The organism is Psychrobacter sp. L7 (assembly GCF_002810365.1).
GTDB classification, from domain to species: Bacteria; Pseudomonadota; Gammaproteobacteria; order Pseudomonadales; family Moraxellaceae; genus Psychrobacter; species Psychrobacter celer.
The window spans coordinates 1-57,671 of the sequence record NZ_NEXR01000009.1 but is presented as its reverse complement, the minus strand read 5'-3'; the positions used below and the strand labels follow the sequence as shown (position 1 = coordinate 57,671).

42 protein-coding genes, 3 tRNA genes and 2 pseudogenes (1 of these 47 running past the window's edge) are annotated in these 57,671 nt (G+C 47.4%); 30 read left to right on the top strand and 17 right to left on the bottom strand.

From position 1 onward, the window contains the following. The 5 genes from CAP50_RS09280 to CAP50_RS09260 all read left to right on the top strand — a co-directional run. Positions 1–1,074, top strand: the 3' portion of a protein-coding gene (locus tag CAP50_RS09280) for a heavy metal translocating P-type ATPase (RefSeq protein WP_100749801.1). It extends 1,275 nt beyond the left edge of the window; only the last 1,074 of its 2,349 coding nucleotides appear in the window; its start codon lies off the left edge, out of view; its stop codon occupies positions 1,072–1,074. A 319-nt stretch (positions 1,075–1,393) separates the two neighbouring features. Continuing rightward, positions 1,394–2,710, top strand: a complete 1,317-nt coding sequence (gene eno, locus CAP50_RS09275; protein ID WP_075100578.1) for a phosphopyruvate hydratase — start codon at positions 1,394–1,396, stop codon at positions 2,708–2,710. 119 nt (positions 2,711–2,829) lie between these two features. Next, positions 2,830–3,138, top strand: coding sequence for an FtsB family cell division protein (locus CAP50_RS09270; protein WP_100749800.1), 309 nt, complete (start codon positions 2,830–2,832; stop codon positions 3,136–3,138). Positions 3,139–3,301: 163 nt separating this feature from the next. Then, positions 3,302–4,015, top strand: coding sequence for a 2-C-methyl-D-erythritol 4-phosphate cytidylyltransferase (gene ispD / locus CAP50_RS09265; RefSeq protein ID WP_100749799.1), 714 nt, complete (start codon positions 3,302–3,304; stop codon positions 4,013–4,015). Positions 4,016–4,396: 381 nt separating this feature from the next. Then, complete coding sequence (locus tag CAP50_RS09260) at positions 4,397–5,011, top strand: BLUF domain-containing protein (protein WP_241900735.1); 615 nt, start codon at positions 4,397–4,399, stop codon at positions 5,009–5,011. Positions 5,012–5,422: 411 nt separating this feature from the next. Here CAP50_RS09260 and CAP50_RS09255 read toward each other — a convergent pair. The 3 genes from CAP50_RS09255 to pyrC all read right to left on the bottom strand — a co-directional run bounded on the left by CAP50_RS09255 (position 5,423) and on the right by pyrC (position 8,039). Next, positions 5,423–5,498 (bottom strand) — tRNA-Glu (locus tag CAP50_RS09255). A 488-nt stretch (positions 5,499–5,986) separates the two neighbouring features. Continuing rightward, the gene (gene rnt, locus CAP50_RS09250; RefSeq protein WP_100749797.1) at positions 5,987–6,745 is read right to left on the bottom strand and encodes a ribonuclease T; all 759 of its coding nucleotides are present in this window, start codon (positions 6,743–6,745) and stop codon (positions 5,987–5,989) included. A 223-nt stretch (positions 6,746–6,968) separates the two neighbouring features. Next, positions 6,969–8,039 (bottom strand): dihydroorotase, encoded by a 1,071-nt coding sequence (gene pyrC, locus CAP50_RS09245; protein WP_100749868.1) that lies wholly within the window; start codon positions 8,037–8,039, stop codon positions 6,969–6,971. A 334-nt stretch (positions 8,040–8,373) separates the two neighbouring features. On the opposite strand from pyrC, the gene CAP50_RS09240 reads away from it, so the two are divergent. Further along, positions 8,374–9,612, top strand: a complete 1,239-nt coding sequence (locus CAP50_RS09240; protein WP_075100583.1) for an argininosuccinate synthase — start codon at positions 8,374–8,376, stop codon at positions 9,610–9,612. 146 nt (positions 9,613–9,758) lie between these two features. Here the strand turns inward: CAP50_RS09240 and CAP50_RS09235 are convergent, their stop codons facing one another. Then, positions 9,759–11,021, bottom strand: coding sequence for a hypothetical protein (locus CAP50_RS09235; RefSeq protein ID WP_100749796.1), 1,263 nt, complete (start codon positions 11,019–11,021; stop codon positions 9,759–9,761). 146 nt (positions 11,022–11,167) lie between these two features. Between CAP50_RS09235 and CAP50_RS09230 the strand changes: the two genes are divergently transcribed. Together CAP50_RS09230 and CAP50_RS09225 are read left to right on the top strand one after the other, a co-directional pair. Next, on the top strand, positions 11,168–11,707 hold the full coding sequence (locus CAP50_RS09230) for a L,D-transpeptidase (protein ID WP_241900726.1): 540 nt from the start codon (positions 11,168–11,170) through the stop codon (positions 11,705–11,707). Positions 11,708–11,933: 226 nt separating this feature from the next. Continuing rightward, positions 11,934–12,548 (top strand): nitroreductase family protein, encoded by a 615-nt coding sequence (locus CAP50_RS09225; RefSeq protein ID WP_100749795.1) that lies wholly within the window; start codon positions 11,934–11,936, stop codon positions 12,546–12,548. 287 nt (positions 12,549–12,835) lie between these two features. On the opposite strand, the gene CAP50_RS09220 is transcribed toward CAP50_RS09225, so the two are convergent. Together CAP50_RS09220 and CAP50_RS09215 are read right to left on the bottom strand one after the other, a co-directional pair. Then, the gene (locus tag CAP50_RS09220; RefSeq protein ID WP_100749794.1) at positions 12,836–14,485 is read right to left on the bottom strand and encodes a CYTH and CHAD domain-containing protein; all 1,650 of its coding nucleotides are present in this window, start codon (positions 14,483–14,485) and stop codon (positions 12,836–12,838) included. Between the two features lie 131 nt (positions 14,486–14,616). Further along, positions 14,617–16,203, bottom strand: coding sequence for an isocitrate lyase (locus CAP50_RS09215; protein ID WP_075100588.1), 1,587 nt, complete (start codon positions 16,201–16,203; stop codon positions 14,617–14,619). Positions 16,204–17,004: 801 nt separating this feature from the next. On the opposite strand from CAP50_RS09215, the gene CAP50_RS09210 reads away from it, so the two are divergent. Further along, positions 17,005–17,994: a LysR family transcriptional regulator gene (locus tag CAP50_RS09210; RefSeq protein ID WP_075100589.1), complete on the top strand. Its 990-nt coding sequence runs from the start codon at positions 17,005–17,007 to the stop codon at positions 17,992–17,994. A 386-nt stretch (positions 17,995–18,380) separates the two neighbouring features. Beyond that, positions 18,381–19,760: an NAD-dependent succinate-semialdehyde dehydrogenase gene (locus CAP50_RS09205; RefSeq protein WP_100749793.1), complete on the top strand. Its 1,380-nt coding sequence runs from the start codon at positions 18,381–18,383 to the stop codon at positions 19,758–19,760. A gap of 155 nt (positions 19,761–19,915) precedes the next feature. Here CAP50_RS09205 and purN read toward each other — a convergent pair whose 3' ends face one another. After that, the gene (gene purN, locus CAP50_RS09200) at positions 19,916–20,602 is read right to left on the bottom strand and encodes a phosphoribosylglycinamide formyltransferase (protein WP_100749792.1); all 687 of its coding nucleotides are present in this window, start codon (positions 20,600–20,602) and stop codon (positions 19,916–19,918) included. Continuing rightward, positions 20,602–21,663 (bottom strand): phosphoribosylformylglycinamidine cyclo-ligase, encoded by a 1,062-nt coding sequence (gene purM, locus CAP50_RS09195; protein ID WP_100749791.1) that lies wholly within the window; start codon positions 21,661–21,663, stop codon positions 20,602–20,604. The genes purN and purM overlap by 1 nt, the downstream gene beginning before the upstream one ends. Positions 21,664–22,092: 429 nt before the next feature. Between purM and CAP50_RS09190 the strand changes: the two genes are divergently transcribed. The 3 genes from CAP50_RS09190 (at position 22,093) to CAP50_RS09180 (ending at position 25,222) form a co-directional block, all read left to right on the top strand. After that, positions 22,093–23,199 (top strand): AI-2E family transporter, encoded by a 1,107-nt coding sequence (locus CAP50_RS09190; protein ID WP_100749790.1) that lies wholly within the window; start codon positions 22,093–22,095, stop codon positions 23,197–23,199. A gap of 323 nt (positions 23,200–23,522) precedes the next feature. Beyond that, a complete protein-coding gene (gene hda / locus CAP50_RS09185) occupies positions 23,523–24,326 on the top strand; it encodes a DnaA regulatory inactivator Hda (protein ID WP_075100594.1) in 804 nt (267 codons plus the stop codon). A gap of 191 nt (positions 24,327–24,517) precedes the next feature. Then, positions 24,518–25,222, top strand: coding sequence for a DUF2057 family protein (locus tag CAP50_RS09180; RefSeq protein WP_100749789.1), 705 nt, complete (start codon positions 24,518–24,520; stop codon positions 25,220–25,222). Positions 25,223–25,341: 119 nt separating this feature from the next. Here CAP50_RS09180 and CAP50_RS09175 read toward each other — a convergent pair whose 3' ends face one another. After that, positions 25,342–25,821, bottom strand: coding sequence for a Dps family protein (locus CAP50_RS09175; RefSeq protein ID WP_075100596.1), 480 nt, complete (start codon positions 25,819–25,821; stop codon positions 25,342–25,344). A gap of 492 nt (positions 25,822–26,313) precedes the next feature. Beyond that, the gene (locus tag CAP50_RS09170) at positions 26,314–26,973 is read right to left on the bottom strand and encodes a YcxB family protein (RefSeq protein WP_075100597.1); all 660 of its coding nucleotides are present in this window, start codon (positions 26,971–26,973) and stop codon (positions 26,314–26,316) included. Between the two features lie 583 nt (positions 26,974–27,556). Between CAP50_RS09170 and serS the strand changes: the two genes are divergently transcribed. After that, a complete protein-coding gene (serS, locus tag CAP50_RS09165) occupies positions 27,557–28,843 on the top strand; it encodes a serine--tRNA ligase (RefSeq protein ID WP_100749788.1) in 1,287 nt (428 codons plus the stop codon). A gap of 291 nt (positions 28,844–29,134) precedes the next feature. Next, positions 29,135–31,132: a transketolase gene (tkt, locus tag CAP50_RS09160; RefSeq protein WP_100749787.1), complete on the top strand. Its 1,998-nt coding sequence runs from the start codon at positions 29,135–29,137 to the stop codon at positions 31,130–31,132. Positions 31,133–31,256: 124 nt separating this feature from the next. Here the strand turns inward: tkt and CAP50_RS09155 are convergent, their stop codons facing one another. From CAP50_RS09155 to exaC, 4 genes are all read right to left on the bottom strand, one after another. After that, positions 31,257–32,885 (bottom strand): GMC family oxidoreductase, encoded by a 1,629-nt coding sequence (locus CAP50_RS09155; protein WP_100749786.1) that lies wholly within the window; start codon positions 32,883–32,885, stop codon positions 31,257–31,259. 194 nt (positions 32,886–33,079) lie between these two features. After that, positions 33,080–33,406, bottom strand: a complete 327-nt coding sequence (locus CAP50_RS09150) for a DUF779 domain-containing protein (protein WP_075100601.1) — start codon at positions 33,404–33,406, stop codon at positions 33,080–33,082. Positions 33,407–33,639: 233 nt separating this feature from the next. Then, positions 33,640–34,668 (bottom strand): alcohol dehydrogenase AdhP, encoded by a 1,029-nt coding sequence (gene adhP / locus CAP50_RS09145; protein WP_172953111.1) that lies wholly within the window; start codon positions 34,666–34,668, stop codon positions 33,640–33,642. A gap of 97 nt (positions 34,669–34,765) precedes the next feature. After that, complete coding sequence (gene exaC, locus CAP50_RS09140; protein ID WP_075100603.1) at positions 34,766–36,292, bottom strand: acetaldehyde dehydrogenase ExaC; 1,527 nt, start codon at positions 36,290–36,292, stop codon at positions 34,766–34,768. A 284-nt stretch (positions 36,293–36,576) separates the two neighbouring features. Here exaC and CAP50_RS09135 point away from each other — a divergent pair, with 284 nt between their 5' ends. The 3 genes from CAP50_RS09135 to CAP50_RS09125 all read left to right on the top strand — a co-directional run bounded on the left by CAP50_RS09135 (position 36,577) and on the right by CAP50_RS09125 (position 39,889). Continuing rightward, the gene (locus tag CAP50_RS09135) at positions 36,577–38,490 is read left to right on the top strand and encodes an AAA family ATPase (RefSeq protein ID WP_100749785.1); all 1,914 of its coding nucleotides are present in this window, start codon (positions 36,577–36,579) and stop codon (positions 38,488–38,490) included. Between the two features lie 127 nt (positions 38,491–38,617). Further along, complete coding sequence (locus CAP50_RS09130; RefSeq protein WP_241900734.1) at positions 38,618–39,706, top strand: type I glyceraldehyde-3-phosphate dehydrogenase; 1,089 nt, start codon at positions 38,618–38,620, stop codon at positions 39,704–39,706. 92 nt (positions 39,707–39,798) lie between these two features. Then, positions 39,799–39,889 (top strand) — tRNA-Ser (locus tag CAP50_RS09125). Between the two features lie 160 nt (positions 39,890–40,049). On the opposite strand, the gene CAP50_RS09120 is transcribed toward CAP50_RS09125, so the two are convergent. The 3 genes from CAP50_RS09120 to CAP50_RS09110 form a co-directional block, all read right to left on the bottom strand. Further along, positions 40,050–40,784: a hypothetical protein gene (locus CAP50_RS09120; RefSeq protein ID WP_100749783.1), complete on the bottom strand. Its 735-nt coding sequence runs from the start codon at positions 40,782–40,784 to the stop codon at positions 40,050–40,052. A 328-nt stretch (positions 40,785–41,112) separates the two neighbouring features. Beyond that, positions 41,113–41,442: a CopG family transcriptional regulator gene (locus tag CAP50_RS09115; protein ID WP_075100607.1), complete on the bottom strand. Its 330-nt coding sequence runs from the start codon at positions 41,440–41,442 to the stop codon at positions 41,113–41,115. A 202-nt stretch (positions 41,443–41,644) separates the two neighbouring features. Next, positions 41,645–41,720: transfer RNA gene (locus tag CAP50_RS09110), tRNA-Asn, on the bottom strand. A 617-nt stretch (positions 41,721–42,337) separates the two neighbouring features. Between CAP50_RS09110 and CAP50_RS09105 the strand changes: the two genes are divergently transcribed. The 12 genes and pseudogenes from CAP50_RS09105 to CAP50_RS09060 all read left to right on the top strand — a co-directional run. After that, positions 42,338–42,682: a DMT family transporter gene (locus CAP50_RS09105; protein ID WP_100749782.1), complete on the top strand. Its 345-nt coding sequence runs from the start codon at positions 42,338–42,340 to the stop codon at positions 42,680–42,682. Positions 42,683–42,713: 31 nt separating this feature from the next. Beyond that, on the top strand, positions 42,714–43,289 hold the full coding sequence (locus CAP50_RS09100) for a TetR/AcrR family transcriptional regulator (protein WP_100749781.1): 576 nt from the start codon (positions 42,714–42,716) through the stop codon (positions 43,287–43,289). 115 nt (positions 43,290–43,404) lie between these two features. Further along, entirely contained in the window at positions 43,405–44,919 is a 1,515-nt protein-coding gene (gene betB / locus CAP50_RS09095; RefSeq protein ID WP_100749780.1) for a betaine-aldehyde dehydrogenase, read from the top strand. A 158-nt stretch (positions 44,920–45,077) separates the two neighbouring features. Beyond that, positions 45,078–46,778 (top strand): choline dehydrogenase, encoded by a 1,701-nt coding sequence (gene betA / locus CAP50_RS09090; RefSeq protein WP_100749779.1) that lies wholly within the window; start codon positions 45,078–45,080, stop codon positions 46,776–46,778. Positions 46,779–47,134: 356 nt separating this feature from the next. Beyond that, entirely contained in the window at positions 47,135–49,180 is a 2,046-nt protein-coding gene (gene betT, locus CAP50_RS09085) for a choline BCCT transporter BetT (protein ID WP_100749778.1), read from the top strand. Between the two features lie 256 nt (positions 49,181–49,436). Continuing rightward, positions 49,437–49,925, top strand: coding sequence for a M48 metallopeptidase family protein (locus tag CAP50_RS09080; RefSeq protein WP_100749777.1), 489 nt, complete (start codon positions 49,437–49,439; stop codon positions 49,923–49,925). Between the two features lie 710 nt (positions 49,926–50,635). Next, complete coding sequence (locus CAP50_RS09075; protein WP_100749776.1) at positions 50,636–52,465, top strand: ESPR-type extended signal peptide-containing protein; 1,830 nt, start codon at positions 50,636–50,638, stop codon at positions 52,463–52,465. Then, a pseudogene (locus CAP50_RS12945) lies at positions 52,371–52,853 on the top strand (hypothetical protein); the annotation flags it as partial. The gene CAP50_RS09075 and the pseudogene CAP50_RS12945, both read left to right, overlap by 95 nt. 1,746 nt (positions 52,854–54,599) lie before the next feature. Then, positions 54,600–55,805 (top strand): annotated as a pseudogene (locus tag CAP50_RS12940) (trimeric autotransporter adhesin AtaA); the annotation flags it as partial. Between the two features lie 12 nt (positions 55,806–55,817). Then, the gene (locus CAP50_RS12935; RefSeq protein ID WP_446737509.1) at positions 55,818–56,744 is read left to right on the top strand and encodes a YadA-like family protein; all 927 of its coding nucleotides are present in this window, start codon (positions 55,818–55,820) and stop codon (positions 56,742–56,744) included. A gap of 159 nt (positions 56,745–56,903) precedes the next feature. Further along, a complete protein-coding gene (locus tag CAP50_RS09065; RefSeq protein WP_075100793.1) occupies positions 56,904–57,257 on the top strand; it encodes an IS630 transposase-related protein in 354 nt (117 codons plus the stop codon). Continuing rightward, on the top strand, positions 57,223–57,671 hold a 449-nt coding region (locus CAP50_RS09060), incomplete at its 3' end, for an IS630 family transposase (RefSeq protein WP_172953109.1). The genes CAP50_RS09065 and CAP50_RS09060, both read left to right, overlap by 35 nt.

Here is a 57,671-nt window from a genome sequence, read left to right as displayed (position 1 = left end):
ACGCCTGCGGCTATCATGGCAGGCATGGGCGTGGCCGCGCGCCATGGCGTTTGGTTTAAAGACGCGCAAAGCCTCGAGGCGGCGGGCAATATCGACACGGTCGTGCTTGATAAAACCGGCACATTGACTGTCGGTAAGCCGTCTATCGTCGATCATGTCATGGTGGACAGCTCCATTGCTGTCGATGATGTGCTACAAATTGCGGCAAGCGTTGAGGCGCATGCCAGTCACCCCTTAGCGACCGCCTTGATCAATGCTGCGGCCGAGCGTCATTTGCCACTGATGACTGTCACTGATATCAGCGTCATCAAAGGCGCGGGTATCCAAGCCAATATCGAAGGCTTGGGTCTGGTAAAAGTCGGCACGGCAGAATTTGCCAATCTAACTTTGCCAAAATTTATGCCAAAAGTATGGCAAATCGCCAGTACCGTAGCGCTTAGTATCAATGATGAACCGCTTGGGGCGTTTGCTTTGGCAGATGATCTAAAGGCAGACACCCCGCAGGCGATAGCGGCGTTACAAGAAAGCGGCATCCAAGTCATCTTGATGAGTGGTGATAAGCAGTCTGTGGTTGATCACGTGGCAGGGCAGCTGGGCATCGATAAGGCATATGGCCAAATGAGCCCGCGGGATAAAGCCAGTCAAATCGCGCTGTTGCAAACTGCAGGCCATAAAGTGGCCATGGCAGGTGATGGCGTCAATGATGCGCCAGCGATGGCCACCGCCGATGCCAGTTTTGCCATGTTTGAGGGTACTGATGTCGCGCAGCATAGCGCCTCCGCTCGCTTGATGGGCGAGTCGCTGATGCATATCGATGCGGCACAAAAAATCGCCAACGCCACACTGCGCAATATCAAGCAAAACTTATTTTTTGCGTTTCTTTATAATACGCTGGGCATACCGCTGGCAGCGTTTGGGTTTTTAAACCCGATGATTGCCGCGGCGGCAATGGCGCTAAGCTCTATCTCTGTCCTGATGAACGCGCTACGTTTGACCCGTTTTCGCACTGAGGTTGAGCTAGATAATACCGTCTCTACTCATCACACTGATGATAAGCGCTTGCCAAGTGCATAAGTCTGCTAGGGCAGTCACCTTCGCCGATATCGCCGTGAGCCAGATAGGCGGATAACCGAGCGTTTGTATGACTTTATGAGCGTCAGTCGGTGCAAGAGAAGGGAAGTTTGGCGAAATTTATGCTATGATGCCACGTACGATAGCTGCTCATGAAAGCCGTAAATAAACGCTTGATTTTGTCCAAACCCAGCCGATTATACTAAGTAGGCAAGACAGGTTTGGGCCTGCGCTATACGATATTTTATTTTATCTTTTTTGTATTCTAGTTGCCGTTATTTACCCCATAAACTTGGCATGACCAAAGGAATTAACAGACATTATGTACGCTGAAGAAACCACCAACGTCACCGCAATTAAAGACATTCGCGCTCGTGAGATTTTAGACTCGCGCGGTAACCCAACCATCGAAGCTGACGTCATTTTGGCTGATGGTACTATCGGCCGTGCTGCTGCACCAAGTGGCGCGTCTACTGGCTCACGTGAAGCCCTCGAGCTACGTGATGGCGACAAAGATCGCTACATGGGCAAAGGTGTCAAAAAAGCCGTGGCCAACGTCAATAGCCAGATCCGTAGTGCGCTTATGGACAAAGACGTCACCGAGCAGCAAGCCATTGATGATGCGATGATTGCATTAGATGGTACAGAAAACAAAGACAACCTTGGCGCAAATGCCATGCTCGCGGTCTCTCTTGCCACGGCAAAAGCCGCTGCTAAGTCACAAAGCTTGCCACTGCATCAATACATTGCCAACTTGCGCAATCAGACATCATTGACCATGCCGGTACCAATGATGAATATCCTAAACGGCGGCGAGCATGCCGACAACACCGTTGATATCCAAGAGTTTATGATTGAGCCAGTTGGTTTTACCAGTTTCTCAGAAGCCCTGCGCGCAGGTACAGAGATTTTCCATAGCCTAAAGTCTGTCCTAAAATCACAAGGTCTCAATACTGCGGTCGGTGATGAAGGGGGCTTTGCGCCCAACCTGCGTAGCAACGAAGAGGCTATTACTGTCATCATGCAAGCGATCGAGCAGGTCGGCTATAAGGCCGGTGAAGAGATTCATTTGGCGCTAGACTGTGCGGCCAGTGAGTTCTATAAAAACGGACAATATATCTTGGCAGGTGAGGGCAACAAAGCTTTTGATAGTCAAGGCTTCTCAGACTACCTTGTAGGCCTGACGCGTCAATATCCGATCATCTCTATCGAAGATGGCCTTGATGAGTCAGATTGGGACGGCTGGAAGTACTTAACTGAGCAAATCGGTGATAAAGTTCAGTTGGTTGGTGATGATTTGTTTGTGACCAACCCTGCTATCTTGCAAGAAGGTATCGACAAGCACATTGCCAATGCGATTTTGATTAAATTTAACCAAATCGGTACGCTGTCAGAAACCCTAGACGCCATTTATCTGGCGAAGAAAAATGGCTATGCGACGATTATCTCGCATCGCTCAGGTGAGACAGAAGACAGCACCATTGCAGACTTGGCAGTCGGTACCGCAGCCGGTCAAATCAAAACAGGCTCACTATGCCGTTCAGACCGCGTAGCGAAGTACAACCAATTGCTACGTATCGAGCAGCAAGTACGCGCCAGCTACCGTGGCCGTGAAGAGTTCATTGGCCTACGTGGCTAAACGCTCTTATAGTTACAGTCGATAAGTAAGTGTATGCTGGACGATAGGCTGCTTTTGCGGTATCGTTCAGCATACTGAGCTGTGTTGATCCTCTCTGTCTTGTTTGGCGCAAACCCTTTATGAAATACTTTAGCCAATTTATGCTACTTGCCTTAGCCGTTGCAGTACTCTTAGGTCTGCAATATCAGTACTGGCTGGGTGAAAACGGCCATTTTGAGCATCAAAAACTGCTGACACAAATCGAAGAGCAGCAGCGCTTAAATGACAATCAAGTATCAGCAAATAACTTGTTGCGTACGGACGTTCATGACTTAAAAAACGGTCTTGAGGCGGTAGAAGAGCATGCTCGTTTAGACTTAGGTTTGATCAAACCCAATGAAACCTTTGTACAGGTATCCACGGCGCCGACGACGCACAGTCGTTATTAAGACGGGCATATCAAGCCAGTCGTTTGGCGATACCTTGGTCTTGCCATTATCATTATAACCACGATGACATTCAGACACTTTTCAGTCTCTCTCTTTTTATCTTTTCCCCTTTTTTAGCGCCACCTCATGGCTCCCGTGATTTTTCTTTGATAGGCCTTGGCTCATGAATACCACTCCTCGCATACATGCCATGATCGTTGCTGCTGGTCGCGGCAGTCGTTTTGGTGCGTCTATGGCCAAGCAGTATACCTTGTTTCAAGGCCAGACATTGCTGCAGCATAGCGTGGCACGGCTCGCTTGTAGTGCCTTTATCGAGCAGTGCTGGTTGGTCATCGCTGCGGAAGATACTACCGCGCAAATGCTCAATTTTGCCTTGCCGGTACAGTACACCACTGGCGGTGCTGAGCGTTGGCAGTCGGTGCAGGCGGGCGTGGAGGCCATTCGGCAGTCAGGTGCTGCAGACACCGATTTGGTCTTGATCCATGATGCTGCGCGCCCAGCGGTGCCCAGCTGTGATATTGATAAAGTCATTACGGCGGCGATGCATGAGCCGTATGGCGCCATCTTAGCGACGCCAGTCGCTGATACCCTCAAGCACTCCTATGTACAAGACGCGGGGCTGCCTACTTATATTGCGCAAACGCTTGATCGCAGCAATATATGGCAAGCACAAACGCCGCAAGTCTTTCGACTAAACCAATTACAAAAAGTCCTACAGCATGTCAGTGAACAGCAGATAGCAATCACAGATGAAGCCAGTGCTTTTGAGTCTCTGAGGTTACCCATCCGCTTGGTGGCTGGCAGTCGCCAAAACATCAAATTGACGTATCCTGATGATGCTGTCTTGCTCTCTGCTATCTTGAGTCTGCAAGCTTAGTAGCTTTTACCTTGATAGCCTTTACGTAGACGCTAGAACCATCAGCTTATTAAACCCCTTGTCTTTTTGGTACAACCGTATATTATCGCTGCAAAAAATACAAAGCGATGCACCCAATATATTTGTTTTAGTAAATATAAAGGTGTACTAATATATCATTATTTATCTATAACCAAAATTATAGAGCAAACATAGGTTGCTTTGATGACGAAACTGGCCTATGATGTAACTAACTTAATACAATTGATATAAACACTTATAAAATCAATAATATAACAAGCCAGTTGATTGATTTTAATTGTCTTGTCTCTAGATTTTTTCTAACGTTAGTATGGTTGTCTTAGCTACATTAACCTAAATATAGGGAGAAGCGGATTGTCAATGGTCAATGATTCGACAAATCCAGTAACGACGGATCTTTACCAGCTGGTGTACATCAGCCGGATTACTTCGACTGGTCTGTCAAGTCCCAGTACGCTTAATGACATCTCAGAGATTGCGGTTGAGCGTAACCAAACGGACGAGATTACTGGTATCCTTTGTTATGGCAATGGATATTTCTTGCAATGTGTGGAGGGGTCGGAGCAAGCTTTGACCAATCTAAAAAATCGCTTGCTAGTAGATGATCGGCATAAAGACATGAATGTCTTGGATTTTTCAGCGATTGATGAGCGCCGTTTTTCGAGCTGGTCGCTGCGCTCTATCACACTTGAGCGCTGGATGACGAGAGACCCTGTGTTGAAAAAGCTTATGCCGTTTAAGCCCTATAGCTGGAGTGTGGATGAGTGGCGCAGGTTTTTGGATGTATTACAAGGCTATTACGAAGAACAAATCAGAACAGGTAATATTGATACCCAACCGATTAAGTACAGTACCTTAGGGGTAACCTTAAGTAAAGTAGTCGGTCAGCACCAAGCGTTCTTTTTGATCCAAACGGTATTGGGCTCGATGATAGTCATCGCATTGTTGTGGCTGATGCTATCAGATAAAATCTGATAGAAGGTTAGCCTGCGCCGACGGGTACGGCAAAAAATTTATACCAGCTTCGCTATATCTTATTTATTTGACCGGACTATAAGCAGTGTGTAGCCAACTTTAAACTTGCAAAGCCAGCAATGAATGCTGGCTTTTTTGTGGCTATCTATCAGACAGATAGCGTTTGATTTTGGTGGTGGGAGTACGTCAATAGAGTCTAGAGCTTAAAAGTTAGAAAAAGGGTGGCTCGTTAGAAGGAAAGGGTGTGGCTTGCTTAATTAAACCAAGTCATTGAGTCAAAAAACAAACATAAAAAAAGCCCCACTCATAAGATATTATGAGTGGGGCTTTTCGATGGTACGCTTATCAGTCTTATCTTATGCTAAGTAAAAGCTATGCTAAGCAGAAGGGCTAATAAGTGACGCCTTATAGTGGCGTCCCCAGGGGGATTCGAACCCCCGTTACCGCCGTGAAAGGGCGGTGTCCTAGGCCTCTAGACGATGGGGACTAGTAACAACACCTCAGCTGCTTTCACCATTTATGCTGAAGTGGTGCGTATTCTAATGGCGTCTGCGTTTTCTGTCAAGCCTTTTTCTTCGTCTTTTTAAAATTAAATATCTTTTTTTGATAGCGCGGCGCGGATGCAGGTCTTTGCGCTTTAAATGATGCCGAATCCATAGAGAGGTACAAGCGCTGATAGTCAGGGCTAGTAGCATATAACCGAGGATGGTGCCCCATAACTTAAGCTGTGGATCCATAGTAGAGTCCCTCCTATCAAGCCTTGCAGTTATGACTCACATACTGCAAGGACGTGTGGGCGACTTTGACCATCTGTAGGATGATAAGACCGCTAAACAGTAGGCTGGTATGGCTCGTCAGCGTACTGTTTTTATTCTCATATCCTTTTCGACTAAAACACCAAGAGGGTAAAGTCAGCTAGTCTTACCAATAGCATTATTATGAAGGCATAACAATATAGGATATGTGATTAAAGGCTTATTTGTCAGTTTGCGTAGCGGTGTCAGCTTCGGTAGGCTCAGTAGCCATGGCATTTGCGAGCATGGGGTAGCTGTTTAAGATATGACAAAAAAGCTCGGCAGTTTTTTGCGTATCGTATAGCGCTGAGTGCGCGTCTTTACCATCAAACTCTAACCCTGCCGCTTTACAGGCTCGTGCCAGTACCGTCTGACCAAAAGCAAGGGCCGACAGTGTCACGGTGTCAAATACCGAAAAGTTATGAAAAGGATTGTGGTTTTTGCTATTGGTACGTAGCACTGCGGCATTTAAAAACGCCAAATCAAAATGGGCATTGTGACCGATGAGCACGCACTGACGACAATCTTCTGCACGTCTGACTTCTTTTAAACCTTTAAAGATACGCCGTAAAGCAGTCTTTTCGTCTTCGGCGATGGCTTTGCGCATAGGGTTTTTGGGATCTATGCCAGTAAATGCCAGCGCACTTGGCTCTAGGTTTGCCCCTTCGAAGGGTTCGATATGGGCGTTGAGCGCATCTCCTGGATAAAACACGCCCTGCTCATTGAGTAAGATAGGGATACAGGCGATCTCTAGTAGCGCATCTGTTTGCGCGTTAAACCCTGCTGTCTCCACATCGACGACGACAGGCAAAAACTTACGAAACCGGTCTTTTAGGCTCAGTGGTGCTTGCTCATCTGACGAACCTGCAGCGCTATCTGCGCTAGTCGCCGGTGTGTGCTCAGGGTTGCGGGGTAAGGCGGTATCGTTTTGAATGGTCATATCACGTTAAATCACTTTTGTCAGTCGTGCTGTTATATTGAATAAATAATTATTAAATTGAATAAGCAATCATTAAAAAACCATCCTACGATCTCAGCTACGCTTTAGGTAATCAAGGTAGCGTCGATATCGTCGGATAGCAAATAAAAGCGCGGGTTTTAGCATTCGCTGCCACTTATTCTTGAGTTGGCTTAGTTTTTAATCAACTTAGTTTTTAGTCGAATTAGTCTTTAATTGACCAAGGGAGTGTCTCGCCCGCCAGCAGTGGTGTCAATGAAGTGCCGTCAAAATACGGATAAGCGTTTGGCACTTGCATTGGTGTGTTTACAAGGGTGATGGTGCTTTGGTTGACAGGCAGACCATAGAACTGCGCGCCAAAACGACTGGCGAACCCTTCTAGTTTGTCTATCTTGCCGACACTGTCAAAGGCGGTGGCATATAACGGCAAAGCGATAGAGGCGCTATAGCAGCCGGCACAGCCGCACGTGGCTTCTTTTTTGTCGGTTGCGTGCGGGGCGGAGTCAGTGCCCAAAAAGAACTTTGGATTGCCACTTGTGGCCACGTCTAACAGGACTTTTTGGTGGCTTTCACGCTTTAAGATAGGTAAGCAGTAAAAGTGCGGCTTGATACCACCGACCAGCAAATGATTGCGGTTAAACATCAGATGCTGCGGGGTAATGGTCGCGGCAATATGGTTGCCTTGTGCCAAGACAAAATCAGCGGCGTCACTGGTGGTAATGTGCTCGACGACGATTTTTAGAGTGGGAAATTTGATGATGATTTGTGCCAATACCTCGTCTAAAAACCGCTTTTCGCGGTCAAAAATATCCACATGATCTTGCGTCACCTCACCATGTAACAATAACGGCAAGTCGTATTTTTCTAACGCTTCAAACACATCGACGCATGCACTGATGTCAGTGACACCATCAGCCGAGTTGGTCGTGGCCCCTGCCGGATAAAGTTTGACCGCTTGGACGATACCGGATTTTGCGGCCATCTCGATGTCTTGAGGCGTGGTGTTGTCTGTGAGGTATAACGTCATGCGGGGGTCAAACGCTGCAATGCGCTCAGCGCTTATGTCGCTGTTTTGCAAGTGCGTCATGATACGCTCACGATACGCGCGGGCATCATCGACTGTTTTGACAGGGGGGACAAGATTTGGCATACAAATGACACGGTTAAAGCTATCTGCAGCATGTGGCACGGTCGTGCCCAGTGCCTTGCCGTCGCGCAAATGAATATGCCAATCGTCTGGCTGAAGAATGGTCAACTCTCTAATCGAATCAGTCATAAGGTCGTCGCGCTCTATATCGTCATATACGGGAAATAAAAGGGAGTGATACTGCCCGACTATCATAACAGATTTGCCTACTTGACTAAATATGTGACCAGATATAGTCGCTATGAGAGACAGGCGGGCAACGACCTAGCTGGCATGCCAAATAACCGCTGCCAAAATATATTTATTTGAGATTTAACGCAAAAGCGCGCCGCACGGGGCAGTGGTACTTTTGCCCATAGTAAATATGATGTACACTGAGCAGGTGGTTTATTTTTTTGTCTACGATTAGCGCTTTTATCCCCACTCAATTCTCATCATCAAAACTTTATAATAGGAGTTATTCATGGCTCAACTTGATCCAAAAAATATTAATAAAATCGTATTGGCTTATTCAGGTGGTCTTGATACCTCCATCATCGCTAAATGGCTGCAAGAAACCTATGATGCTGAGGTGATTACTTTTACCGCTGATATCGGTCAAGGCGAAGAGGTTGAGCCGGCCCGTGCCAAAGCCCAAGCCATGGGCATCAAAAATATCTATATCGAAGATTTGCGCGAAGAGTTTGCGCGTGACTATGTCTTCCCGATGTTTCGTGCCAATGCCATCTATGAAGGCGAGTACTTACTCGGTACGTCTATTGCCCGTCCGCTCATCGCCAAGCGTTTGGTTGAGATTGCCAAAGAGCACAACGCCGATGCCATCAGTCACGGTGCGACAGGTAAAGGGAACGATCAGGTACGTTTTGAGCTTGGTGCGGTCGCGTTGTCGCCTGATGTTGTGACCATTGCGCCGTGGCGTGAGTGGGACTTGTCAAGCCGTGAGAGCTTGATGCAGTATGCTAAAGAGCATGATATTGCCATTGACTATGCCGGCAATAAGAAAAAATCGCCTTACTCAATGGATGCTAACCTACTGCATATCTCTTATGAAGGCGGTATCTTAGAAGACCCATACGCCGAGGCAGAAGAAGATATGTGGCGCTGGTCGGTCAGCCCAGAAGACGCCCCAGACGAGGCGCAGTATCTAGAGCTAGAGTATGAAAAAGGCGATATCGTTGCGATTGATGGTGAGCGCCTCAAGCCATATGAGGTAATGATTAAGCTAAATGAGCTAGGCGGCAAGCACGGTATCGGTCGTTTGGATATCGTCGAAAACCGCTATGTCGGTATGAAGTCGCGCGGCTGCTACGAGACGCCAGCAGGTACCATCATGCTAAAAGCGCATCGTGGTATCGAGTCGCTGACCCTAGATCGTGAAGCGGCGCATCTAAAAGACGAGCTGATGCCGCGCTATGCAAAAATCATCTACAACGGCTACTGGTTTAGCCCTGAGCGCATGATGCTACAGGCATTGATTGACAAATCACAAGAGTATGTCAATGGTACGGTACGTGTGAAGCTGTATAAAGGCGCGGTGAGCGTGGTTGGTCGTAAGTCAGATGACTCACTGTTTGATGAAAAAATCGCCACGTTTGAAGATGATGCGGGCGCATATGATCAAAAAGACGCAGAAGGCTTTATCCGTCTAAACGGCTTGCGTTTGGCTATCGAAGCCAGCCGCGGTCGTGATTTATCAAAATAAGCGCTTATGCTGTTTTTGATAACTTGATCATCAAAAAGCACGTCATTATATAAAATATAAAACAAAGGCCGCTATCGATAGCGGCCTTTGTTTTTTTTATGACAGTATTATGAAGATGTTATAAGTCTGGTCATAAAAAGGGTTATCTATTTGGTTTGTTGGTTATTTGCGGGTGCAGTCTCGTCATCGTCTACTCGAACAATGGCGACATCTTGCTGCTGACGCTCTTTTAGGCGGTCTTGCTCTATGACTTCCTCAGTTGCCAGCACCATACCATCTGACTTTTGGTTTTGATACTTGAGCATCGCAAGAGCACCAAGGACACCGATCACAGTGACGATCAAAAGGATAACGGGGTTTTTCCAAAGTGGCGTGGCCGCGTCATATTCAATCGGTTTTTCGCTGATGGTGGCTGGGGTGTTGTCGTTATTACCGCCGATTAACCCTAAACTGACCAAAGGCGGCTTTGGTGGGTTGGCAGGCTCGGAAGTTATGCGCAGGCGATTGCGGCTCAAATAAATATCAGATATCTTTGCCAGCTGTAATAGCCAGCGCTGATGCGGTAGCGCGACGGCAGGCATTTGGGCAAAGACCAGCATATCATTGTGATGACCTTGCTGGACATTGTCAGGTGAGCGGCCGATGGCCTTAAGGTAGTTGCCAGTGGCCAGCTGCATATCTTGCACAGGGCTTTGATTGTCAGGTCTAAACCCAGTCAACTCATACCAATAAGGGTCAAAAATCGGGGGCGTGCTAGATAACTGCGCACTACTCAATAGACGGCGCTCGGCGGCATTTACAGGTGACGCTTCTGTCACAGCAGACGGCGTGTCTATACTGTCATGTTGGCTTGGTGCTTGTGCGGCGACCGTCTCAGATGTACAAGCCTGCGCAAAACGCTCAGCTGCTAAAAACTGCGGCTGCAGCGCAAACCACTTATCGATCTCATCATTATCTAGCTGACTATAATCTGCTAAGATAGCCAGCTCACGTAGTGCAATCACGCACAAAGACGTGAGCAAAATTTGTACTTGTGGCGAGGTGGCTTTTATCTGAGAAGCAATGCGCTCACTGGCTTTGGTGACTCGGGCATTATCGTTAAATATCGCATCAGCAGCGTCGTGGCGATGGTACAACGTCGCCCCTAACGTGGCAAAGTTCATCGAGTTGTATTGGCGTAGCTCTTTGACCGCGCCGCGCCCAAATAGCTTTTTGCTGACCGCCTGTCCTTGATAGCGCTGCTGATAGGCGAGGAGCGCACTGATAATAGCTTGTAGGCTGGCATCCATTGCTAAGCGCGCCTGCGGCAGTGAAAGCTGGGCGGCATCTGCCAAAAGCGACACCATAGGCTGGGTATCATGATATAAAAAATCATACATCGACACACGTGTCGGTGAAATAGTCGTCATAATCTGCTAGCATCAAAAAGTGTGCCCCTATATTACGGTGCCAAATGTCTCGGCACAATCCCTTAATAATAGAAAAATTCAATTCATTGACTCACAACACGGTTGACACAGACATCAATTAGATGACTGAACGCTGGATATATCCTATGAAAAATAATGAAAACGTTGATAAAAGCTTTGATAAAAACCTTGATATGCATTTGGTGATTAATATTGCTCAGCAAGCCTTAACACTCTACCAGTATGATAAAAAAATAGCGCGATACGCCGTATCTACCGCCAAAAATGGTATCGGCAGTCAGCAAGATAGCGGTTGTACGCCGCTTGGCGAGCATGTCATTGCTCAAAAAATAGGTGGCAATGCGCCGATCAATGCTGTATTTGTCGGGCGGGTGCCAACTGGGGAGATCTATGATGATGCGCTCGGAAAGCAGTATCCTGAGCGAGATTGGATACTAAGCCGCATTTTATGGTTAAGTGGTCTCGAGGAAGGGTACAATAAAGGCTGTAATGCCCAAGGTGGCTGTGATACCTATCAGCGTTATATCTATATTCATGGCACCCCCGACACCGAGCCGATGGGCGTTGCGCGCTCGCATGGCTGCGTGCGTATGCGCAATGACGACATCGTAGCGTTGTTTGCGCAAGTCAAGGAAGGTACGCCTGTGTCTATCGTGTCAGCGTAGATGGGTAGGTGACCTATCTGAGAGCAGATAGTGGCTTTGGTCAAGCAAGCGTGTCAGATACATAGCAACATCAAGCAGAATAACTTTACGGAGTGATTGATAAAATCAACTTTATAGAGACTAGATATTATTTAGCATATTGATATAATGTTTGCCTTATTAAAAGTGAGCGTGTCGTGCCAGATACCGCTCACTTATGACGTCTTTTATGATAAGGATAACGATAATGTCTAAAGAAAGTCTAGTCACGTTACAACAAGCTTTTGATGAGCGCCGTTCGGTATATGCATTGGGCAATGAATTACCAGTCGCGCCGCAAGCGATTATCAACATGGCAGAGCGTGTGCTTTTGCATACGCCTTCAGCCTTTAACTCGCAGTCTTCACGTCTGGTGGTGTTGTTTGGTGACGAGCACCAAAAGCTGTGGGATATCGCTGAAGAAAAACTGCGGGCAGCGGTCGGCGACGGTGACTTTTCAGGCAGTCAGCAAAAGCTGGACGGCTTTCGAGCGGCGGCGGGTACCGTCTTATTTTATGAAGACCGAAACGTGACCAAGTCATTGCAAGAGCAATTTGCTTTATATGCTGAGCGTTTCCCTATTTGGGCAGAGCAAACCTCGGCCATGCACCAGTATGCCATGTGGACAGAGCTGCGTACGCTGGATATCGGTGCCAACCTACAGCATTATAACCCACTGGTAGATGAAGATGCCGCGGCAGCGTTTGCTATTCCGGACAGTTGGGAGCTGATAGCACAGATGCCATTTGGTAATATCAAAGCCCCTGCTGGCGAAAAAACCTATCAGCCGGTCAGTGAGCGTATGAAAGTACTGGGTCTATAAGAGAGCCAGATACGAGGGCGTGCCTTCATTTCAAAAATGGTGATAAAAATGAGATAAATTGCGGTCAAACAAGGAAAATAGCGCCGTTAATATCGGGATATTGACCAGCTATTTGACGATGTTTGGCAAAATTTGGCCATTTTTAGCCCATTTAGATAACTATCGAGTGAATTGAAGACACGCCCTAGGCCTGCCTGATGATAACGTGGCCTTGTGTTACCGATATCAATGATAAAAAGACAGCTCATCAACCATGAGCTGTCTTTTTTTGTATGCAACATAATGGTTTAGATTGATATCAGCGATTTTTTGACTTTGGCCAAACGTTTTTGAAGAGGTTTATGTTGGGTCTTTAGGGTAGCAGCAAACCAGCCTGCGCCAAATAGCGCCCGCGTTTCTGTCGCTGATTTTTGCTGATAGTGCTGGCCATAACGCATGGCGTCGTCATAGTGACTCAGTGCTTGTTTTGCTTTGAGCAAGTGCTTACGCTGACGCTTGAGCTTCTTTTTCGCTTTCTTTTTTTTGTGGCCTGTCTTGAGCAAAGGCGCAGCAAACTCATGGACATGATATAAGGTCGTCACCTGCTGGTTTAACGCTAGTAGGGCTTGCTGACTCTCTTGCGTGTCTTGGGCGTCTTTCATCTCTTGGGCACCGCCGTTTTTCTTGGTATCGTCGGTAGCGCTCTCTTCTGACTCAGCGCCATCTAAGCATGGGGATCTTTTATGTTGTAGCCGCTCCTCGGCTTGCACAAATGCTTTTTGCTGCTTGAGGAGCACGGCTGTTAGCGCCTCTTTTGCGCTCTTGTCCGCGTGCGGCTCAAGCGCTGGATCACTCATCGCAAAAGCAATCAGCTCCAGTAAGGTTAGTTGAAAGTCATTGGCACAGACAGCGTCCATGGGCCGTACTTTCATAGCGTCAATATCAGCCCCCCATTCTACAGCAGGCGCGCCATATTGCTGTAAATGTGGCTCTACAGTAGAGACCAGATGAGTAAGGTGCTGATAGTCACTGAGTAACGCTTGAGTTTGCTCTAGTATAGGTGACCACTCAGGGTTGATCTCATCAGAGAAGCTGGCAAACGCTTGCAGAGCAGCGTGCAGGCGAGTGATACCGATCGCTAGCTGCAAGACATGGGCGTCATCATAGCGCCCAGAGACGATAGCGCTGCTATTAGGCAGCATATGTAGTAGGCAGTGATGTACCGCCGCCCGTACAAACGCAGGCATGCTGGTATGGTTGTCGATATGAGAAAGCTGAGTATCAGCAGTGACAGCAGGGCTATGCGCTTGTCCTGTAATCAATAGACCACCGCGCTCGGCTTTGGTGATGGTAGATAAGCACAGCTTATAACGCTTGCACCAGACTTTGGCTGTCGTAAATAAAAAATCAATAGCGCCTGACACCAGCTCAAACTCAATTTCTTGAATACAATCACGCAGCGCATCATCATTACCGTGGACAATCTCTCCATAGTCATAGGCCATCTCCAGCTGATTGTCTGCGCCTTCATCATTGTCTTCTATTAACAGGCGGGTGGTGCGCTCGACATCAGTGACATACAGCTGAGTGAGGTTTTTGGTGAGTTTTTTGAGCTTAAAGGACGCAAGAGTAGGGGCGATGGCGGTGTCTTTATATATACTCAAATCAGGCATAAGCGCTTTGTCAGCGAGCATGGCTTGTACGTGCTCAGGGTCTAAGGTGGCGTTGTGCTCTAGGCGAGCTGCCAGACCATCGCCGCCAGCTTTGATGGTCTGCACCCATGTATCGTCTTCTTTACGAATGCGTAGGCCAATCCCTGCTTGCGCCAACTGCTGATCAGGGGTGTCATAGTAGTGGGCAGCCATTTGTGTGGTTTGAGAGGATTTGACTTTTGCTTGACGCATCAAGCCTTTAAGCCGCGACTCTGGGACCAAAAACTTGAGTTCGATCTCTTGCATAATGACTCCTAATAATGACGACGAATGATTATTAGTCTACCATCCTATGCGTGATGATAGGACAATAAAAAGCCGCCCTACAGTATGTAGGACGGCTTTTTGTATCAATTATACTTAAAAGTAGTCGATGATTAGAACTGGTTCATGGTGTTCTTTTCGCCGCCAGCTTTTAGTGCGTTGTCACCTGAGAAGATCTCTTTGTGATCATCGCCTAAGTCAGAGCCCGCCATGGCTTGGTGCTTAACACAAGAGATACCTTCGCGGATTTCTTTGCGTTGTACGCCAGCTGCATAAGCAAGCATGCCTTCTTCACCAAAGTAGCCTTTAGCAAGCTCATGTACGCTAAGCGCTGTGGTGTGGTAAGTTGGCAGGGTGATCAAGTGATGGAAGACACCTGCTTCACGTGACGCATCACGCTGGAAGTTTTGTGCAGCAACGTCAGCGGCAGCGTCAAGCTCAGTACCGTCGTAATCGCTACTCATCAAGTTATCTTTGTCATAGCTTGATACGTCTTTGCCTTCTTCTTCCCACTGAGCGATTACTTGCTTACGGAAGTTTAGCGTCCAGTTGAATGATGGGCTGTTGTTGTATACAAGCTTGGCTTTTGGCTGCTGCTCTTTGATGCGATCTACCATTGATTTGATATGGGCAACATCTGGCGTTGGTGTTTCGATCCACAGTAGGTCAGCACCGTTTTCAAGCGCAGTCACACAGTCAAGTACGACGCGATCGATGTTGGTCTCTTCACGGAACTGATATAGGCCGTTAGCCAGACGTACTGGACGAACCAGCTTACCGTCACGCTTCAGAAGAACGTCGTTTTCTTTTGCGTCAGCGATGTCGATTTCTTCAACGTCGATGAAGTCGATGTACTGAGAAGCAAGGTCGCCTGGCTCATTTGATACTGGGATTTTTTGCGTCAACGATGCGCCTTCAGAGTCAGTACGAGCAACGATAACACCGTCTTCAACACCAAGCTCTAAGAATGCGTAACGAATGGCATTGATTTTGGCGATGTAGTCTTCGTGCGGTACAGTGACTTTACCTGCTTGGTGACCACATTGCTTGGCATCAGATACTTGGTTTTCAACCTGAATGGCACAAGCACCGGCTTCGATCATTTGCTTGGTTAGCAAGTAAGTGGCTTCTTCGTTACCAAAACCTGCATCGATATCGGCGATGATTGGCACAACATGCGAGTCGAAGTTTTCGATTTTCTCTAAGATAGCTGAGGTATCTTGACCTGCTTCTTCAGCTGCGTTTAGCTCACGGAAGTAGTCGTTTAGTACTTTAGCATCGGCTTGACGCAAGAACGTATAGATCTCTTCGATTAGCTTTGGCACAGAGGTTTTTTCGTGCATAGATTGGTCAGGTAGTGGACCAAACTCAGAGCGTAGGGCAGCTACCATCCAGCCTGATAGATAGATGTAGGTTTTAGATGTGGTGCCAAAGTATTTTTTCTTTGCATACATGGTTTGCTGAGCGACAAAACCGTGCCAAGCACCTAAAGACTGTGTGTATTGAGACGTATCGTTGTCATAGTCTTCCATGTCTTGACGCATGATTTTTGCAGTATATTTGGCGATATCCAAACCGGTTTTAAAACGGTTTTGCATCATCATACGTGCCGCATCAGTCTCGCTGATATTCTGCCAGTTACCGTGCTTTTGCTTTAATTCACGTACTACGTCGATCGCTGATTTATATGCAGTTGACATCTATAGTCTCCTTGGTGGGGTGTAAAAAAACGAAAAATTCCATGTTAAAATAACGCTAATGGTGTCTGACCAAATAAGCGTATCGTGATGCTTTATTTGAGTGTTATCGGCGGCTTATCAGATCAGAGACCATCATCAGTCATCCGTTCGAGCCTTAGTTACCCTAAACAAACCTGCTCACAAATACAAGTAAGCTACTAAACTTGGTCGTCGACAGATGATGGGTAAAATATCGATAACAAGGGGGCGTATCCATATATTGCTCAAGGGCTTACGCTAAATTATTAGACAGCAGTGTCATCATTGGCGATAAGAGATGTTACAATATTCAATGCCGTAATCGCTGGGTTTGGTCGCAATCCATGACCGATATCCTCTGGGTAGCTGGCCTGCGATCGGGATTTTTATAACGTTGTCGCAGCGATGACTTTCATAAATGTCTCTTTTGTCAACACGGTTTGGCGGCTTGTACGACCGGCTCATCAGAGTCTAATAGACCGGTATCAATAGCGCACAAATAGGATAGTTGTGGTCCGTGTTGCAAATCATCTACGGGATTCACTATAACTGCCTTACCAAGATTTATCTAATTTATGATAGTTATCTTTAGTATTTTTATGGGTTATAATGTATAGATAACAGCGGTTTACGACCGGTAAATCGCGTTGTCATCAGTGAGTGCTAACACAAAATATAAAATAAATAGCGATATTATGCAGTTAAAGGCTGATGGTCAGCATAACTGCACAAAAAATGCCAAGCTTATAAAAGGCGTTTATTCAAAAGCCAAGAGAAATATATATGAATTTGCAGCGGGTAGATTTAAATTTATTGGTACATTTAGATGTGTTGTTACGAGAAAAAAACGTCACGCGGGCAGCCGAGCAGCTTGGCATTACCCAGCCTGCCATGAGCAATATTTTGCGGCGGTTGCGCAAGCTGTTTAATGACCCATTATTGGTGCGCTCGTCCGAGGGTATGACGCCAACGGAGCGTGCATTAGAACTGCAGCCACGTATTCGTGAGATATTGGCTGACTTGACGCAAGTGCTGGAACCACGCACAGAATTCCGTCCTTATAGCACCTCACGCGTGTTTCGCATCATGACCTCAGACTACGCCGAGGCGACGCTGGTGCCAAAGCTGGTCAAAGCGCTGCGCTCTGAAGCGCCCAATGTGATTTTGGACTTTTTGACGCCCTCTGATGTCTCCTACCGTGATATGGAGCAGGGCCGTGTGGACTTGGCGATCAACCGCTTTAATGAGATACCGCAGAGTTTTCACCAAGTGCTGGTCTGGCGTGATACCTTCAGTTGTTTGCTGTCCTCTGAAAGCCCTTATGCCAACCGCTTTAATCTAAAAAACTACCTAAAAGCTCAGCACGTTTGGGTATCCAAAACAGGTATGGGGGTCGGGTTTGGGGTCAACCCTGAAAAGTCTGGCGGGCTTGGCTCTATCGACCAAGCATTGCAGCGCTTGGGTCAAAAACGGCAAATCAGCGTCTTTACCCGTCACTATCAAATGCCAGCCATGCTTGCAGCAAATAAAGACTTGATTGCCACTTTGCCGACACGCGTGGCTCGTATGCAGGCCAACAACGACAGTATCATTATGGAAGAGCCGCCATTTTTTATTCCTGAATTTGAGCTGACGATGGCTTGGTCGCCACTACTTCAGCATCATCCAGCCCATCGCTGGCTGCGTCAGCTGATCATGCACGTGGCGCGTCAGGTGGTCGCTGAAGAAGAAAACCCGCCACAAAACATACCTGTCATCAATCATTTGTTTTGATTGAATACGTCTTGCCTCTACTTATCAGCTTACTCTCTCAAAACCAGCCATCGGGCTGGTTTTTTGTTTTTAACTCAGTCAATGACCATTAACTGAATTGAGCACCCATCTTTTAAACCTCTATTAGACAAGAGAGATTAATATCTCAGTGACACTCTTAACATCTTATGCACACTTCTTTATATCTTGTAAACCTACTTGCTGAGCATTTTGCTATGATAAATGAGATTTAAGAAAAAAAACAATGAACAAGGCTATTGTTAAGTTTTATAACACTATAAAAATGGCTCTATATCATCATTCAAGTGAGCCGATTGAAAGTCGATCAATACTTTAAAATTGATTCAAATAAACCATTATCATGTATAACAACAAGGACATACATCATGGCAGATATTACGACAGTAAACCCAGCAACGGGCGAAAACATCGAAGAATATAACTACATGAGCAATGACGAGGTCAATCAAATCGTCGATGCTTCGCATCAAGCTTTTTTAAAGTGGCGTAAAACCAGCCACGAGGAGCGGGCGAAGGTTATTAGCTCGATTGGCGAGACCTTGATGAGATATAAAGAAGAGTTGTCTCGCCTCATGACCAAAGAGCGCGGCAAGCTCTATAATCAGAGCCTGCAGGAAATAGATTTGTGTAAAGCCATCTGCGACTATACGGCAGAAAAAGGTGTCACTGCACTAGCTGACGATGAGCGCGATATCGAAAATATGAAAAAAGGCATCGTAACTTATCAGCCAATCGGTGTTATCTACGGTATGCAGCCATGGAACTTCCCAGCTTACCAAGTCTTTCGCTATGCCATTGCCAATTTGATGGCAGGTAACAGTATTTTGCTAAAGCATGCTGCTAATGTTACAGGCTCTGGCTTATTAATCGAGAAAATTTTCCATGAGTCTGACTTACCAAATGACCTGTTTCGCACGATTTTGATTGATCATGATCAATCAGAGATTTTGATCGGTAACGATAAAGTGCGTGGTGTGACGCTCACTGGTAGTGATGGTGCAGGTAGCGTGGTGGGCCAGCAAGCCGCCAAGGCTATCAAAAAAGTCGTCTTAGAGCTGGGCTCAAATGACGCCTTTATCGTGCTAGAAGATGCCGACTTGGATCTGGCCGTTGAGACCTGTACACAGGCGCGTCTGATCAACAACGGTGAGACATGTGTAGCGGCCAAGCGTTTTATCGTGGTAGATAGCGTGTATGACGAGTTTCGTCAGCGTATCATCGACAAGTTCCAAAGCAAAAAGTCAGGCGACCCGATGGATGACAGCTCAGATTTGGGGCCATTGGCACGCAAAGACTTGCAAGAAAAACTGCATGAGCAGGTTGAGGACAGTGTGAAAAAAGGCGCGACCATTGCCGTCGGTGGTGAGCTGCCAGAAGGCAAGGGCAGTTTTTATCCGCCAACTATTTTAGAAAACGTAAAAAAAGGCCAGCCTGCCTATGATGACGAGCTGTTTGGCCCTGTGGCCTCGCTAATACGTGCTAAGGATCAAGAAGATGCGCTGCGTATCGCCAATGATAGTCGCTATGGACTCGGTGGTGCTATTTTCTCAAAAGACGAAGAAAAAGCCATCCGCTTGGCGCGTGAAGAGTTTGACACCGGTATGGTCTATATCAATGGTTATGGACTGGCAAATCCAGCCCTACCATTTGGCGGTGTCAAAAACTCGGGCCATGGCCGCGAGCATGGCGGTTTTGGTATCAAAGAATTCGTCAATATCAAAGCCATTCATGTGCATAATGGCTAATGCTATACGAAGCCATTAGCAGGTACTAATAGTGTGTACTAGCATACAACAAGCCCCCTCATTCAACTATTGAATGAGGGGGCTTGTTCATGGTGCTGTTATACGCTTGGCTCCGGCTCGTGATTTTTGGGTACTGATTTTTGGGTACTATTGCATCATCGGTCGCAATACAGCCTGAGCGGTAATGGGGGCAAATGCGGCTGAGCCGATATAGATGGGCTTTGTAGAGACAGTGCCTTTGTCGCTATGAGTAATAGTGTCCATGGCAACAGTTGATGCTCAAGCTTCTGTACCCGTGCTTGCAAGCTGTCGGCCGTGTCTTTTTGGTCAACCACCAGTAACGCTTGGGTCAAGACAGCGCCTGCATCAAGCTCGGCGGTGACGACATGGATACTACAGCCATGATGACGATCACCTGCGTGTATGACGCGCTGATGAGTATCAAGGCCTTTGTAAACAGGCAGTAGCGAAGGGTGCAGGTTGATCATCGGCGCAGGCGCATGGTCGATAAACCCAGCACTTAGTACCCGCATAAAGCCTGCCAGTACAATCAAGTCGGGCTGCCAAGCGCTCAGTTGCGTGCTGGCATGCGCCTCAAAAGTCTTGATGCCCATGCGCTTGCCGCTGGCCACATGTGACAATACGGCGACTGGAATATCCGCGTCTTTTGCGCGGGTGACAGCGTAGGCGTCTTCGCGATTACTGATGACGCCGACGATCTCAATCGGTAGCGTCCCTGCTTGCATGGCGTCTATCAAGACCTGCAGGTTGCTGCCGCTACCAGAGACCAATACCGCCACGCGTAGTGGTTGATGGTGAGCTGTATGATGGCTATCTGACATTAACGGTACACCACCGCGTCTGCCTGCTCATCAGCGCTGCGTTTGACCATTTCCCCTAATTGCCATGCGGTTTCGCCGGCAGCATTTAAAGTATCGATGGCTGCTTGCGCTTTGTCTTTTGGTACCACGATGACAAAGCCAACGCCGCAGTTAAAGGTGCGGTACATCTCGCTTTGCTCGATATTGCCTTGGGTCTGAAGCCAAGTAAACAGCTCTGAGAACTGCCAGCTCGCCGTGTCGATACTAGCGGCCAGATCATCCGGCAGCACACGGGGCAGGTTGTCCGTGAGACCGCCGCCGGTGATGTGCGACATGGCGTGCAGGGCTGAGCTGCCAAGGGTATCTTGCAGCGCTTTGATGGCTTTGACATAGATACGAGTCGGTGCCATCAAGGCATCCTGAATAGGCTGACCGTCAAGCATCTCGTCGCTGGTGGTGACATCCACGCCGCTTACGTCGATAACCTTACGCACCAATGAGTAGCCATTTGAGTGTGCGCCACTAGAGGCAAGGGCGATCAATACATCGCCTTCGCTGACATTTTTGCCTGTGATGACTTCGCTTTCTTCGACCACACCGACGCAGAATCCCGCTAGGTCATAATCATCGTCTTGATACATGCCAGGCATCTCAGCAGTCTCCCCGCCGATAAGCGCACAGTTTGACAGTTTGCAGCCCTCGCCAATACCAGTGACCACAGTCGCCGCGACATCGACGTCCAGCTTGCCTGTCGCATAGTAATCTAAGAAAAATAGTGGCTCAGCACCGCATACAAGCAAGTCGTTGACGCACATAGCGACCAAATCGATACCGATGGTGTCGTGACGTTGTAGCTGCAATGCCAATTTAAGTTTGGTGCCGACACCATCCGTCCCTGATACCAGTAGAGGCGAGGTGTAACCAGTCGGAATACGACAAAGCGCTCCAAAGCCGCCAAGTCCGCCCACAACCTCAGGGCGAGAGGTGGCTTTTGCCACTGATTTAATACGTTGAACCAACGCATCGCCAGCATCAATATCAACGCCAGCATCTTTGTAGCTTAAAGAAGGCTTGTTACTCATGGTCATCTCACAAAATTTATAAGGAATGAAGGTGGGTCAAAAAGCGAGTTGGTTGTGATAACTCTGAAGGTCGTGGGCGCATTATACCCAAAAACCGCCCTGACTCGCAAAGCAACTTGCCACTTATTCGCTATATTTGCATCAGTTTGCGCCAGATCATCAGTGCTTGCCAAAAAAACCTTATCAAACCATAAAACATCATGATTATAGTGAATTGACTAACAGTAACTGTTGCCTGTGATTGCACCATATGGTTTTGCTGGCATGTTACTACTTACAATCATATAAGAAACAAAAAATGACGGATTTTTTGCTGTACTTTGCGATAATAGAACGCAAAATCATTGTCAATCACTGTTTACTATTTTTCATTGTTTACCATTTTTCATAGTTTACTATTTTTATTAGCCAATCGCAGGGTTATCCACCATGATAAACCAAACCATAGATCCTTTTTTTCGGCGCTTATTTATTGTGGCGGCGATGGTGGTGGCGCTTTTTTTATTGTATTTGATGATGCCAGTCATTATTCCGTTTGTTTTTGCTTTTGTACTGGCGTATTTGTTTAATCCGCTGGTCAAGCGCCTATCGAAATATATCAAGCGCTGGGTGGCGATTATCATTGTCTATGCCACCATCACGCTGGGTATGATGCTGCTGCTTTGGTGGCTGGTACCGACGTTATGGCATCAGTTGCAAGCGGCTTGGGACTATCTGCCAAAGGTGCTAAATTGGTACAATCAAGTCGTACGTGAATGGTTTGCTAATAACAGCCGTATTCGTTTGCCTGAGCTAGAAGCCAAAGGGTTTTCTGAAACCTTGGTCGACTATATGCAGACGAACTATAAGTTTGCAGATGCCAGTACGATGATGAGTCAAATCATCGCCTCTAGTATGAATTTTATCAACAATGCAGGTCTTATCGTATTGGTACCGATTTTGACTTTTTATTTTTTATTCAACTGGGATCAGCGGTTGCAGACTTGGAAAATGGCCATACCAGCACCTTATTGCAAAAAAGTGTTACAGGTAGCGCATGAGTGCGACCGTGCATTGATGGCATTTATCAAAGGTCAACTGCTGGTCATGGTATTACTGGGCGCGATATATGCGGTGCAGTTGCAGCTTATCGGCCTTGAGCTGGGTCTGATCATCGGGATGGTGGCAGGTATCGCAAGTTTTGTGCCTTACCTGGGGTTTGGTATCGGTTTTATCGCGGCCATTGTCGCCTGTTTGTTTCAGTTTGGGCTAGACTGGACTTATTTGGCATTGATTGTTGGGGCGTTTTTGGTGGGACAAGCAGCAGAGGGCTATATCCTGCAGCCACTGTTGTTGGGGGATAAGATTGGTCTATCGCCGCTGTGGGTCATCTTTGCGGTATTGGCAGGGGCAAGCTTATTAGGCTTTGTCGGGATGCTGATTGCACTGCCTGTGTCAGCTGTCCTGAATGTGTTGTTTCGCCATTTGTATGATTATTATCGCTCAACCGATCTGTATAAAGGCCACAAGCAACTGACATTGTTTAAGGATCAATGATTCATGTGTCTTAGGGTTTTATTTATCCCGTTGTTATCACCATTTTAAAATGAGAATGCGCCCGAATGATGAGTGATAACAGTTATACCGTGGATAACGTGGATTGTATGAGCGTAAATGCCGATTGATGCAAGGTAAAGGGTAAAAGACTTGTCAGTCATTTTACAAATATGTTATATATAGGCGCAGTATCCACGGTATTTATCGTTCCTAGGTTGGCTTGGGTCAGCGTTCATAAAAGCACAAGCTACCCAAGTCAGTTTAAAAATATTAGTCGTTTAGCCTTTTTAGTGATTGCGCTACGCAAACCGAGTTGATGATTCATGGCAGAAGCACAGCTAAGTCTCAATCTGGACATTAAGCACGATGCAAGTCTTAGCGATTTTGCAGGTCCTGGTTGGATGTCGATTATTGATGCAGTCAGGCAGTTACATGTCGGCCTGATCGGTCAGTTATACCTATTTGGCAGTCCTGCGACGGGCAAGTCTCATCTGTTGTCCGCTATTTGTGAGTCGTATATAGAAATGGATAAGACGGCTATCTGCTTGTCGCTCAATGAGCTGATTCATACAGATGTCCATGTCCTCTCGTCGTTAGAAAATTTTGATTTAATCGCCATTGATGACTTGGAGGTGCTAGAGCAAAGCACCCAGTGGCAAGAGGCTTTGTTTCATCTGATCAATCGTAGCCGAGAAGGGCAGCGCCAGCTATTGTTTGCTGCCAACAAACCTGCAAGTGAGCTACCGTTTGGGCTAAGGGACTTGCTGACGCGTTTGGCTCAATCGCCGACCTTTAAGGTTCCTAATGGCCATGACTTCGCTGACCGTCAAGCGCTGTTGCAATCTATCTTGCGCCGCCGTGGCTGGCAGTTTGACGACCGTATCATCGATCACTTGCTGACCGACGGGCCACACCGTATCGGTGCGATGATGGACGTGCTCAACTATATTCAGCCCATGTTTTCCAATCTTGGCCGCAGCAATATCTCCAAAGCCGTCATCAGTGATGCGCTGCGTACCATCGATGAGCAAACGCTGGCCGCTGAGCTGGCAGATATTGCTCAAGAAACGCAAGTAGATAACAGCACAGCAGAGCAAGACCAACATACCATGCCACTCGACTTTTAGGCGGCGTTTTTCTTACTGCTAATGGGTTTGATTGCTTTTTATAAGTTTGAATGCGCGATAAATAACGGCGTATATTATGAGTAACCCCATACGCTGTCATACAAAAAACAACGGTTTTTTACCCATTGTTTGCCAGCTGTTTGCCAACCCGCTTTATTCTCTAAAACGCCACATGACTACTGGACCCACTTATGAAACCACATGCTTCTTTGTTAAAAAAACTGACCACCAGTGCTTTGCTCATAGGGGCAGGTTCTGTCTCTATGCTATCGCACGCAGCCGTGACGCTGTTGGTCGATGATCATATCAAGGTCACTGCCATTAATGGTCAAGAAGTACAGCAAAGTGCTTTTCAGCCGCTCACAAAGAAGTTTACGTTGCAGCCTGGTACGCATGCGATTACGGCCAAATACGACCGTTTGTACAACTTGCGCCGTGATGAGCACGACTATTTGCGCTCAGGCAATGTCAGTGTGACCGCACAATTAGCAGACAATCAGACCTATCGTCTGACCATGCCAAATCAGCCAGAAGCGTACGAAGCGGCGAGAGAGTATGCCAAACGTCCGACATTGGCTGTAGAGCAAAACAATACCGTGATCGCCAGCCAGCAAAGCCTCGGCAATCAACAAGGCGGGCTGTTCTCAGGCTTGGGTAAAGCCATCGGCGGCGTGTTTGGTGGTGCAGGTGACGCCGAGCGACAAAACCAGCGAGCGATTGCCGCTTTAGAGCAGCCACCAGCGACTCAGCCGGCCCAGAGTAGTGTCAATATAGGCACCGCGCAATCTGTGCCAGCGGCTGTGCAAACCGGTAATACTCTTGATAGCTTTATGCAGCTATGGCTACAGGCGACCCCTGCGGAGCGCGAAAAAATCCGTCAGTGGATTCAAAAATAAGCAGCCTAAGTGTTTTGAACCAAAAAAAAGCACCCATTGGGTGCTTTTTTAATGCTTATGTTTTTTGTACTTATATTTTTAGTGCTTATGTATAAGTATAAGCGGCGTATTTTATAGCCTTAGCCCAAAAACGCATTGTACATCCAGATCAGTTTTTCTTGCTGTTGTACGTATTCATCGACCAAGTCTGCTGTGCCTTGGTCTTCGGCTTTTTCGGCCACTAATGACACGTCGCGCTGCTCTTCGATCAAAGCTTTTAGGCCAGTGACCACACCTTTTACACAAGCGTTGCCATCTTTGACGTCTTTGTCTTCAGAGATGCTGGTGTGCTGAGCAAAGTCGCTATAAGCGTGTAGTGGCGTACCACCTAATGTCAAGATACGCTCAGCGATCTCGTCGATCTCTACTTGTAGGCTGGTATATAGCTCTTCAAACTGCGGGTGCAAAGTAAAGAAGTGCTCACCCTTGACGTTCCAGTGATAACCACGGACGTTGATATAAAACATATGATAGCTTGATAGTAAGTCGTTTAGCTTGCTGATGACTTCGCTCATGTCTGCTTTTTCTAGACCAATCTGGTTGGTTGCATTATTACTCATGATATTATCCTTATAGTTTGAGTGTTCAATAAAAAGTCGTATTAAAAAGCCTAGTAGCGTACGTAATCTTGAGTCACCAAAAAGATGACCAAAAAACCACTAAAAAGCTTGATAATAAAGAAGACTAAGAGTGTAGCAAGTCATGGGCTACGTGGCTATGCTCATTCATATAATATAGCCGTTTTACCAAAAAAAATAACAATATAAATGATACGGCGATACTCGCACCAAACCAGTTTTCAGTTGCCTATAAGGCGGCCGATAATCAGTATCATAAACAAAGGTATTTACTATCAAAAGTAGGTATCGTCCTCACACCTACTTTCTTGGGACTTCTAAACCCTTTTTTCTTCTACTGGTGACTATCATAGCAAAACATCATGGATAAGTTAAATTCATTAATTTCAACCATGTGATTGGTTATTTAGAACCAAGGCGCGCCCTATAAGAGTATAGAGCGCTTTTGTATCATAAGCTGCTAAAAAAATATTATTAAGCAGGCGGTTGCAAGCTTTCAGGGTTTAAGCCTTTGACAGGCACCACTTCTTGGAGATGCTGACGCACGGTATCGATCGGAAACTTTTGCGCTTGTAGGCGTTTTGGGACAATCTGGCTGCCTTGTTGGCCTTTAACCTCAAACATCATAAAAATGTAATCGTCGGTTTCATCCCAGCTTTTGACAGCAGTCCATGGAATGACGGCTTGCTGAGTTTGGCCTGCACGCATCTGCATGCCGCGCATCTGATTGCTATTAAACATCTCTGGTTGATTGACAGGCATGGCCATCACCAGTCCGTGCTTTTGTACGCCCAGCTTCATCTGGCGCATCTCATCGGGCATTTCTTGATCGGCCACTTGTTTTTCAAACTCTCTTTTGACGTACCATTTAAAACCAAGGGTACGCACCAGTACATAAATCACCACGGCCACCAGCATTAACCAAAAGATAATCGTAGAGTAACCCGTGACAAACACCAAACCTGCAATCGCTAGTATCACGACCACGGCCATGACGACCCATTCTTTGGTCTTAAAACTGGATAGACCAAATGAGGGACTCGCACTGGCAAACAGCTCATACTGTGCTTGATGAAATTCGGCCTCGGTGAGGTTTAAGGCGATGGGTTGGAGCGTGTAAGGGTACAGGGCCATAGAGGTTTCTCAGATACTTGTGTTAACAGCGTTGGGTTTCGATCGCCAAAGCAGGACAGCGTCGCCATACTTGGCTAAAGACAGAAAAAAGATATGCGCTTATCTTACCGAAAAGCGCTCTTAAATGAAACATATAAGCGGTGCGATGGCGGGATTGGTCTTATATTTCTATGGATGCGCTGTGCGCAGGTGGTATTTATATAAAATAAAAACCACTCCAGCATAACAAGCGCTACGGCGTGAATATGGCACCACAAAAGTCTTGTTAGGGCGTTATCGCGATATCACTGAGAACATCGCCAAAATATAGGCAAAACATGGTCAAATCTGCTGGGTCTTGGTATCATAGCGGCTATTATATATTCTTATAACCAGCATGGTACATCAGGCGGCTTGATATCCATCAGTACGTCATGAAGACAATCATCAGAACCATTTTAGGATAATGCGATGGTCCTTTAACAGGCCATGTAAGTCTATTATCTTAGTGGAATTGGCCTGATAGAATGCTCTGATTGGCTGATTTGATTATCAACACACCCTATTAAAATTTTACCCACATTTAGCGTTACAGGCGACTATTATGATTGATCCGAAACTCTTGCGCGGCGATTTAAGTGATTTACAACAGCAGCTAGCCACTCGCGGCTACGAGCTTGATATGGCTTTTTGGCAAAATATCGAAACCGAGCGTAAATCGCTACAAGTCAAAACCGAAGAGCTGCAATCGCGCCGTAATGCGGGGGCAAAGCAAGTGGGCGTGCTAAAAAAATCAGGCGAAGATGCCAGCGAGCTACTGGCCCAAATGCAAAGCATCAGTGGTGAGATTAAGGCGGCAGAAGATGAGCTGCGCACCCTGCAAGAGCGCATCACACAAGCGGCCATGCAAATCCCTAATATTCCAGCAGCAGATGTGCCTGTCGGAACGTCAGAGGATGATAATGTCGAAGTGCGCAAATGGGGAACGCCGCGTCAGTTTGATTTTGACATCAAAGACCATACCCATATCGGTGAAACCTTGGGCATGCTAGATTTTGAAGCGGCCACCAAGCTGACCGGTAGTCGTTTTAATGTGCTAAAAGGGCAGCTGGCGCAGATGCATCGCGCTTTGATTCAGTTTATGCTGAACACTCATACGGTCAAGTACGGCTATCTTGAGACTTATGTGCCTTATATCGTCAATAGCGAGAGCCTAAAAGGCACCGGCCAGCTGCCAAAGTTTGAAGAGGATTTGTTTAAACTGACCAATCATACCAATAACGATGAGATGGATTTTTATCTGATTCCGACTGCAGAAGTGCCAATGACCAACTTGGTGCGCGGCGAGCGTTTGGATATCAAAGAGCTGCCATTGAAGTTTACCGCCCATACGCCATGCTTCCGTAGTGAAGCTGGCTCGCATGGCCGTGATACCCGTGGTCTGATTCGTCAGCATCAGTTCGAAAAAGTTGAAATGGTCAATATCGCCACTAGCGAGCAGTCAGATGAGTTGCTTGAGGCGATGACAGGCCAAGCCGAAGATATCTTGCAGCAGCTAAATCTTCCTTATCGAGTGGTACAGCTGTGTACTGGTGATATGGGCTTTGCTGCGCAAAAAACCTACGACATCGAAGTATGGCTACCAAGCCAAGATACCTATCGCGAAATCTCTAGCTGCTCAAACTGCGGCGACTTTCAGGCGCGCCGCATGGGCACGCGAGTCAAAGATGGCAAACAAACCAGTCTTGCTCATACGCTAAACGGTTCAGGACTTGCTGTTGGCCGTACGCTGCTGGCAGTGATGGAAAACCATCAAAACGCTGATGGTAGTATTAGCATTCCAGAAGTGCTGCGTCCATATATGGGCGGCGCTGAGACCATTTTGGTTTAATGCAGTGATGTTTTTCTAAATTGCCCTCTACATTACTATCTAAGCTGCGGGTCATCCATGGGTTCGCGGTTTTTTGATCCGTGTTGGTTTGAAAAAACTGATACAAATGATGATTAAATACAAACGATTCTATCAGCGCATTTTTAGCGTGCCTGATGGCAAATATGTTAATATAGCACTTTGACTTTATCGTCTGTCTGTCGATGATGCGTCAGGCGTTTTCGGCAGGCTATCCTCGAGTAAACTCTCCTCTTATGCTCCACATTTCTGATTCGAATATTAGGACACTCTATGCCAGCTCCAATTAGCGAACGTAAACTAGCCAATGCCATCCGTGTACTGTCGTTTGATGCGGTTCAAAAAGCCAATTCAGGGCACCCGGGCGCGCCGATGGGCATGGCCGATATTGCCGAGGTTTTGTGGCGTAAATTTTTAAAGCACAACCCTACCGATCCTAACTGGCACAACCGCGACCGTTTTGTTTTATCAAATGGTCATGGCTCGATGCTGATTTATGCATTGCTACATTTGACTGGTTATGACGTCAGTGTCGATGACCTAAAAGGCTTCCGTCAGCTGCATTCAAAAACCCCAGGTCACCCTGAGTATGGCTATACCCCTGGTGTTGAGACGACCACAGGCCCACTCGGCCAAGGTATCGCCAATGCTGTTGGTTTTGCGATTGCCGAAAAAACCCTTGCCGCCCAGTTTAACCGCGACGGCCATAACATCGTCGATCATCATACCTATGCGTTTTTGGGCGATGGCTGCTTGATGGAAGGCATCAGCCACGAAGTGTGTTCACTCGCAGGCACGCTAGGGCTTGGCAAACTGGTCTTCTTCTATGATGACAATGGCATCTCAATCGACGGTAATGTTGAGGGCTGGTTCACCGACGATACCAAAGGACGCTTTGAGTCTTATGGCTGGCAAGTCATCACCGTTGACGGTCATGATGCAGACGCGATCACCGCGGCCACCGAGCAGGCCATTAACGAAACGGCAAAGCCAAGCTTAATCATCTGTAAAACCACCATCGGTGCTGGTAGTCCGAACAAGCAAGGTCTAGCGGCTAGCCACGGCGCGCCACTTGGTGATGACGAAATCGCCTTGACTCGTGATGCATTGTCTTGGAAACATGCCCCATTTGAGCTAGACGATGAAATCTATGAAGCGTGGGATGCCAAAGCCAAAGGCGATGTGCAACAAAAGAACTGGGATGCTGACTTTGCAGCGTACAAAAAAGCCTACCCAGAGCTGGCAGACGAGCTATTACGCCGCCTAAATGGCGAATTGCCAGCTGATTTTGCTAGCCAAGCAAAAGACTATATCCAGCAAACCCAAGAAGGAGGCGGCGATGTCGCCAGTCGTAAAGCCAGTCAAAATGCGATCAATGCTTTGCAGCCATTGTTGCCAGAGATCATGGGCGGTTCAGCCGATCTTGCTGGCTCAAACCTCACGCTATTTAAAGACGCAAAGGGGATTGAGACCGACAGCGACGGCAACTATATCTATTATGGTGTGCGTGAGTTCGGTATGACTGCGATTGCCAATGGTATCGCCTTGCATGGTGGCTTTATCCCTTACGTGGCGACCTTCCTGATGTTTATGGAATACGCGCGTAATGCTGTGCGTATGGGTGCACTGATGAAGCAGCGCATCATTCATGTCTATACGCACGACTCGATCGGTCTGGGTGAAGATGGCCCAACGCATCAGCCAGTCGAGCAATTGACTAGCCTACGCACCACGCCGAATCTACGCACATGGCGTCCTTGCGATGCGACCGAATCGGCGACGGCTTGGGTAGAAGCGATTAAGTCAGCAAACAATCCATCTGCCTTGATCTTTAGCCGTCAGAGCTTGCCACATCAAGCGCGCGATGAGAGCCAAGTCGCGAACATCGCCAAAGGTGGTTACGTACTAGCCAAAGAACAAGGCGAGCTAAAAGCTCTCATCATCGCCACCGGTTCAGAAGTTGGTCTTGCGATGCAAGCGCACAAGACGCTTAGCGAAAATGGCATGGGCGTGCGTGTGGTCTCTATGCCATGTGCCGAAATCTTTATGGAGCAAGACGCTGATTATCGCGAGTCAGTATTGCCTGCCGCCATCCGCGCCCGCGTCGCAGTAGAAGCAGCGCACGTAGACTACTGGTATAAGTTTGTCGGTCTCGATGGTAAAGTCATCGGTATGACCACTTATGGCGAGTCAGCACCAGCCAGCGACTTGTATAAAGAGTTTGGTATTACCACTGACGCTGTGGTTGAAGCAGTAAACAGTTTGGTCTGATTAATCAGAGCTTAGACTGAGTTTTTGAGTCCAAAAAAGAGCTGCTAGAGTAATCTGGTGGCTCTTTTTTTGGTAAATTGATCGGTCTCTTTTTTATAGACGTTGAAACTTTGAGGATATTGTGCTAAGAGCTATGATACTCAGCCTTAATCATATCAGCGACTTTCTCCGCTATCATAATCGTTGGCGCATTGGTATTGGCGCTAATCAGTGTCGGCATGATGGAGGCGTCGATGACTCGTAATCCGCTGACACCGCGTACTTTTAATGCCAAATCCACGACTGAGTCGTCATCTGCGCCCATGCGGCAAGTACCGACAGGATGGTAGATGGTGTCTGACTTGTTGCGGATAAAGCCAAGCATGCCGTCTTTTTTGATATAAGGCGCAGGGTAGTCCTCTGTGATGTAGGTGGCCATGGGTGCCTCTTGCATAATGGCGCGAGTGCGCTCGGCGCCAGCCACCATATATTCTACGTCTTTGGGGTGCGACAGATAATTGGGGTCGATCAGAACGGCATCAGCAGGGTCGGCCGATGCCAGCCGGACAGTCCCTCGGCTTTCAGGGCGCAAGTAGCAAGTATGGCACGAAACCGCAAATCCACGTTTGAGATCGCGGCCATGCTCGATGACGCGCGAGATGACGAAGTGCAGTTGGATGTTGGGCCATTGTTTTGGGGCATCACCGACACTGAAGAAAGCGCCTGCTTCTGCGTAGTTGGTGGACAGTAGGCCGGTGCCGTCTTTGCGCCATTGCCGAATGCTCTTGGCCAAGGTTGAGAGCGTCGCCATACCAATACCGATGACGTCGGTGGTATTGACCTCATAATCAAACACCACGTCTAGATGGTCTTGTAAGTTACCGCCGACCTCGGGCGCATTCACGATTACCTCAATCCCGTGGGACTGTAGATGCTCGGCAGGGCCGATACCTGAGAGCATCAGGACTTTGGGTGAGCCAAAAGCACCGCTTGATAAAATCACTTCATGACGTGCCATGACGGTATGCTCGACGCCGTCTTTTTCATAAGCGACGCCAACGGCTTTTTTGTCTTCAAAAATAACGCGGTTGGCTTGAGCATGGGTAATGACAGTGAGGTTTGGCCGGCGTTGTACTGGATGCAGGTAAGCGGCGGCGGCAGAGCAGCGCTGACCTTGCTTTTCACCATGAAAATGCGTGACTTGATATAAGCCTGCGCCGCCTTGTTTTTGGCCATTAAAGTCTGGGTTGTGATCTAAACCATTGGCGATAGCCGCTTTTACAAAGGCTTTGGAAATATCGCGCGGACTGAGCAAGTCACTGACGTGCAAAGGCCCGCTATCGCCATGTAGCGCATCTGCGCCGTGGATGTTGTTTTCAGCTTTGATAAAGTAGGGGAGGACATCGTCAAACCCCCAGCCTGTACAGCCTTGCTCAACCCAGCGCTCATAATCAAGCGCACTGCCGCGCGTATAAATCATGGCATTGATGGCGGATGAGCCGCCCAAACACTGACCACGCGGCTGAAAACCTTTACGATTATTAAGGTGCTCTTGTGGGGTGGTGTGAAAGCACCAGTTATTAAGTTTTAGCGGCTTGCCTGGCACCATGAGGATAAGTCCAGCTGGCATACGAACCGCAAGGTCTTTGCCTACGCCGCCGTACTCTAACAAGCAGACACGGATGTCTGGGTTTTCTGTCAGGCGGCTGGCAAGCACACAGCCTGCAGAGCCGCCACCGACGATGACGTAGTCAAAAATTGCATCTGATTCCATACGATATTTCCTTAGCTTCCATGCTAATTGAGCTGGGTGTGATGACCCAGACGATACAGACGTCAATCAGTATAGACCCAAAGTCATAGCGATGTTAAATGGTTTTTATCAGCAGATAGGTTTTTGATAGTCAGCTTTTAGACTGTAGCAATATGACAGAGGCAATGATGGTGTGTAGCATCGACAACTGCCAGCTATACCTTGCACACCTCAGAGCGCACGATAAAGCGCTTGCCCTCGGGTATCTCCAGCGAAAAACTGGCGCCGCGACCATCGACCACATCGATGATAAGATCGGTGTGTTGCCATAGCTGATACTGGGCTTTGCCCATATAAAAAGGACATCCTGCCAGCTGGCCGACCAAAACATCTTGGCCGCCCACGACAAACTCGCCTAAGGGGTAACACATCGGCGAGCTGCCATCGCAGCAGCCACCAGACTGATGAAACATCAGCTCGCCATGCTTGGATTTTAGTAAGTCGATCAGTGCTTTACAAGATGGGGTAGCAGTGACTTTCATCATGATGTCCTTATCATTGGTGGTGTGTCTTGACTGAATAAACTGGGTAAATTGTTTAACTATCTGTATAAAATCAGAGGTATATAAAAAGTCGTACCCTCTTCATTCACACCAAAGATAGCATGTGAGTGAAAACGATACGACTAAGAGGGCTAAATAAAATACAACAAGCCAGTGCTGCGCTAAAAGAGAACCAGCCTAAAGCATCACAGTCCCATCACACCGTCATGAGCCTACATGCTATAGTCAATGACGATGCGACCTTCGATTTTGCCATCACGCATCCGCGCAAAGATATCATTGATATTTTCAAGTGGCTCAGCCGCGACGGTAGCCTTGACTTTGCCTGCCGCTGCCATGTCTAGCGACTCTTGTAAGTCTAGGCGCGTACCGACGATCGAGCCGCGAATGGTAATGCCATTTAACACGGTATCAAAGATAGAGACAGGGAAGTCGCCCGTTGGTAAGCCGTTACACACCAAGGTGCCGCCGCGGCGGAGCATGCTTAGCGCTTGGTCAAAGGCTTTGGCCGATACTGCTGTCACAAGAGCGCCATGAGCGCCGCCGATCTGCTCTTGGAGATACTCACCAGGATCGGTATCTTTGGCATTGACGATGACTTTGGCGCCCAGCTTTTTGGCAAATTCAAGCTTCTCATCGTCGATATCGACCGCCGCGACATTAAGGCCCATGGCAATGGCGTACTGAACGGCCATGTGTCCAAGTCCGCCGATACCTGAGATCACCACCCAGTCGCCAGGCTTGGTATCCGTCATTTTAAGACCCTTATAGACGGTGACACCTGCGCACAGCACCGGGGCAATCTCGATAGAGTCGACGCCCTCAGGGATGATGCCGACATAGTTGGCATCGGCCAAGACATACTCAGCAAAACTGCCGTTTACTGAGTAGCCGGAGTTTTCTTGCTGCTCGCATAGCGTTTCCCAGCCGCCTAGGCAATGCGTACAGTGACCACAGGCAGAGTAGAGCCAAGGCACACCGACGCGGTCACCCTCTTTGACATGGTGGACGTTGTCGCCGACAGCTGTGATCAATCCGACGCCTTCATGGCCTGGGATAAATGGCGGATTTGGTTTGACAGGCCAGTCACCTTCGACAGCGTGTAAGTCAGTATGACAGACGCCAGAAGCTTGCATTTTTACCACAATCTGACCGGCACCTGGGGTTGGGATATCCACTTTTTCAATCTGCAAGGGTTGTCCGAAATCATGTAATACGGCCGCTTTCATTTTATTACTCACGTTGCATTCTCCTTATCGCGGATGGTGAGTTGATAGATATCATATCTACCAACTCATTACTTTATGGTGGCTACCATAAAGCGCGTGACAGACAGGCTTAAAAGAAGCCCATCTTTTTGGGACTATAAGAGACCAGCATGTTTTTGGTTTGCTGATAATGATCGAGCATCATTAGATGGTTTTCGCGGCCGATACCTGATTGCTTGTAGCCACCGAAGGCGGCGTGTGATGGATAAATGTGATAGCAGTTGGTCCAGACTCGGCCCGCTTGAATACCACGGCCAAAGCGATACGCCTTATGTACACTACGAGTCCAGACGCCAGCGCCTAGGCCATATAAGGTATCGTTGGCGATTTTCATGGCTTCGTCATCGTCTTTAAACTTTGTGACGGCAAGTACAGGGCCAAAGATTTCTTCTTGGAACACGCGCATGTCATTGGTGCCCTCAAAGATGGTTGGCTGCACATAATGACCATCGCCCAGCGCGCCATCATGTTTGGCTTGTTCGCCGCCGACCAATACTTTCGCGCCTTCTTGTTTACCGATATCCAGATAAGAGAGGATTTTTTCTAATTGGTCTGAGCTGGCTTGCGCGCCAATCATGGTATCAGTATCTAGCGGGTTGCCCATCTTGATGGCCTTGACGCGCTCGATACAGCGTTTCATAAATTCATCATAGATACTCTCATGTACCAGTGCGCGTGACGGACACGTACAGACCTCACCTTGATTGAGAGCAAACATGACCAAGCCTTCGACCGCTTTGTCCAAGAAGTCATCGTCTTCATCCATCACATCGGCAAAGAAGATGTTGGGGCTTTTGCCGCCCAGCTCTAGCGTCACAGGAATGATATTTTCACTGGCGTACTGCATGATAAGGCGGCCGGTTGTGGTCTCACCTGTAAAGGCAACTTTGTTGATGCGCGGGTTAGAGGCCAGTGGCTTACCAGCTTCAACGCCAAAGCCATTGACGATGTTTAGCACGCCCTTTGGCAAAATGTCAGCGATACCGATGGTCTCTAGCATAAATAGCACGGACGCTGGTGTTTGCTCAGCAGGCTTCATGACGATACAGTTACCAGCGGCGAGGGCGGGGGCGATTTTCCACACCGCCATCAGGATAGGAAAGTTCCACGGGATGATTTGTCCGACCACGCCTAGTGGCTCATGGAAGTGATAAGCAACGGTGTCTTCATCGATCTGGCTGATGCCGCCTTCTTGGGCGCGAATGGCACTGGCAAAGTAGCGAAACTGATCTATAGCTAGCGGGATATCTGCCATCAAAGTCTCACGCACAGGCTTACCGTTTTCGTAGCATTCGGCGATAGCAATGGCTTCGAGGTTGGCTTCCATCTTGTCTGCGATTTTGAGGAGCAAGTTGGCGCGTTCAGCGACACTGGTTTTACCCCAAGCGTCTTTGGCAGCATGCGCAGCATCGAGTGCTTTTTCTATATCGGCTTCTTTTGAACGTGCCACTTGGCAGATGATTTTGCCATCGATGGGGCTTGGGTTGTCAAAGTATTCACCATCGATGGGGGCGACCCACTCACCATTGATGAAGTTGTCGTATTTTTTGCGGAATTGGACGGGACTGTTTTCAGTATTGGGATAAGCGTATAACATGAACGACTCCTTGTTGGGTATTATGATGATTGAAACATAAATATTTGGCCTTCCTGACCAAGCTATGACTCTATCGTACTGAGCTTTGGCGTTGAGAGATAATGACTTTTTATAATGATATATTTCGTATCATATAACTTTATGTTATGCGGTTAGCGCCTGCTAAAGTGCTTTGTAAAGTGAGTGCAGCTGTTATAATTAAATGGCAGTGCCGCACACTTGGTTGCGATGCCATGCGGTGTTTTTACTTCCTATTTTCTTTTATTACTTATTGGTTTGGATATATGCGTCAATCTTCTGCTCTTAATATTTTAAAAACAGGTCAAAACGTTTTTTTGACTGGATCGGCAGGGTCGGGTAAGACTTATACTCTTAACCAATATATTGATTATTTGCGCGCGCGCCGTGTGCCAGTGGCGGTCACGGCCAGTACAGGCATTGCAGCGACGCACATGAGCGGCACCACCATTCACAGCTGGTCAGGAATAGGCATCAAAGATGAGCTGACGGAGCGCGATTTGAGCAATCTATCGCGCAAGCAGTTTTTGGCAGATCGCCTAAAAGAAACAGCGGTACTTATCATCGATGAGATATCGATGCTGCATGCTAAGCAGCTAAACTTAGTCAATCAAGTGCTCAAACACGTGCGCAAAAATGACAGTGCCTTTGGTGGTATCCAAGTGGTCGTTGCCGGCGACTTTTTTCAGCTGCCACCGATTGGCAGTCGCGGCGAGAGCAACCGCGAAAAGTTTGCCTTTATGTCTGAGGCATGGCTCGATGCCAAGTTTCATATTTGCTATCTGTCTGAGCAGCATCGTCAAGTGAGCGAGGCGGCCAATGGCGGACTGGATTTGGATGACATTCTCAACCAAATTCGCCGTCAGGAAGTCACCTTTGAGGCGATTGCGGCACTAGAGGCGACCTATGATCAAGACGTCGATATCAAGCGCACCCGACTGTATACTCACAATCTCAACGTCAATAAAATCAATGACAAAGAGCTGGCCGCCCTAGATGGCGAGATGATGCGTTTTGAGGCGACGTCGACGGGCGATAGTAAGCTGGTCGACACTCTCAAAAAGACCGTGCGTACCCAAGATGAGCTGACGCTCAAAGTCGGCGCTAAGGTGATGTTTATTAAAAACAACACCGAGCTTGGCGTCTCGAATGGCACCATGGGGGAGCTGGTTGGCTTTGCCGCTGTCAAGATAGACGATGGTAAGGGCAATAGCGAAGCCTTAATTGAAGAAGTCGATGCAGACGATGACGCAGAGACGGCCAAAAAGACAGATACGTCAGACAAGCAGACGGCAAAAACCAAAAAGCCCACCACGCAAAAAATGCCTGTGGTGCGGCTAAACTCAGGCCGTGAGGTCGTCGCTGAGACAGAAGAGTGGATCATCGAAGATGAGACAGGGGAGGTGCTGGCAAGCTACAGCCAAGTACCGCTTTGTCTGGCTTGGGCAATTACCATTCACAAGTCGCAAGGTATGACCCTAGAGGCCGCAGAGATTGATCTGTCGCGCACTTTTGAGCTGGGTCAAGGCTATGTGGCGCTCTCACGCCTCAAGTCGTTAGCAGGGCTGCAGCTACTTGGCATGAATGAGATGAGTCTACAGTTAGATCCACTCGCGCGCGGGGCGGACAAGCGGTTTTTGGCGCTCTCCGAAGAGGCGGATGCCAACTATGCCATGCTCAATGAAGAGAGTCTGACACAGGCGCATGACAAGTTTATCTTAAAGTCGGGCGGTACGCTGAATCAATCAGTGATTGATGCCTACGCGGCGCTACAAAAAAAGCGCCGTGAGCAGCAGCAGGCAAAGATTGACAAAAAACAAAAACGCCGCAACCAGGCCGCTGATAAGTCCCAAAGCACCTTGCTGGCAACCAAAACGCTCCTCGAAGAGAGTTTGTCTATCGCTGAGATATCACAAGCGCGCCAGCTGTCGCAATCTACCATCATGCGCCATATTGCAGAGTTAAAAGCGCAGGACCCAAGCTTGGCCTGTGACCATCTGCGCCCAGACGATGAGGTGATGACGGCAGTAGGTACCGCTTATATCGCGATCAAAGTCGCCAATAATCCCAATGACTTTAATGATGATGGCAGTGTTAAGCTGCGCCCAATCTTTGAGCATCTCAAGCAGCGTATCGATTACAATACCATTCGTCTGGCCTTGATTTTTATTACCCCATAGGGCTGGGCGATGATGTGATATCGTCTCAGTGATTTGCCGTGTTTTTTTATCTTTATAGCGATATGTTTTTATGCCTGATTTTTCTAGTGCCACTTATCAACTAACCTCTGATCCAGCCGTCGCCGCGATGGCTTATACAGGCGAGCATACTCAGCCATTACGAGTGGCGATTAATGGCTTTGGCCGTATCGGGCGTAATGTACTGCGCGCCTTATTAGAGCGTTTTGAGGTCTTGGGTCGTGCGATTCATGTGGTGGCAATTAACGACTTGGCACCTGCTGATATTTTATTGCATTTATTAAAGTTTGATAGTGCGCATGGCCGCTTAAGTCAGCTGGGCGTGGCAGCTGAGCTGGTGGTAGCCAGTAAGGATGAGAATAAAACCCAGCTGTGCCTGACCAAAAACAGCCTGACTTATTGTATCAATATGCTCTCAGAGCCGGATCCCAAGAGCCTGCCATGGCAAGCGTTAGGGGTCGATGTGGTACTGGAATGTACGGGGCATTTTCGCTCTTATGAGCAGGCGCATCTGCATATTGAGGCGGGCGCGCAGCAGGTCATCATTGGTGCAGCGCCTTTCGATGATGTCGATGCCTGTATCGTGATGGGCGTCAACAGCGATACCTTGACGCGGGCGTTACCGATTATCTCGAGCGTCTCATGTACCACCCAAGCGCTGGTACCGCTGATCGATACCCTTGATAAGGTCTTTGGCGTCACCTCCGCGATGATGACAGAGATTCATGCAGTCACCGCTGACCAGACTGTGCTCGATCAAGCGCACCGAGATCCAAGACGCGCCCGTGCCTCGGGCCATAACATCATACCTACGACCTCGAGCAGTATCGCTGCGACCGAGCGTGTATTACCGGCGATGGTCGGCAAGGTCAATGGTCACTCTATTCGTGTGCCCACCATCACCGTTGCAGCGATCGATGTGACCTTTGTCTTTGACACCCAGCCTGTCAGCATTGCGGCGATTCGTGAAGTACTGACAGCCGCCAGCGACGGTCATTTGCGTGATATTATGGCCTATACCGATGAGCCACTAGTATCCAGCGATTTTATCCATCAGACCGAGTCGCTTATTATTGATGGTCAGCAGCTGATGCAAGTCGGTACGCAGTACAAGGTTTTTGCTTGGTATGACAACGAGTGGGGCTATGCCAATAGACTGCTTGATATGTGTTTGCATTTGGCCTCCAGCGGTCATTAAATCCGTGATTTGTGCTCATCGAAAAATTAATTTAATTTTTTTAGATTATCTGCTTGCATTATGAAATGATATCTATATAATGATGCACCAATGGAGACGTGGCAGAGCGGTTGAATGCACCGGTCTTGAAAACCGGCAAGGGTTCATAGCCCTTCGAGAGTTCGAATCTCTCCGTCTCCGCCAAATTCGAAAAGCCCCAATCAACAATGATTGGGGCTTTTTTTATGGGCGTGTATCAGCGCGCTTTATCACTTAAATGATGACAAGAGAGTGTTTGTTACTTTTTAGCCAGTCTCTTACCTGCGTATTCATTTATATGCCCAGTTGTGTACCTAGTGACGTTTTATTTGGCTAAAGACTCATCAAACTCAACATGTTGACCATCTGCTAGTGTCAACGTCCCTTCGCTAATCTCAATAGTCATGTCTCTGGTGTTTCTGATAGCGCGCATGACATTGATGTCCTCAATGCTACTTTCGATGATAATTTTGCCAGATTGCTCAGGTTTGATAGCAGGCTCAAACACAGTCAACGGGACATTAAAGCGCTTGCCTTGGGTCAAAGCGATGTCTTTCATCACCAATGTACCCTTAAAGCTATCGATGGCGACTTCACCGTGGTTGGATAGCATAAACTGGAGCTTTACTTGGTTTAAACTGTCGCTATCACTGCTTTTGACTGGCAAGAGCGCCACAGGGTAGTGTTGCGCATTGGCCGTGGCCGCTTGCTGACTTTTTATGATGGGGCTTTTCTTGCCCGTGGGATTATTGGGATGCAAGCGCTCATATTCACGCTGCTGTATCAAGGCTTGTTTGATCGTAATGCGCGGCATCGCACCAGACTCATAGGCACCGCTGAGTTTCATGCGCAGCATATAGCGACTGAGTAGTTGCTGATCGGTCTTAGGCAGTTGCTCAAAAGTATCACCGAGCTTTTTTTGCCACTGATCAGAGTTGGTCGGAATGGTTTTTTTGCTAGGATCTGCCTGCGGCTGTGAGCACGCAGAGAGAGCAGGCAGAAATGCCAATGCCATCGTCAACAATAATGCTTGGTTAAAACGCGGATATAAACCTCCCATCGTACACCTCCGTGTCAATTTGTTTTGCACCAACGACAGTGATTGTCATCGGCTTTTGTTATGAGTAGGGCTGGTTTTAATATAGCTGGTTTTTTTGGGTGTTGTGTTGGATTATGGCTAAAGACTGTGTGCGGGCGACAACCATCATTTGGCGCACAAAAAAGACTGAGCGCCATGAATGGGCAAGCTCAGTCTTTTGGTACGCAGCCTATCTTAGTTCATCATTAAGAAAGCGGTTTTTTATACTGTCGCTTATGTATCGTCGATTATATATTGTCGTCTATATATAGTCGGCAGTATATCGAATCGGCTTTCTTAATCATCTCTGCTAATCGTCGTTTTGTAGCTCGGATAGGGGGTGGGAGATGTTGTTATTGTGAGTCACCACGATGGCCTCATCGATGATGTGTTGACTGACGCCGCGCTTGCGTAAAGACTCGATAAACACTTCATCATGCGCTAGGGTATAGTCTTGATGATCACGATCAAGCCCTTGACGAATGTATAGGCGAATCAGTCCTTGAATACGCTTAAAGCCCAGCTCTTTTGAGGTGGTCTCTAATAATGCGATCATCTCTTCAGACAGCCGAATACTGACCGGGCGCATGATTTTTTGCGGATGGTCAGAAAACTTATTTTTTACACGTACAGGTATCATAATAAACCATTATTTCTAGTGAGTAGGAGTAAAATATTCAGACAAAACGAACCCAAGCAAACTACTCTTACCATACAACAAAATCGGCCAAATGAACACCGCAGCGGTATTTATATCACTGATTTAATAAGAGAGTTGTCTGAGCCAAAAATGACGGCCATAAAAAAACCTTCATCAAATATTGATGAAGGTTTTTCGTATATGGCTCTCCAACCTGGGCTCGAACCAGGGACACACGGATTAACAGTCCGTTGCTCTACCAACTGAGCTATTGGAGAATAAGCTGTGATAACGGTAAATATGACAAGCTAAAAGTAATTGCTGTCTGCGTTATGTGGGGCACATTTTAGCCAAGTCGGTATAAGCTGTCAACCTTATTTTGACATTATTCGCAAATATTCTTTAGTTGTTGTGAGATTTGACTGCCAGCCCTCAGTCCTTGGCGCATTTTAGCGATAAAAACGACCCTAATATGTCATAAGCGTACCTCAGAATGAGGTGTTTATGAAATGGCGCGTTAGGGCGGATAGGTCTGGATATAGGTAGGCTTGATAGCATGTTTGTGTTGTTAAATTCTTCATCTACCTGCGGCGTGTAACAAAAAAATATCAGCGATATGCTACTTTTATTTATGGATTAAGAAATCTGCTGTCAGCGTTGGTTATCAAGCTTTTGCGGGTAATTTGATTAGACAACTTGGCTATCTTTTTGAATATAAAAGCAATCTGTACATCGCTTGAAACAAAAAAACTGCTGGGTTGCCCTTCACATTGCTGGATTATTTCTATAAAATACCGACCGTGTGGTTTCTTTGGGGGCTACATTCTATTATTTATTGCTTATCCATTTCACTCAATCAAGCGTGTACGCTGGATTTAACACAGGTGTCTTAGCTATGAGTCCTACCATCATTGCTTACGGTTATCTCGCCATCGCTATCATTTGTGAAGTGGTTGGCACGACCTTTTTGGTCAAGTCAGAGCAATTCACCCGTTTGGTGCCGACCTTGATTATGGGCGTGCTTTATGCCATCTCGTTTTATTTATTGACCCAGACCATCAAGACCATACCACTTGGTATCGCCTATGCGCTGTGGGGCGGTCTGGGTATCGTGCTGACCTCACTGGTCGGGGTGTTCTTTTTTAAGCAAAGTCTCGATACCGCGGCGGTAGTCGGCATTGCAATGATCGTCGGCGGCGTGGTGGTGATGAACGTATTGTCAAACTCGGTGGTGCACTGACAGGTAGGTAAAAATGAACATGGACACAAAAATGGAAACACAAAACGCGCATAAACGTAAAAAACAGCCAGAGCTGGTGCGGCGGGCGCTGCTCGATCAAGCAGCGCGTATCACGCTAGAGCAGGGCTTGTCTAAAGTGACCTTTCAAGCGGTGGCAGATGCCGTCGGCGTGACCAAAGGCGGAGTGATGCATCACTTTGCTACCAAAGACGCGCTTATCTTAGAGGTATTTTATGATGCGATGGCCAAGTTTGAGGCAGAAGTCAATGCCGCCATGGCAAAAGATCCGGTCAGCTACGGCTCGTTTACCCGCGCTTATATCGATGCCACTATTAGCTTGGGCGAAAAAGGGCAGGCAGAGTTTAATAGCCAAGCGACCTTGTATGTGTTGATGCTAGGAGACCGGATGCTACGCGAACGCTGGGCTGAGTGGTCCAATGAGCAGCTAAAAAAACACGCGGATACCGACAATACCGAAACGCTATGTATGGTACGTCTGGTCGCCGATGGTATTTGGCTCTCTGATTTTTCGGGTATCGATATCTCGGACAAGGCCTCAATACGTGAGCGCTTGATAAATATGACGCAGCAAGACTTTGACCAATAACTTGATAAACAGCTTTGGTCAATAACACGCACACAGGAAATTTGACCTTTAACCCATGACGGCATGATTTACTGAACGCTTTTTTATAAAGCTTTAGTCGCCCTAAGGAGAACTTATGACAACTACTCAGACAAACGTAAATAATTTACAAGATATTATTGATTTAACACAGACACAGACCGCTTATATCAACGGTCGCTATCTGACGGTCGACGAGTCGCTGACTACCTTTGACGATATCAACCCAGCGACAGGTGAAGTGCTGGCGACCATTCAGCAAACCACCGCTGAGCAAATTGATGAAGCAGTAAAGGCGGCGCAACAAGGCCAAAAACTATGGGCAGCGATGACCGCAGTTGAGCGCGGCCGTATTTTGTCAAAGGCAGTAGAGATATTGCGTGAGCGCAATGACGTACTGGCATTGCTTGAAACCAAGGACACCGGTAAAGCCTACTCTGAGACTAAGTATGTCGATATCGTCACTGGTGCTGATGTCGTTGAATATTATGCAGGGCTTGCGCCAATGATTGAGGGCCGCCAGATTCCACTACGTGATAGCAGCTTTGTTTATACGCGCCGTGAGCCACTTGGCGTCGTCGCTGGTATCGGCGCATGGAACTATCCGATTCAGATCGCCATGTGGAAGGCTGCGCCAGCGTTGGCCGCAGGTAACGCGATGATTTTTAAACCTTCAGAAGTCACGCCGTTAACGGCGCTGAAACTGGCGGAAGTCTTTACCGAAGCTGGCATGCCAGATGGCGTCTTTAACGTCGTACAAGGCGATTATCAAGTAGGTCAAGCATTAACTCAGCATCCTGATATTGCCAAAGTCTCGTTTACAGGCGGGGTGCCAACGGGCAAAAAAGTTATGGCAAGTGCGGCATCATCGTCGCTCAAAGACGTGACCTTAGAGCTGGGCGGTAAGTCGCCATTGATTATCTTTGAGGATGCCGATATCGATATGGCAGCGGATATCGCCATGATGGCGAACTTCTATAGCACCGGTCAGGTCTGTACCAATGGCACGCGTGTATTTATACCAAAAGCGCTACAAGCCAAGTTTGAAGAAGCGATTTTGACGCGGGTTAAACGTATCAAACTCGGTGATCCGATGGATGAAGATATCAATATGGGGCCGCTAGTGAGCTTCCCGCATATGGAGCGAGTGCTTGGCTATATCGAGCAAGGTAAAGCGGGCGGCGCGCGTCTATTAGCGGGCGGTGAGCGAGTAACAACCAGCGAGCTTGCCAATGGTGCCTTTGTCGCACCGACGGTGTTTACCGATTGCAGCGATGATATGACCATCGTGCGCGAAGAAATCTTTGGTCCAGTAATGTCGATATTGACTTATGAGACCGAGGAAGAAGTCATTCGCCGTGCCAATGATACTGAGTACGGCTTGGCCGCAGGGGTGGTGACCAAAGATCTAACCCGCGCGCATCGTGTTATCGGTCAGATTGAGGCGGGTATCTGCTGGTTAAATACTTGGGGCGAGTCGCCGGCGCAAATGCCAGTTGGCGGTTATAAGCACTCAGGTATCGGCCGCGAAAATGGCATCGAGGCCCTTGAGCACTATACACAGACCAAATCTATTCAAGTCGAGCTAGGTAAGTTTGAGTCAGTATTTTAATGGCTTGTTAACTGCTTGTTTTTTTAACCATCTGTTTTAACCACCTGTTTTAATGTACAAAGAAAGCTGTCGTCAGTAAGCGCGTCCTGTAGGCGGATATACCCGCATGATGTGAGCTTACTGATGGCATGACGTATTTTACTATTATGGAGCGTTTTATGACATCAACCACACCTGAATATGACTACATCATTGTCGGTGCAGGCTCAGCCGGAAACGTGCTGGCCACGCGCTTGACCGAAGATGCCAACATTAAGGTGTTGCTATTAGAAGCTGGTCGACCTGATTATCGACTAGACTTTCGCACGCAGATGCCAGCGGCGCTCGCGATGCCGCTACAAGGCACTACTTATAACTGGGGCTACAAAACCGACCCTGAGCCATATATGAATAACCGCGTCATGGACTGTGGCCGCGGTAAAGGGCTTGGCGGCTCATCACTCATCAATGGCATGTGCTATATCCGTGGTAACGCGCTCGATTTTGATGACTGGGCCAAAATCAAAGGCTTAGAGGACTGGACGTATCTCGACTGTTTGCCCTACTTTAAAAAGTCAGAAAATTGCGATGCAGGCGAAAATGACTATCATGGCGTCGGTGGTCCGGTAGAGATGACCACCTCAAAACCTGGCGTCAATCCGCTGTTTGAAGCGATGATTGAAGCAGGCGTGCAAGCTGGCTATCCGCGTACAGAGGATTTAAACGGCTATCAGCAAGAAGGCTTTGGGCCAATGGATCGTTTTGTCACGCCAAATGGTCGCCGCGCATCAACGGCACGCGGGTATCTCGACCGTGCCAAACCACGTAGCAATATTACGATTTTGACCGGTGCCTTGACCGATGTGATTTTATTCGATGGTAAGCGCGCGGTCGGCGTCAAAGTTGAGCATCAAGGTCAAACCAAAAAATTCTATGCCGCTCGAGAAGTGATTGTTTCATCGGGTGCTATCGCTTCGCCGCAATTATTGCAGCGCTCTGGTATTGGCCCTGGTCAGTGGCTCAAAGACTTGGGGATTAACGAGGTTTTAGAGTTACCGGGCGTGGGTAACAACCTACAAGACCATTTAGAGCTGTATATGCAGTACGAATGTAAATTGCCGGTGTCGATTGCCCCTGCCAATAAATGGTGGAATAAGCCTGCGATTGGTGCCGAGTGGTTGTTTAATGGTACTGGTCTTGGCGCGTCCAATCAATTCGAAGGTGGCGGCTTTATCCGTACCGATGAGAAGTTTACTCACCCTAATATCCAGTATCACTTCTTGCCATTAGCGGTGCGTTACGATGGTCGCAGTGCGGTAAAATCGCACAGCTTCCAAGCGCACGTGGGCTCACTACGCTCACCGAGTCGTGGCCGCGTCAAGCTCACTTCAAGAGATCCCAACGCGCATCCAAGCATTTTATTTAACTATATGTCGCATGAGCAAGACTGGCAGGAGTTCCGCGCGGCGATGCGTATCACTCGCGAGATTATGCATCAGCCAGCGCTTGACCCGTATCGCGGCCGCGCCATTGCGCCGACCGATGATCTGGTGACCGATGCGCAGCTCGATGAGTATGTCCGCAACCATAGCGAGACCGCTTATCATCCGTCGTGCACCTGTGCGATGGGTGAGGGCAATGATTCGGTGGTCAATGGTGAAGGGCTGGTACATGGTATCGATGGCCTACGCGTGGTCGATGCGTCGATTATGCCAAATATCATCAGCGGCAACTTAAACGCCACCACCATTATGCTGGCCGAAAAAATCGTCGATAAGATGCGCGGCAAGCAATTACCACGCTCGGCAGCGGATTATTATGTCGCCAATGGCGCACCGCTCAGAGCCGAGCCAATGAGTGCTTATCATACGACTGTATAAATAAACGTGCCAGCCAGTAGGCAGGATATCAGGATAATATAACGTCAATTTCAAATAAAAGGCCTTTCAACGTAAAGGTCTTTTTTATCAGTGCAGATTTGCTGGTACTCTTGTGAGCACTGACATCATCAGTACCGCACGCAAATGAGCATATCGGCTTTATTTTGCGCCGATTATCTTTTCATTATTTTTTAAAGGTGTTGCTAAGGGGTCTGCGGACTGTTTAGCAAATTTTTATTGATTGGTACTGCTTTGTGCGTCATGCATTTATGGACACATAATGTGGCGATGAGTCGTCAGTTTATGACGGACAAAGCAATATCATACGGTGTTTCATTTACCTATTGAGGTCTTTTATGTACAGCTCGCCATCAGAAGATGCGACGAAACCCTTGAGTCTAAATAAAGCGGTTTTTTTAGGCTCAGCGATTATTTCTATTTTATTGATTGTTTGGACGATTGCCTTGCCAGATTATAGTGAGGCATTATTAAGCGCGAGCATGGCGTGGGTGTCAGAGAGCTTTGGCTGGTATTACATGCTGGTGGTGGCTGCTTATAGTATTTTTGCATTATTTGTAGGCTTTTCAAAATACGGCGATATCAAGCTGGGGCAGGACCACGAAAAAGCGCAGTTTCCCTTTTTAGCATGGGCAGCGATGCTGTTTTCGGCTGGTATTGGTATCGATTTATTGTTTTTTGGTGCCTCTGAGCCGTTGATGCATTATCTCACCCCGCATACGGGGCTAGAGCCTGCCAGTGCCGAAGCGATGCGCCAAGCGTTATCTCAGACTTTTTTGCATTGGGGTCTGCATGGCTGGGGTATTTATGCGCTGATTGGTATGGCGCTAGCGTACTTTGCTTATCGCAAAAACATGCCGCTAGCGCTACGCTCACCGCTGACACCTATCTTTGGCGAGCGCCTAGTCAAAGGCTGGCTCGGTGATGGCATTGATACCTTTGGCGTGGTCTGTACCTTGATGGGTATTGCCACCAGCTTAGGCATCGGCGTGTTGCAGGCCAACGCAGGTTTGACGCATGTCTTCGGTATCGAGTCGAGCAAGATGGTGCAGAGCTTGATTATCTTGGGCGTGGTCTTAGCTGCCGCCATCTCAGCGATGACCGGTGTAGAAAAGGGCGTACGCCGCCTGTCTGAGTTCAATATGCTCTCGTCGATATTGCTATTGATCGCGATACTGGTGATGGGCAATACTGTGTACTTGCTCAACACCTTTACCCAAAGTATCGGTCAGTACTTCCAAACCATCGTTTTCAAAACATTCGACGTCTATGCTTATGACGGCAGCGCTGGTGCCGATTGGAAATCAGGCTGGACGATATTTTTCTGGGCATGGTGGGTTGCTTGGGCACCCTTTGTCGGCTTGTTTATTGCGCGTATTAGCCGTGGCCGTACCTTGCGTGAGTTTGTCTTTGGTGTGATGTTTATCCCGCTGGGCTTTATCTTTGCTTGGTTCTCTATCTTCGGTAACTCAGCGATAGACTTGGTGGCCAATGGCGCGACGGAGCTTGGTGAAATCGCCATCAATGACGCGGCAATGGGTATGTTTGCCTTGTTTGAGTACTTCCCTTTTAGTGATGTTTTATCATTCGCTGGCGTGGTTATCGGGCTTATTTTCTTTGTGACCTCAGCGGACTCTGGTGCGCTAGTACTGGCCAATCTCAGCTCAAAAGGTATGACCAATGATACTGATGCGCCGGTTTGGCTGCGTTTGTTTTGGGCAGCGGCAACAGGTTTAATTACCCTAGGCTTGCTGTTCGCCGGCGGCTTTGCCTCGTTGCAGTCGGTGTCTGTCATCGCAGGTTTGCCGTTTTCGCTGATTTTGGTGCTTTACATGATGTCGATGTGGCGCAGCCTAAAAGAAGAGGGCAATAAGCGCAAAGCCAGTACGGTTGGCACCGCAAACGTGCTTGATAGCGGTAAGAGCTGGAAAGCGCGTCTGCAGCGTATTGTTAGTTTTCCAAGCCATACGCAAGTCGAGCGGTTTTTACAAAACATCGTCAAACCTGCCATGAGTGATGTCGAAAAAGAGCTAAGAGCTGGCGGTCTAAAGACGTCATTGGATGTGCGAAATTTGGCCAATATCGGTGACGATCTCGATGCAGGTCTAGACGATGACAATGGTCAAATAGATGGTATCAAGCTGCGCGTCGGTCATGGCGATGAAGATGACTTTATTTATGAGGTCAATCTCATCAAAGCTGAGCGTCCAAACTTCACCTTAAATACCTCAACCAAGCATGCTGAGTTTTACTACCGTGCTGAGGTGTTTTTAAGCGATGGCTCACAGGAGTACGACTTGGTTGGCTACACCAAAGAGCAAGTGCTGGTCGATATCTTGCATCAGTATGAGTGCCATTTGCAGTATCTACATTTAGAGCGTTAATTATCTAGATGTTGAATAACCAGATGTTAACTGGCTAGATACCGTGACAAGATTGTCTTTTAGATGACCCCATAAGTTACAGTTAGCTTATGGGGTTTATTTATGAGCTGACGATAGGTCAATAGGTGGTATAAGGTAAAATATATAGAGATAAATTTTAAAGTATAGTCAGTGAAACATGATATCTATACCAGCAGTACCATAGTGTACTCAAAGTATTTTGACTAAGACATACCCTATATAAAAGGACAAATCTGTGACCACACTCAAGTACCTCGCTCATTATTCTGAACATATTCAAAGCCAAGCGGCTCGGCTCATCAATGAGGGCAGGCTGGGCGACTATCTAGAAAGCAAATATCCCAATCGGCACCAAGTGCAAAGCGATAAGGCGCTTTATCAATATATAAACGACATAAAAAACCAGTCTATGCGCAAAATCGGCCCGCTATCGAATGTCAGTTATAGCAGCAAATTAAAAGTCCTCAAACAGGCGCTGGGGGTTCATACCACGCAGTCTCGCGTCCAAGGTAGTAAGCTCAAATCGCACAACAGCATTACGGTGGCCAGCTTATTTAAAGAAGCGCCGCCTGAGTTTTTGCGCATGATCGTCGTGCACGAGTTGGCACATTTTAAGGAGCATGAGCACAACAAAGCATTTTATCAATTATGCTGTCATATGGAGCCAGAGTATCATCAGTTTGAATTAGACACGCGTTTGTGGCTGCACTGGCGTGAGTTTTAGAAATTTTTCGCATTTGAGCACGAACCGAAAAAAACTATATAACCAAAAAAATCATCTATTTAAAATATATGTTTTAAGTTTTTTATATTTGATGACATAGTTGTTTTTGGCTTCCAAATAAAACAATGGTTTTTTACAATTTATTACCAAAGATAATTTTTGTTTTTTCTATACGGTCAGATAAAAGTTAATTTTAAGCCTATGTTATCGAATCAAATACTGCCAATCAACCATAGCTAACTATAGGTATAACCATCCTATAATGTAGAAAGCATAACAAGGTAGGTACGGTATAAGGCTTGACGAAGATCTGTGACTTCAAACTGTCATGTTTATGACCTATAGTGCTGTATTGGCTCATGTGTAATCAAGAACATAGACGACAGCATAAAAACCACAAAAATAATAAATACCCTAATTTCTTTAAGGGAAAAAGTAAATACATTATATATTCTTATTTAAGAATTAATATATTAATATAAGTGAATTTATTTAAATTATCATTAAATACTATAATAAAGTTGACTATGTGTACATGTGTATTATCATGTTTTATAAGAGAGTAACTCTGTAATAAAACCGGATTATAAAATTTTTTATATTTTATGAGTGTGTCTATATAAAGCGTGAAATTATCTGATTATATTGCATTAAAGATATAAATTTTGCCATTATAAAAAATGCTTAATTGATAGTAAGGGAAGTACATCATGAACCGTAATTATAAAGTTATCTGGAATCGCTCGCTTGGCTGCTTTATGGCAGTTGCCGAATATGCCAAAGCCCGTGGTAAGTCATCGAATCGTGCGGTGAGCTCTGGCTCAGCGGCATCGAGTGCGGTAAGCTCAGGAACGAAGCTGATGCGCTTGACGGCAATATGTACAGGGCTTGCAGCCTCTGGGTTTAGTATGCAGGTAGTGGCTGTCGTAGGACCTAATTCAATAGATACTGAAGTTTGTGATGCTACTAGCAATCCCAGTACTGCAGCAGATAGATCTAGCGGTGATATTGCTATTGGCTGCGGTAGCGATGCTAGTGGTAGAAACAACATAGCGATAGGCGGCAACGCAACTACTAAGGTAGACGCAGGAGAAACCCAAGGCGCACAGAGCGTCGCTATAGGTTATGACGCTCAAACAAAGGGCGATCAATCGGTAGGTTTGGGTGCCAATGTTCGAGCTAGCGGTAATTCTTCTATCGCTATCGGTGGTGATGATTTAGACTCAGCATCCAGTAGAAATATAGATGGTACATCTAATAACGGTTTAAATAGTGGCGATGTAAATGAGGCCTTTAAAAAGTTTGCCGGTCGCGATTTAGTCTACACAGACGCAAACGGCGCAAATGACCCAAATATTCCAGACGTTAATAGAAAGCAGTACATCGGTACAGAAACTGCAGGCCCTGCTTCTGTCGCTATTGGTGTGCAAGCGCAGTCTATTGGCGCTCTATCAACAGCGTTTGGTACTCAGGCAACATCTATTGGTGTGGGTTCTGCAGCTTTTGGGGTATCAGCTACAGCTACAAAGTCAGGTTCTGTAGCATTGGGGGCAGGTGCTCAGACCGATAACGATGCTACGTCCGAAAAAACAGTCGTTATAGGTGGCAAGACTTACAACTTTGCTGGTAGTGTGCTTGACGGTACAGATGTCAAGACAGGTGCGCAAGTCTCTGTTGGTATGACAGGGCTTGAACGGCAAATAAAGAATGTTGCTGGTGGTAAAATTAGTGCAGACAGCACCGATGCGATTAACGGCAGCCAGTTGGCTGCTACTAATTCAGCTTTAGAGGACACAAATACCAATGTTGCAACTAACACAGGTAACATTGCTGATTTGGCCAATGGCCGTACCGGTATCGTCCGTCAAGATACTGGCACGGGTCCAATCACTGTTGGCGCTGCTACTGGTGGTACAAGCGTTGATTTCACAAATTCAACAGGCAATGCCCGTACACTGACAGGTGTCGCTAATGGCGTTAATGACAATGACGCGGTGAACTTCGGTCAGCTGAACCAAACAGTTGCAGACAATAAAGTCAAGTATTTCAGCGTGAATTCTACAGCTGGTGGTAACGTAAACAATGACGGTGCACAAGGCACCAATGCAATAGCCATTGGTAAAGATGCTGAAGTTGCTGATGGTCATTATAGCTCTATCGCTATGGGGCTTGGGGCGAAGGTTGCCAGGGAACCCGATACGGGAGCTAACATATCATTCGGTGCAGTTGCTATTGGTAATAAAGCATGGGCTAGGGGGACTAACTCTGTTGCTCTCGGTACTGATGCGACAACATCCATCTATGATAGGGGGGTTGCCATTGGTAATAAAGCTGGGTCATTAGGCTCTGATGCAACGGCGATAGGCAGTGAAGCTGTTGCAGCCTCTGCTGGGGTGGCGCTTGGTAATAAGGCTAAGGCACACAATACCCGCAGTATTGCAATTGGTGACAACGCTGTTGTTGGTGGTGATACAGCTGACGTTGCAAGCTCTTACGGAATTGCTATCGGTCAACGGTCAAGGGTCAAGGGTCAAGGGTGAAGCTAGTATTGCCATAGGTCGATTGGCAAACACTTCAGGTGTAGATGCATTGGCTATTGGTCGAGAATCTATTGCAGCTGCAAATGGTACTGCTATTGGCGCAGGAGCTAAAGCAAATAAAGCAGGTGGTGTTGCCATTGGTGCAGACTCTATAGCTAATATAGAAGCAGGTATTAAAGGCTTTGACCCTTCTACGGGTGGCGCAACTACCAAAACATCAAATGTGTGGCAATCTACTCGAGCAGCTGTAGCTTTAGGAGATAGTGATAACGGAGTTACCCGTCAATTAACTGGATTGGCAGCAGGTACCAATGATTCTGATGCGGTAAACGTCGCGCAGCTCAGAACCACCAATGACAGAGTGACCACCAACACCGGTGACATCGCTAACATCAATGCTGGTCGCACCGGTATTGTTCGTCAAGACGCAGGCACAGGCGCGATCACAGTAGGCGCTCAAACGGGCGGTACCAGCGTTGACTTTACCAATACCGATGGCGTTAATCGTCAACTAACAGGCGTTGCCAGTGCAGGAGACATTACTCTTGCTGCCAATGCAAACAATGCCGTCAACGCAGGCGATGTAAATACGGCAGTTACAGGCTTAACCAACGCTGGTCTTAACTTCCAAGGTGACGATGGTACATTGATTGATCGTAACCTTGGCGACACACTGACCATCACAGGTGGCGAGACGGACTCAAACAACCTAACCGCAGGTAATATCGGTGTGGTCGCAAACGGTACCGGTGGTCTGAGCGTACAGCTGGCCAAAAACATTGCTGTTGACAGCGTAACCACCGGCAACACCGTCACTAATAGCGATGGTGTCAAAGTTGATGATGGTGCAGGCAATGCAACCACCATCACCACTGCTGGTACAAGCGTGGTTGATGACAATAACAACAGCGCGAACTATACCGCTGCCGGCTCAAGCTTAAGTGATGATCAAGGCAACACCAATGTCAGCACCGCGACAGGCAATACCATCACCACTGGCAACAACGTCACCACCACCACCGGTACTGGCACCACGGTCACTGACGGCACGAACACTAGCAACTACGGTGCAGAAGGCTTCACCGCTACAGACGGCACTAACAGTACGACTGTTGGTACAGGTCGTATTAGTATAAGCGGCGTTGACAACACCGACCCCTCTAACCCAGTGACTAACAACATCGTATTGGACGGAACGACGGGGCAGATCAGTGGTGTGGCTGACGCAACTGCAGCTGACCAAGCCATTAACAAAGGCCAACTAGACGCGATAGCAAGTGCAGGTGACGCGAAGACTGACGCTTTAGGTAACAGCACAGCAAGCAACTTAGGCGGCGGTGCAAGCTATGACGCAGCCACAGGCACAGTTAATGACCTAAGCTATGAGCTTGATAACGGCAACACCATCGTCAACAACGTTGGCGACGCGCTCACCAACCTAGATGGTCGTACTACCACCAACACTGATGACATCGCTAACATCAATGCTGGTCGCACCGGTATTGTCCGTCAAGACGCAGGCACAGGCGCGATCACCGTTGGCGCTCAAACGGGCGGTACCAGCGTTGACTTTACCAATACCGATGGCGTTAATCGTCAACTAACAGGCGTTGCCAGTGCAGGAGACATTACTCTTGCTGCCAATGCAAACAATGCCGTCAACGCAGGCGATGTAAATACGGCAGTTACAGGCTTAACCAACGCTGGTCTTAACTTCCAAGGTGACGATGGTACATTGATTGATCGTAACCTTGGCGACACACTGACCATCACAGGTGGCGAGACGGACTCAAACAACCTAACCGCAGGTAATATCGGTGTGGTCGCAAACGGTACCGGTGGTCTGAGCGTACAGCTGGCCAAAAACATTGCTGTTGACAGCGTAACCACCGGCAACACCGTCACTAATAGCGATGGTGTCAAAGTTGATGATGGTGCAGGCAATGCAACCACCATCACCACGGCAGGTACAAGCGTCACTGACGGTACCAGCACCAGCAACTATGGCGCTGATGGTTTTACTGTTACAGATGCAACGGGTAACAGCAGTATATTTAATCAAGGCGGCCTCAGCTTCACAGACACCCAAGGTGATGCAACCGGTCCAAGCATTACTGCAAGTGGCATTGATGCCGGTGGCTCTACCATCACCAACCTAAAAGATGGCATAAACGCTGGCGATGCAGTGAATAAAGGTCAGTTAGACGCCATTACTGGCAATATTACCGCAGGCGGGGTTCAGTATGATCGTAATACTGATGATACAGTAAACTATGACCAAGTCAGCTTCGCTGGTACACCAGCTATCGTCGGTAAAGATGACAATGATAACGACATCGTCGTTAGTGGTGGAACGACGCTTACTAACGTTGCCAATGGTATCAACGCCTCTGATGCAGTTAATAAAAGTCAGCTTGATAGTGTTACTAAGGTCAAAGTTTTTGATAAAAACGGTGATGAGGTCACGGTAAATTTGGCAGATCAAGTGGTTAACAACAATGTAAATAACAATGAATTAGAATCTTTATTCTTAACCTACAATAAAGAAGGCCAAGAAGTCACTGATCGCTTGACCATCGGTGAGACGGTGCAAAAAATGAACACGGAAGGCGTAAAATTTGCGCATACCAATGCTAGTAGTCAAAGCAAAGGCGACATTGCTAACGGTGTGACCAATGACTCAAGCGCAGGCGGTCTTGACTCTACTGCCATCGGTGTCAACGCCATTATCGAAGCCGGCGCTGACAGCACAGTAGCCCTAGGTCATGACACGTTTGCCTCGGCCGATGCGACAAACTCTGTCGTTATAGGTAAAGGGTCAGAGGTAACAGGTGAGTCATCAATTGCTATTGGTGATGGCGCGCAAGCGTTAGGTAATCAGTCCATTAGTATCGGTACCGGCAACGTTGTTAATGGCGATAACTCTGGTGCCTTTGGTGATCCAAGTATTATTGATGGCAGTAACAGTTACTCAGTGGGTAATAACAATACAATTAATAGTAATGACACCTTTGTCTTCGGTAATAATGTGACTCAAACTGTCGAAGGCTCGGTAGTATTGGGTACCGGCTCTGCAGCGATGACGGGCGCGGGTATCGCAGGGTTTGGGGCCGTTAGCAATGCTGCTATTGCTGCCACAACCAGTACTACAGGCGCAGTTGCTGTGGGTGATGCGGCTAATAACGTATATCGTCAAGTCACTGGCGTTGCCGCAGGTACGGCGGATTCCGATGCGGTCAACGTCTCACAGCTAAAAGCAGTCAGTGATGCGTTGGGTGATAGCAATGAAGCGCTCAGTAACGCTGCCGTGCAATACGACAAAAACCCAGATGATACTGTCAATAAAGGCAGCATTACATTAGGCGGCGCAGCAGGTACCACTATCACCAATGTCAAAGGCGGCTCTATCGCTGCAGGTAGTACTGATGCCATCAATGGTGGTCAATTGCATAATCTTGGTAGCGATGTCGCGGGTATTATCGGTGGTGATGCAACTTATGATGCAAATGGCAACCTAACTGCTAATAATATCGGTGGGACTGGTAAAGGCAACATTAGCGATGCTATTGCTTCTATTAACCAAGGTAATGCTCAGGCCAACGAAGACATCCAAGTCAATGCTGATAATATCCAAGCCAATACTGACAGGCTCGATACAGGTCTTAGCTTTGGGGCAGACACTGGGGATAATATCAACAAGCCTATTGGTGACAGTAGTGCGCTTAAGTTTGAAGGCGGCAATAATATCACCACCTCTGCCACTGGTGACGGTATCAAGTTTGACTTAAACGGCAATATCAGTGTGGACAGTGTCACGGCTGATAGTGTGACCACAGGTAATACCACAGTCAGCAATAATGGCATCACCATCAAAGAGGGTCCAAGCATGACCACAGACGGTATCAATGCCGGTGATAAAACAATCACTGGTGTCGCTGATGGCATCGAAGTCAATGATGCTGTCAACCTTGGTCAGCTTAATGCGCTTGATGGGAAGCTCAGTAACAGCGTCAATGAGCTCGGTTACAAAATCAATGAAGTAGAAGACGATGCCAATGCGGGTATTTCGGCAGCAATGGCAATGTCTTCACTGCCACAAGCTTACATCCCTGGTAAGTCGATGGTCGGCGGTGGTATCGCCACTTATAATGGTCAAAGTGCCGTGGCAATTGGTGTGTCTAAAGTGTCTGACAATGGCCGCTGGGTCATTAAAGTCAATGGCACCGCAGATACCCAAGGCAATGCTGGCGGCGCAGTGGGTGCAGGCTTCCATTTCTAATCGACCTTGCGATGTCGTGACAGCGTTTACCCATGAGTAGACGCTGTCAACTCACTTATAAAACATATTTAGGGATGTATAATGAAAAAATCTGTATATAGTCAGTCTTTTATAAATAAGATACAATGCTTTTAAAATAAAGAGAAAGATATAATCATTATGACTTACTCAGCAGACTTTCGAACGCAAGTTATAAAAAGCGTCAAAGACAAAGACATGAGCATTCGTCAAGCTTGTATTTTCTATGACATCAGCAAAACCACTTTACAGCGTTGGCTGAAAAATCCAAGTATCAAACAAACTCGGGATAAGCCACCCAGTAAAATACCAAATGAAGCACTTCTCAAAGACGTCGCGCAGTATCCAGACGATTACATGTACGAGCGAGCTCAACGTTTAGGCTGTAGCAAGTCAGGCATTGATATTGCCCTAAAGCGCCTTGGTATCAGTCAAAAAAAAGACCTTAGAGCATCCAAAAGTGTGTCCAATAAAAAGAGCAGCGTATCAGAGTAAGCTCAATAGTTTTATGCAGCAAGGCTATCCCATTGTGTACATGGATGAAAGCGGCTTTGAGGCTGAAACCATTCGTTCTCATGGCTATGCACCGATAGGTAAACCCTGTATCGACAGCTATAACTGGCAAGCAAGAAAGCGCACTAACGTTATTGGTGCGCTCTATGAAAAAATGTTATTTGCCTTAGATTACTTTGAGCAAAATATTAACAGCAGCATATTCTACCACTGGTGCAAACACACGCTAATACCAAGTCTTAAAACAAAATGTGTGATCGTGATGGACAATGCTAGATTTCATAAGAACAAATGCATTCAAAAACTACTGAACAGACATGGCCATCGTATTCTTTGGTTGCCACCCTACAGCCCTGATCTAAATCCCATTGAAAAGAAGTGGGCACAGGCAAAATT

Coding starts and splice junctions, on each gene's coding strand:
- CAP50_RS09115 (WP_075100607.1), bottom strand. CDS start 41,442: ATGATACCTGTACGTGTAAAAAATAAGTTTTCTGACCATCCGCAAAAA.
- CAP50_RS09220 (WP_100749794.1), bottom strand. CDS start 14,485: ATGCAAGAGATCGAACTCAAGTTTTTGGTCCCAGAGTCGCGGCTTAAA.
- betB (WP_100749780.1), top strand. CDS start 43,405: ATGACAACTACTCAGACAAACGTAAATAATTTACAAGATATTATTGAT.
- CAP50_RS09225 (WP_100749795.1), top strand. CDS start 11,934: ATGTCTAAAGAAAGTCTAGTCACGTTACAACAAGCTTTTGATGAGCGC.
- exaC (WP_075100603.1), bottom strand. CDS start 36,292: ATGTTATACGCTTATCCCAATACTGAAAACAGTCCCGTCCAATTCCGC.
- betA (WP_100749779.1), top strand. CDS start 45,078: ATGACATCAACCACACCTGAATATGACTACATCATTGTCGGTGCAGGC.
- CAP50_RS09135 (WP_100749785.1), top strand. CDS start 36,577: ATGCGTCAATCTTCTGCTCTTAATATTTTAAAAACAGGTCAAAACGTT.
- CAP50_RS09175 (WP_075100596.1), bottom strand. CDS start 25,821: ATGAGTAATAATGCAACCAACCAGATTGGTCTAGAAAAAGCAGACATG.
- serS (WP_100749788.1), top strand. CDS start 27,557: ATGATTGATCCGAAACTCTTGCGCGGCGATTTAAGTGATTTACAACAG.
- CAP50_RS09065 (WP_075100793.1), top strand. CDS start 56,904: ATGACTTACTCAGCAGACTTTCGAACGCAAGTTATAAAAAGCGTCAAA.
- CAP50_RS09235 (WP_100749796.1), bottom strand. CDS start 11,021: ATGACGACTATTTCACCGACACGTGTGTCGATGTATGATTTTTTATAT.
- betT (WP_100749778.1), top strand. CDS start 47,135: ATGTACAGCTCGCCATCAGAAGATGCGACGAAACCCTTGAGTCTAAAT.
- CAP50_RS09270 (WP_100749800.1), top strand. CDS start 2,830: ATGAAATACTTTAGCCAATTTATGCTACTTGCCTTAGCCGTTGCAGTA.
- CAP50_RS09240 (WP_075100583.1), top strand. CDS start 8,374: ATGGCTCAACTTGATCCAAAAAATATTAATAAAATCGTATTGGCTTAT.
- CAP50_RS09155 (WP_100749786.1), bottom strand. CDS start 32,885: ATGGAATCAGATGCAATTTTTGACTACGTCATCGTCGGTGGCGGCTCT.
- rnt (WP_100749797.1), bottom strand. CDS start 6,745: ATGACCATTCAAAACGATACCGCCTTACCCCGCAACCCTGAGCACACA.
- CAP50_RS09215 (WP_075100588.1), bottom strand. CDS start 16,203: ATGTCAACTGCATATAAATCAGCGATCGACGTAGTACGTGAATTAAAG.
- CAP50_RS09190 (WP_100749790.1), top strand. CDS start 22,093: ATGATAAACCAAACCATAGATCCTTTTTTTCGGCGCTTATTTATTGTG.
- CAP50_RS09205 (WP_100749793.1), top strand. CDS start 18,381: ATGGCAGATATTACGACAGTAAACCCAGCAACGGGCGAAAACATCGAA.
- CAP50_RS09210 (WP_075100589.1), top strand. CDS start 17,005: ATGAATTTGCAGCGGGTAGATTTAAATTTATTGGTACATTTAGATGTG.
- CAP50_RS09180 (WP_100749789.1), top strand. CDS start 24,518: ATGAAACCACATGCTTCTTTGTTAAAAAAACTGACCACCAGTGCTTTG.
- CAP50_RS09075 (WP_100749776.1), top strand. CDS start 50,636: ATGAACCGTAATTATAAAGTTATCTGGAATCGCTCGCTTGGCTGCTTT.
- hda (WP_075100594.1), top strand. CDS start 23,523: ATGGCAGAAGCACAGCTAAGTCTCAATCTGGACATTAAGCACGATGCA.
- CAP50_RS09170 (WP_075100597.1), bottom strand. CDS start 26,973: ATGGCCCTGTACCCTTACACGCTCCAACCCATCGCCTTAAACCTCACC.
- CAP50_RS09260 (WP_241900735.1), top strand. CDS start 4,397: ATGGTCAATGATTCGACAAATCCAGTAACGACGGATCTTTACCAGCTG.
- tkt (WP_100749787.1), top strand. CDS start 29,135: ATGCCAGCTCCAATTAGCGAACGTAAACTAGCCAATGCCATCCGTGTA.
- CAP50_RS09100 (WP_100749781.1), top strand. CDS start 42,714: ATGGAAACACAAAACGCGCATAAACGTAAAAAACAGCCAGAGCTGGTG.
- ispD (WP_100749799.1), top strand. CDS start 3,302: ATGAATACCACTCCTCGCATACATGCCATGATCGTTGCTGCTGGTCGC.
- pyrC (WP_100749868.1), bottom strand. CDS start 8,039: ATGACTGATTCGATTAGAGAGTTGACCATTCTTCAGCCAGACGATTGG.
- purM (WP_100749791.1), bottom strand. CDS start 21,663: ATGAGTAACAAGCCTTCTTTAAGCTACAAAGATGCTGGCGTTGATATT.
- eno (WP_075100578.1), top strand. CDS start 1,394: ATGTACGCTGAAGAAACCACCAACGTCACCGCAATTAAAGACATTCGC.
- CAP50_RS09230 (WP_241900726.1), top strand. CDS start 11,168: ATGAAAAATAATGAAAACGTTGATAAAAGCTTTGATAAAAACCTTGAT.
- purN (WP_100749792.1), bottom strand. CDS start 20,602: ATGTCAGATAGCCATCATACAGCTCACCATCAACCACTACGCGTGGCG.
- CAP50_RS09150 (WP_075100601.1), bottom strand. CDS start 33,406: ATGAAAGTCACTGCTACCCCATCTTGTAAAGCACTGATCGACTTACTA.
- CAP50_RS09120 (WP_100749783.1), bottom strand. CDS start 40,784: ATGGGAGGTTTATATCCGCGTTTTAACCAAGCATTATTGTTGACGATG.
- CAP50_RS09105 (WP_100749782.1), top strand. CDS start 42,338: ATGAGTCCTACCATCATTGCTTACGGTTATCTCGCCATCGCTATCATT.
- CAP50_RS09130 (WP_241900734.1), top strand. CDS start 38,618: ATGGCTTATACAGGCGAGCATACTCAGCCATTACGAGTGGCGATTAAT.